The sequence below is a fragment of the Bacillus sp. 103mf genome (genome assembly GCF_900116295.1).
GTDB lineage: Bacteria > Bacillota > Bacilli > Bacillales > Bacillaceae_G > Bacillus_A > Bacillus_A bruguierae.
Window position 1 is genome coordinate 1 of record NZ_FPAF01000019.1, and the last position, 55,414, is coordinate 55,414.

Annotated in this window: 44 protein-coding genes, 2 pseudogenes, 3 riboswitches and 1 other annotated feature; of the genes and pseudogenes, 38 read left to right on the plus strand and 8 right to left on the minus strand. The window is 36.0% G+C overall.

Features of this window, described 5'->3' with window-relative positions:
- Positions 1-913 precede the first annotated feature (913 nt).
- Both BM350_RS23190 and BM350_RS23195 read left to right on the plus strand, forming a co-directional pair.
- Positions 914-2,149 (plus strand): ATP-binding protein, encoded by a 1,236-nt coding sequence (locus BM350_RS23190; protein WP_090917722.1) that lies wholly within the window; start codon positions 914-916, stop codon positions 2,147-2,149.
- A 395-nt stretch (positions 2,150-2,544) separates the two neighbouring features.
- Positions 2,545-3,657: a PRK06851 family protein gene (locus BM350_RS23195; RefSeq protein WP_090917724.1), complete on the plus strand. Its 1,113-nt coding sequence runs from the start codon at positions 2,545-2,547 to the stop codon at positions 3,655-3,657.
- Positions 3,658-3,977: 320 nt separating this feature from the next.
- Here BM350_RS23195 and BM350_RS23200 read toward each other — a convergent pair whose 3' ends face one another.
- Positions 3,978-5,186 (minus strand): NAD(P)/FAD-dependent oxidoreductase, encoded by a 1,209-nt coding sequence (locus BM350_RS23200; protein WP_090917725.1) that lies wholly within the window; start codon positions 5,184-5,186, stop codon positions 3,978-3,980.
- Between the two features lie 143 nt (positions 5,187-5,329).
- On the opposite strand from BM350_RS23200, the gene BM350_RS23205 reads away from it, so the two are divergent.
- Positions 5,330-6,103: a nucleotidyltransferase domain-containing protein gene (locus BM350_RS23205; RefSeq protein ID WP_090917727.1), complete on the plus strand. Its 774-nt coding sequence runs from the start codon at positions 5,330-5,332 to the stop codon at positions 6,101-6,103.
- Positions 6,104-6,373: 270 nt separating this feature from the next.
- Here BM350_RS23205 and BM350_RS23210 read toward each other — a convergent pair whose 3' ends face one another.
- Positions 6,374-7,849, minus strand: coding sequence for an FAD-dependent oxidoreductase (locus tag BM350_RS23210; protein WP_244548063.1), 1,476 nt, complete (start codon positions 7,847-7,849; stop codon positions 6,374-6,376).
- A gap of 596 nt (positions 7,850-8,445) precedes the next feature.
- Here BM350_RS23210 and BM350_RS23215 point away from each other — a divergent pair.
- Positions 8,446-9,525, plus strand: coding sequence for a Delta(10) desaturase DesB (locus tag BM350_RS23215; RefSeq protein WP_090917731.1), 1,080 nt, complete (start codon positions 8,446-8,448; stop codon positions 9,523-9,525).
- A gap of 242 nt (positions 9,526-9,767) precedes the next feature.
- Here the strand turns inward: BM350_RS23215 and BM350_RS23220 are convergent, their stop codons facing one another.
- The 3 genes from BM350_RS23220 to BM350_RS23230 form a co-directional block, all read right to left on the minus strand.
- Positions 9,768-10,454 (minus strand): amino acid ABC transporter permease, encoded by a 687-nt coding sequence (locus BM350_RS23220; protein ID WP_090917733.1) that lies wholly within the window; start codon positions 10,452-10,454, stop codon positions 9,768-9,770.
- Positions 10,455-10,540: 86 nt separating this feature from the next.
- Positions 10,541-11,326: an ABC transporter substrate-binding protein gene (locus BM350_RS23225; RefSeq protein ID WP_090917735.1), complete on the minus strand. Its 786-nt coding sequence runs from the start codon at positions 11,324-11,326 to the stop codon at positions 10,541-10,543.
- Positions 11,327-11,343: 17 nt separating this feature from the next.
- Positions 11,344-12,066 carry an amino acid ABC transporter ATP-binding protein gene (locus tag BM350_RS23230; protein ID WP_090917737.1) on the minus strand — a complete coding sequence of 241 codons (723 nt, stop codon included), beginning with the start codon at positions 12,064-12,066 and terminating at the stop codon, positions 11,344-11,346.
- A gap of 251 nt (positions 12,067-12,317) precedes the next feature.
- On the opposite strand from BM350_RS23230, the gene argR reads away from it, so the two are divergent.
- The 21 genes and pseudogenes from argR to BM350_RS23335 form a co-directional block, all read left to right on the plus strand.
- Entirely contained in the window at positions 12,318-12,767 is a 450-nt protein-coding gene (gene argR / locus BM350_RS23235) for an arginine repressor (protein WP_090917739.1), read from the plus strand.
- Positions 12,768-13,513: 746 nt separating this feature from the next.
- Positions 13,514-14,746: an arginine deiminase gene (arcA, locus tag BM350_RS23240; protein WP_090917741.1), complete on the plus strand. Its 1,233-nt coding sequence runs from the start codon at positions 13,514-13,516 to the stop codon at positions 14,744-14,746.
- Positions 14,747-14,776: 30 nt separating this feature from the next.
- Complete coding sequence (argF, locus tag BM350_RS23245; protein ID WP_090917742.1) at positions 14,777-15,775, plus strand: ornithine carbamoyltransferase; 999 nt, start codon at positions 14,777-14,779, stop codon at positions 15,773-15,775.
- A gap of 84 nt (positions 15,776-15,859) precedes the next feature.
- On the plus strand, positions 15,860-17,275 hold the full coding sequence (gene arcD / locus BM350_RS23250; RefSeq protein ID WP_090917744.1) for an arginine-ornithine antiporter: 1,416 nt from the start codon (positions 15,860-15,862) through the stop codon (positions 17,273-17,275).
- Between the two features lie 34 nt (positions 17,276-17,309).
- Positions 17,310-18,251: a carbamate kinase gene (gene arcC / locus BM350_RS23255; RefSeq protein WP_090917746.1), complete on the plus strand. Its 942-nt coding sequence runs from the start codon at positions 17,310-17,312 to the stop codon at positions 18,249-18,251.
- Between the two features lie 208 nt (positions 18,252-18,459).
- Entirely contained in the window at positions 18,460-19,149 is a 690-nt protein-coding gene (locus BM350_RS23260; RefSeq protein ID WP_090917748.1) for a Crp/Fnr family transcriptional regulator, read from the plus strand.
- A gap of 676 nt (positions 19,150-19,825) precedes the next feature.
- A complete protein-coding gene (locus tag BM350_RS23265; protein ID WP_090917750.1) occupies positions 19,826-21,490 on the plus strand; it encodes a glycoside hydrolase family 13 protein in 1,665 nt (554 codons plus the stop codon).
- A gap of 192 nt (positions 21,491-21,682) precedes the next feature.
- Positions 21,683-23,323 (plus strand): PTS transporter subunit IIBC, encoded by a 1,641-nt coding sequence (locus BM350_RS23270; protein ID WP_090917752.1) that lies wholly within the window; start codon positions 21,683-21,685, stop codon positions 23,321-23,323.
- 3 nt (positions 23,324-23,326) lie between these two features.
- Positions 23,327-24,118 carry an endonuclease/exonuclease/phosphatase family protein gene (locus BM350_RS23275; RefSeq protein ID WP_090917754.1) on the plus strand — a complete coding sequence of 264 codons (792 nt, stop codon included), beginning with the start codon at positions 23,327-23,329 and terminating at the stop codon, positions 24,116-24,118.
- Positions 24,119-24,378: 260 nt separating this feature from the next.
- Positions 24,379-27,006: a YhgE/Pip domain-containing protein gene (locus tag BM350_RS23280; protein WP_090917755.1), complete on the plus strand. Its 2,628-nt coding sequence runs from the start codon at positions 24,379-24,381 to the stop codon at positions 27,004-27,006.
- Positions 27,007-27,757: 751 nt separating this feature from the next.
- Complete coding sequence (locus BM350_RS23285; RefSeq protein ID WP_090917757.1) at positions 27,758-29,947, plus strand: DNA topoisomerase III; 2,190 nt, start codon at positions 27,758-27,760, stop codon at positions 29,945-29,947.
- Between the two features lie 554 nt (positions 29,948-30,501).
- A pseudogene (locus tag BM350_RS23290) lies at positions 30,502-31,395 on the plus strand (sensor histidine kinase); the annotation flags it as partial.
- A 401-nt stretch (positions 31,396-31,796) separates the two neighbouring features.
- Positions 31,797-32,714, plus strand: coding sequence for a helix-turn-helix transcriptional regulator (locus BM350_RS23295; RefSeq protein ID WP_090917759.1), 918 nt, complete (start codon positions 31,797-31,799; stop codon positions 32,712-32,714).
- Positions 32,715-32,799: 85 nt separating this feature from the next.
- Positions 32,800-33,312 carry a DinB family protein gene (locus tag BM350_RS23300; protein ID WP_090917761.1) on the plus strand — a complete coding sequence of 171 codons (513 nt, stop codon included), beginning with the start codon at positions 32,800-32,802 and terminating at the stop codon, positions 33,310-33,312.
- A gap of 407 nt (positions 33,313-33,719) precedes the next feature.
- Entirely contained in the window at positions 33,720-34,289 is a 570-nt protein-coding gene (locus tag BM350_RS23305; protein ID WP_090917763.1) for a YdeI/OmpD-associated family protein, read from the plus strand.
- Between the two features lie 323 nt (positions 34,290-34,612).
- Complete coding sequence (locus BM350_RS23310) at positions 34,613-35,212, plus strand: TetR/AcrR family transcriptional regulator (protein WP_090917765.1); 600 nt, start codon at positions 34,613-34,615, stop codon at positions 35,210-35,212.
- Positions 35,213-35,308: 96 nt separating this feature from the next.
- A complete protein-coding gene (gene dltB, locus BM350_RS23315) occupies positions 35,309-36,475 on the plus strand; it encodes a D-alanyl-lipoteichoic acid biosynthesis protein DltB (RefSeq protein WP_090917767.1) in 1,167 nt (388 codons plus the stop codon).
- 70 nt (positions 36,476-36,545) lie between these two features.
- Positions 36,546-36,785, plus strand: coding sequence for a D-alanine--poly(phosphoribitol) ligase subunit DltC (gene dltC, locus BM350_RS23320; protein WP_090917768.1), 240 nt, complete (start codon positions 36,546-36,548; stop codon positions 36,783-36,785).
- A 247-nt stretch (positions 36,786-37,032) separates the two neighbouring features.
- Positions 37,033-37,142: riboswitch (TPP riboswitch) on the plus strand.
- Positions 37,143-37,362: 220 nt separating this feature from the next.
- Positions 37,363-38,172 carry a hydroxyethylthiazole kinase gene (gene thiM, locus BM350_RS23325; RefSeq protein WP_090917771.1) on the plus strand — a complete coding sequence of 270 codons (810 nt, stop codon included), beginning with the start codon at positions 37,363-37,365 and terminating at the stop codon, positions 38,170-38,172.
- A 15-nt stretch (positions 38,173-38,187) separates the two neighbouring features.
- Positions 38,188-38,841 carry a thiamine phosphate synthase gene (gene thiE, locus BM350_RS23330; protein ID WP_090917772.1) on the plus strand — a complete coding sequence of 218 codons (654 nt, stop codon included), beginning with the start codon at positions 38,188-38,190 and terminating at the stop codon, positions 38,839-38,841.
- Between the two features lie 118 nt (positions 38,842-38,959).
- Positions 38,960-39,142, plus strand: a pseudogene (locus BM350_RS23335) (threonine ammonia-lyase); the annotation flags it as partial.
- Positions 39,143-39,194: 52 nt separating this feature from the next.
- Here BM350_RS23335 and BM350_RS23340 read toward each other — a convergent pair.
- Entirely contained in the window at positions 39,195-40,508 is a 1,314-nt protein-coding gene (locus tag BM350_RS23340; RefSeq protein ID WP_090917774.1) for an anaerobic C4-dicarboxylate transporter family protein, read from the minus strand.
- A 276-nt stretch (positions 40,509-40,784) separates the two neighbouring features.
- Positions 40,785-40,871: riboswitch (cyclic di-GMP riboswitch) on the plus strand.
- A gap of 333 nt (positions 40,872-41,204) precedes the next feature.
- A riboswitch (TPP riboswitch) is annotated at positions 41,205-41,307 on the plus strand.
- 96 nt (positions 41,308-41,403) lie between these two features.
- On the opposite strand from BM350_RS23340, the gene BM350_RS23345 reads away from it, so the two are divergent.
- From BM350_RS23345 to BM350_RS23390, 10 genes are all read left to right on the plus strand, one after another.
- Positions 41,404-41,724, plus strand: a complete 321-nt coding sequence (locus BM350_RS23345; protein ID WP_090917776.1) for an MTH1187 family thiamine-binding protein — start codon at positions 41,404-41,406, stop codon at positions 41,722-41,724.
- Positions 41,672-42,472 (plus strand): ABC transporter permease, encoded by an 801-nt coding sequence (locus tag BM350_RS23350; RefSeq protein WP_090917778.1) that lies wholly within the window; start codon positions 41,672-41,674, stop codon positions 42,470-42,472. Before BM350_RS23345 ends, BM350_RS23350 begins: the two co-directional genes overlap by 53 nt.
- Positions 42,469-43,461, plus strand: a complete 993-nt coding sequence (locus BM350_RS23355) for an ABC transporter substrate-binding protein (protein WP_090917780.1) — start codon at positions 42,469-42,471, stop codon at positions 43,459-43,461. Before BM350_RS23350 ends, BM350_RS23355 begins: the two co-directional genes overlap by 4 nt.
- A complete protein-coding gene (locus BM350_RS23360) occupies positions 43,458-44,207 on the plus strand; it encodes an ABC transporter ATP-binding protein (protein WP_090917782.1) in 750 nt (249 codons plus the stop codon). The genes BM350_RS23355 and BM350_RS23360 overlap by 4 nt, the downstream gene beginning before the upstream one ends.
- Before the next feature lie 580 nt (positions 44,208-44,787).
- A complete protein-coding gene (locus BM350_RS23365) occupies positions 44,788-46,326 on the plus strand; it encodes an ABC-F family ATP-binding cassette domain-containing protein (RefSeq protein ID WP_090917784.1) in 1,539 nt (512 codons plus the stop codon).
- Positions 46,327-46,387: 61 nt separating this feature from the next.
- Positions 46,388-46,759 carry a DnaJ family domain-containing protein gene (locus BM350_RS23370; protein WP_090917786.1) on the plus strand — a complete coding sequence of 124 codons (372 nt, stop codon included), beginning with the start codon at positions 46,388-46,390 and terminating at the stop codon, positions 46,757-46,759.
- A 200-nt stretch (positions 46,760-46,959) separates the two neighbouring features.
- Entirely contained in the window at positions 46,960-47,202 is a 243-nt protein-coding gene (locus BM350_RS23375) for a hypothetical protein (RefSeq protein ID WP_090917788.1), read from the plus strand.
- A gap of 143 nt (positions 47,203-47,345) precedes the next feature.
- On the plus strand, positions 47,346-47,489 hold the full coding sequence (locus BM350_RS23380) for a histidine kinase (protein WP_090917790.1): 144 nt from the start codon (positions 47,346-47,348) through the stop codon (positions 47,487-47,489).
- A 79-nt stretch (positions 47,490-47,568) separates the two neighbouring features.
- A complete protein-coding gene (locus BM350_RS23385) occupies positions 47,569-48,153 on the plus strand; it encodes a TetR/AcrR family transcriptional regulator (RefSeq protein WP_090917792.1) in 585 nt (194 codons plus the stop codon).
- Positions 48,154-48,217: 64 nt separating this feature from the next.
- Complete coding sequence (locus BM350_RS23390) at positions 48,218-49,414, plus strand: MFS transporter (protein ID WP_090917794.1); 1,197 nt, start codon at positions 48,218-48,220, stop codon at positions 49,412-49,414.
- Positions 49,415-49,486: 72 nt separating this feature from the next.
- Here the strand turns inward: BM350_RS23390 and BM350_RS23395 are convergent, their stop codons facing one another.
- Complete coding sequence (locus BM350_RS23395; protein ID WP_090917796.1) at positions 49,487-50,773, minus strand: MFS transporter; 1,287 nt, start codon at positions 50,771-50,773, stop codon at positions 49,487-49,489.
- A 96-nt stretch (positions 50,774-50,869) separates the two neighbouring features.
- Positions 50,870-52,183 (minus strand): alkaline phosphatase family protein, encoded by a 1,314-nt coding sequence (locus BM350_RS23400; protein ID WP_090917798.1) that lies wholly within the window; start codon positions 52,181-52,183, stop codon positions 50,870-50,872.
- 140 nt (positions 52,184-52,323) lie between these two features.
- Between BM350_RS23400 and BM350_RS23405 the strand changes: the two genes are divergently transcribed.
- From BM350_RS23405 to BM350_RS23415, 3 genes are all read left to right on the plus strand, one after another.
- Positions 52,324-52,599 carry a YesK-like family protein gene (locus BM350_RS23405; RefSeq protein ID WP_090917800.1) on the plus strand — a complete coding sequence of 92 codons (276 nt, stop codon included), beginning with the start codon at positions 52,324-52,326 and terminating at the stop codon, positions 52,597-52,599.
- A 105-nt stretch (positions 52,600-52,704) separates the two neighbouring features.
- Positions 52,705-52,908 (plus strand) — a binding site (T-box leader).
- Positions 52,909-52,952: 44 nt separating this feature from the next.
- Positions 52,953-54,383, plus strand: a complete 1,431-nt coding sequence (gene proS, locus BM350_RS23410; protein WP_090917802.1) for a proline--tRNA ligase — start codon at positions 52,953-52,955, stop codon at positions 54,381-54,383.
- 222 nt (positions 54,384-54,605) lie between these two features.
- Positions 54,606-55,414 (plus strand): SH3 domain-containing protein (locus tag BM350_RS23415; protein WP_170857759.1); only part of this gene is annotated, 809 nt, incomplete at its 3' end.

Below are 55,414 nucleotides of genomic sequence, written 5' to 3' on the forward strand. Positions count from 1 at the left end.
TGTACGAATGGAAGTAGTCCACCTACAAATTTTAAAACAGCCATTGCGATTGCCATAATGTTTCCTCCTCTGGTCTGTACATCAATTCATCTTTGCTATACAGATCATTTTTATAAATGATTGCTGAATATGAACTTACATAAATGCTTTTAAAAGCTCTTGTACGAATGGAAGTAATCCACCTACAAATTTTAAAACAGCCATTGCGATTGCCATATGATTTCCTCCTCTTTTGTGGTATTACGATGTGTTTCATCTTTATACTCTTATTATAGTAAGCGCTTACATTTTTATCAACACATTTTAATATGCAATATTACATATTAAAATGTGTTTCAAATTCTCTTCCTTTTCTATGTGTTCATAGATTAAGTGATATAGGGAAATCTTGATACGTATACAAAGCCGTTCTATATATAAATGACTAATTTTTTCATCCTCTTGTACCTAAGCTTTTGTACTATTATGTATACTACTTAATAAGAAAATAGATAAGGGGAGTGAAGGGCGTATGAGATATTTAAAAATTACAAATCCCCCCTAGGAAATTTTGGTGATTCAACTTTAACAAAAGATTCAGAGTAACTCCAGTTTATAAGGTTTACTCTATTGTGGCGTTTGTATCTTGAATTCAAGAATAGAAAAATTGTTGACAAGCATAGTGATTGTTTGAGTAAACAATTTGTTACGCAATATATAATTTGTTATTTTTAAATAGAGGATTGTAGGTTATGTATATATCGTTATAATAAAATAGTGGGAAGTTTTTATTTGAAAACATTTCAACCTATAAAGGAATTTAATGTGAATCCAAGTACGATGGAGTTTCAAGAAGAGGGGGAAAAGTAAGTGATTTTAGTTTAGGCTTAATGGCTGTTTATAAAATTGTTGTTGTCGATAAAGGAGTTTTAACATGGACAAAGCTCATATACTTATACAAGAGGAAGTTAAAGCGTTAAAGCTTTTTTTAAGTTTATTTTATGTAATCTTCTTCTTGAGTGATATCCTGTATTATTATTTTTATCCAAAAGTGCAAATGGGAGATAGCGATATAGGTTTTCCAGAAGGTGGTTTAGGATTCTGGATGTATCCTTTTATGTTTTTATTGTTGTTAATTGCTATCTATTTTATAAAAAAGAAAAATATATATATTGTAAAATATATTATTTTTATAGGATATATTTTTATTGAGTTTATTGATAATATAATGATTTATTATGGCACTACAAAACCATTTGACAGTGGTAATGCAGTAGAACCGTTTTTATTTTTATTTTCTCCTATTTTTGTAAATAAACGCTATTTTCGGATCGTGTCACTTGGGATTGTTGGAAAGTATGCCATTTTAGGAATCATGTTACATGCACCAATTGTAATTGTACCTATTGTGCTATGTGTAAGTTTTGCAACTATCGCGTTTATTCTGTTAACACGTTTTCAATCGTACATATGCACAATTGAAAACATGTTTGAAGAAGCACAACAAGCTGAAAAATTAGCAGTCATCGGAAAAATGGCGACTACGATTGCACATGAAATACGCAATCCATTAACATCATTAAAAGGCTTTACGCAGATGCAGAGAGAAAAGCACCCTGAAGATGTAGAATACTATAACATCATGGTGCAGGAAATTGAACGTATGAATGCGATTGTTAGTGAATTAATGGTTCTTGGAAAACCGAAAAAGAGACACTATACATTACATAATATAAAAGATATTTTATATTATGTGATTTCGATTGTAGAACAGACAGCTGCTCAATATGGTATTACAATTTCAACAATGTTTGTTAAAGAATTACCTTCTATAAAATGTGATGAAAAACAGATGAAACAAGTATTTCTTAATATTATTAAAAATGCGATAGAATCTATGCCTGGCGGCGGTAATATTATTGTGGAAGCGAATAGAGTTCATGGTGATCAGGTTGTAGTGAGTGTGATTGATGAAGGGTGCGGGATGGAGCAAGAGAAAATAGATAAAATAGGTGAAGCTTTTTATACGACAAAGGAAAATGGAACAGGTTTAGGTTTAATGGTTACATATAAAATTCTTGAAGAACATCAAGGTGAAATGGAATTTGAAAGCAGACTTGGTATCGGGACAAAGGTAAATATTAAGTTGCCGGTAGGAGAAGTGAATTAAATATACGTGAAAAAACTCTTCTTTCATATTCTAGAAAGAAGAGTTTTTTCGTAATTCTGAATGAAAATATTTGAAACACAAAGCTGTTTATTTTATCCCGCTATTTTTGTGCAATAAGACCACTACCTCAAGATTGGGAGAGAGGTGGAGGGAAAACTTACTGGTGGAAGTTTCACATTATACAAAGCCATTTTAAATTTTCAACATTCGCTGCTTTGCAGAATACAACATGCCCCGCACTCGTTCTCTACGTTTAACCCTTGCACGTGGCAGGAAAAGGGGGTTATGTCGTTTTTTTAATTTGTATTTATATACTTTGTAGGTATTCACCTATTTTTTCCTACTTGCATATTGTAGCTTATGTAGTGAAACTGCTTACAAGGGAGTGAAAGGCAGTGGAAGGAAACATAAAAAATTATTATGCTGGCGGTAATACAGCAAGGGGATTTTACAGTTTATATGAAGAGAACGTAACGGGGTTAGACCGATTATTTATTCTAAAAGGTGGTCCTGGAACAGGAAAATCTTCACTTATGAAGGCGATTGGTCGTGATTGGGTAAAGAAAGGGTACGATATTGAGTTTTTACATTGTTCATCTGACAATCATTCAATTGATGGTGTGATTATTCCGGCGTTAAAAGTAGGGATTGTTGATGGAACGGCACCGCATGTGATTGAACCGAAAGTACCAGGTGTTGTAGAAGAGTATGTAAACTTAGGTATAGCTTGGGATTCTGCTGAGCTTAGGACACATAAAAGTGAGATTGTACATTATACATCAGAAGCGGCTAATTCGTTTCAGTCAGCTTATGCGTGTTTTAAGACGGCGCTAGAGATTCATGATGAATGGGAGAAGTTTTATATTGACCACATTGATTTTGAAAAAGCAAATGAATTAACAAAGCAGCTTATACAGCAGTTTTTCACTGATAAAACGTGTATGAAAAAAGCGAATGTGAAGCATCGTTTTTTAGGAGCGGCAACGCCAAAAGGAGCAGTTGATTTTGTTCCTAATTTAACGGAAGATGTACCGAAGCGTTATTTTATAAAAGGGCGACCTGGTTCTGGAAAATCGACGATGTTAAAGAAATTAGCAGCGGCAGCTGAAGAGAAAGGATTCGATGTTGAGATCTATCATTGCGGATTTGATCCAAATAGTCTTGATATGGTCATTGTAAGAGAACTTGGCTTTGCCATTTTTGATAGTACAGCACCGCATGAATATTTTCCAACTCGTGAGAGTGATGAAATCATTGATATGTATGAACTTATTATTGAACCGGGAACAGATGAAAAATATGCAGTAGAAATTCAAGATGTATCAAGACGCTATAGAGAGAAAATGAATGAAGCGATGTCCTATTTAGCAAAGGCAAAATCTGTGCGTGATAAACTAGAGAAAATTTATATTGCGGCGATGGATTTTGAAAAAGTGGATGCGTACAAAGATGAGATTCAAGCTGAGTTTGAGCGGATTGCAGAATTTGTTGCCCAGCAGCAACAGTGAAGAAAAGGAGCTGACTCGAAAAAGGATTAATGTCAGCTCCTTTTCGTGCATTTAGAATGTTGAACATTGTCGAAGTGTCTTTATCCCGCATTAACGGGCAGTACAGGTTGGGGAATCACGGGGAAGACAACTGCCCGTAAAAGCCCGATTGGGCGGGCTTTCCATCAGTGAGAAAAGCGTCACTGATGGAAGTTTCACTTTACTTTGTGTCGAATCGCCGATATATCGAAAAAATCGCTGATATATTGCAAAAAATGGTCGATATATAAGAAGAGGTTGATTCAAAAGACATCTGCATCTCTTTTGAGTCAGCTCCTCTTTCAAATCGGACGTGTTTGTCTGTATAAATCAAGATTTGGACTTGATCCATTTATAATAACATCACGAATAATTCTAGAGAACACCATGCTGTATACTAAGCCATTATCACCATAAGGATAGATAAAATAGCAGTTAGGCATTTCTTCATATATACCAATCATCGGTAGTCCATCATGCGTGCCGCCATAAAGGGCACCGAAATAAAATTCAGGTTTCACATCGATATTGGGAAACAACTTTTGAAATTCTTTTAATAGTTTATCCCGTTTATGGATTAGTTTCGCATCTCGTTCTTCTGCGATATCCGTATCTTCATCAAGCCCGCCGATAATAACCCGGTTGTCAGCGGTAGTTCTTATATAAATATATGGGCGAGCAGTTTCCCAAATAAGTGTCCGTTTGTACCAGGAAGAAAAATCAGATACAGGGGTTGTGACAATGGCATAAGAACTGCTAAGTGTTGCATTTTTGTCTTTTTTGAACTTTAATCCTTCATAGCCAGCAGCAATTATCACTTTTTTGGCAGTGATAGAATGACCATTTTTTGTAAAAAAAGTAGCTTTCTCTTTTTCTAATTTCTGCCCTGTTATTTCGGTATCTTCATATATTTTTACTCCTTTATTTGAGGCTTGCTTTAATAGGCCGTGTGTAAATTTATATGGGTTAATTTCACCGTCGTTGTATGTATAAAGAGCGGTGCGTTTTTGAAAGGGATACTTTTGACCAATTTGTTTTTCTGTTAGCCAAACTGCTTTGAATCCATGCTTTTGTAAGTAATAAAGTTCTTTTTCTAGTTTCTCAATATCATTTTCACAGCTGGCATAGTACAAGCTATCACGGCGAATAAAATCAGATGAAATGGGTAAATTTTGAGAAGCAGCTTCAATGTCACAAATAGCTTGTTCGCATAATTTAAAATGACGAACGGCATGTTCTTCGCCAAACGTATTCACAAGTTCAAAAAACATTTTATCACCTAAATATTGAATAAGTCCCGTGTTTGGTAAATTGCTTCCATGTCCAACTTTTCTTTTATCAACAACAACGACACGTAAGTCTGTTTCACTTAAGAAATGTGAAAATTGTGCCCCAGAACTTCCTGCACCTATAATTAACACATCACATGTTATATCTTCTTGCAAAGATGAATACGTGGGTGGACTTGGGAGAGTTGTCGTCCAAAACATTTTACCTGTGTGTAAATCCATTTCTATGCACCTGCCTAAATGAAAATCATATTTCTAAAGTTACCGATTTAATGGAGTTGTATACGTTTTCGAATAAAAAGAAGGAATGTTATTATATTTGTCGAATTTCCGAGGAAATGATCAGAAAATGAGAGTGATATAGTATGAGAGAAAAAATCCAATTAGAATTAGAAAGAATTGAGAAAGAGAATGATGTGAAAGTCTTGTTTGCAGTTGAATCAGGGAGCCGGGCATGGGGATTTCCATCAAAAGATAGTGATTATGATGTGCGTTTTGTATACGTACACCGATTGGAATGGTATTTATCAATTGAGCCGAAGCGAGATGTTATTGAGTATCCAATTAACGATGATCTTGATATAAGTGGCTGGGAACTCCGCAAAGCACTGCAGCTATTTTCTAAATCGAATCCAGCTTTGTTAGAGTGGATAAGTTCCCCCATTGTATACAATAAGGCATCAAATCTTCCTGAACGCTTGCAGGAAATGAGTAGTCATTTTGATCCAAAAGCAACGATATATCATTATTTACATATGGCATCTAAAAACTATCGCACATTTTTGCAAAGTGAAGAAGTAAAGATAAAGAAATATTTTTATGTATTACGTCCGATACTGGCGTGCAAATGGTTAGAAGAGAAAAAAATATTGCCACCTGTTGAGTTTGAAAGATTAATGAATGGATTAGCGTTGGATTCAGCACTTTTAGAAGAAATTGAGAAACTGCTTGAGAAGAAAAAAGCGGGTATCGAGCTGGACGTAGGACCAAGAATTACGTTATTGAATAAATTTTTAGAAGAGCAGATTACATATTATGAAGAGTACGTGAAGAGTTTAGAAAAGAAATCGGTTATAGATATTGAGCAGTTAAATGTATTATTTCGAGATATGTTACATCAAAGTTGGAAAGAGCACTGATAAAATATTGGTGCTCTTCCTTATATTAGAGGTGAAATTTTATATTTAACTATATAAATCCATTTTCATTTTTCAGACATAAAAGTCGTTGCTATGCAGAATACATCATGGTCGCTACTTGCATGCTCCCTTTGTTTGAAACCTCGCATGAGGCAGAAAAAGGCCCTGACCGCTGCAATACACGGCCAGGTGCTCTCGTCCTCCTCTAAAAAAAAGAGGTTTTTATGTTTTTTTACTTTTATATAAGAGAATAGTTGTAAGCTTACAGCATCACATATCTTCAATTCTTTTTAACGCTTCATCAGCCGGCCCTTCAATTACCTCTCCTTCAATTGAAAAACGTGAACCGTGACAAGGACAATCCCATGTGCATTCACCGCTATTCCATTCTACTTCGCAACCTAAATGTGTACAAGTTGTATCGACAATGTGAAGTTTACCGTCATCGTCTTTATATGCACCGGCACGTTTTCCGTTTACACTTACAACAGCACCTTCTCCGTTTTCGAGATCTTCGGGTTTACGAAGAGCAAATTCCAATTTTCCTTCAATTAAATGTTTTGCTACGTCAAGGTTTTGCGTAACAAACGTTTTTATATCTGGATTCGTATGGAATCGTGATGGTGCGTAGAGTTCTTTATATGGGCTATCGATTTTCATAACGGATGCTTTTAGCAATAGAGCTGCTGCGGTTCCATTTGTCATACCCCATTTGCGGTAGCCCGTTGCTACAAAAATGTTAGGATTATTTTCATTGATATGTCCGACATAAGGAACTTTATCGAGTGTAATTAAATCTTGTGTTGCCCATCTGTATGGAATTTCCTCTATGCCAAAGGTTTCTTCGCCAAATGTTTGCAGCGCTTCGTAATGGTTCATCATGTTAATGCCTTGTCCCGTTTTATGACTTTCACCACCAATTAACACGAGCTTTTCACCATCCATTGTGGTGTAGCGGAGGGATCGTTTTGGGTTATCGACGTTTATATACATTCCTCCTGGATACTCTTGCTTTGTTTTCACGCCAAGGACATAAGAGCGTTCGGCGTACATCCTTGCGAAGAAGAAGCTGGTCGCATCATAAAAGGGGAAGTGTGAACAAGAAATAATGTAACCACAAGTGATTCGATGTCCGTCCTTTGTAATCACTTGTTGATAAAATCCTTTTTCTACATCAATTGCAGTTGTATTTTCATATAGAACGCCGCCAGCTTTAATAAATTCTTCGACAAGTGCTGCGAGGTAGCGAAGCGGGTGGAATTGCGCTTGATTCTTAATAACAAGTGCCGCTTTTATGGGAATGGGAAGAGGGATACTTTGTACGTATTCTCCAGGAATATCAAGCTTTTTGTATGCCTCTAATTCTGTTGTTAACTTGTGTAGATTATCGGTCTCGTTTGTATATAGATAAGCATCTTCTTCTGTGAAATCACATTGAATATTGTGCTCTTGTACGGTCTCTTTTATAAATTGCAGTGCTTCATTGTTTGCCTCGTAATATAATTTTGCTTTTTCTTCTCCAAAGTGATTAATGAGTTCATTGTAAATAAGATCGTGCTGCGTTGTAATCTTTGCCGTTGTATGTCCAGTTGTTCCGTTTAAAATATTTCCTGCATCGATTAAAGCAACTTTGACGCCTTCTTTAGCGAGTAAATAAGCTGTTGTGATACCAGTGATACCTGCTCCAACAATGGCAACTTCAGTTCTAATGTTCTCTGTTAGCTTTGGGAAGGTAGGCAAATGAATAGAATCACGCCAATATGGTTCTGGAAATTTTGGGAGCTGATTATGTTCCAAGTGAATACACCTCTTATTTTAATAAGTTCTTGCTAACTATTTTTTCCAATTGTTAGGGATTTTATGTATTTGAATAGAATTGCTAATAAATTATTTTAAAATAATTTATTAGTCAACTTTCCATATATGGTTTTGGCTGTTCATTTCATTAGCAGAACGCGGAATAAATAAGGTTAAGTATAGTATTGACCATGAAACGTAGTAATTAGTGAAGGACAGATGAAAGGATAATAGGAAGTTGAAATGTTGGTAAATAAACGTTTTTCCTTTAGTAACATAGAAAGTAATTATAAAAATATAACCAACTTTTATTACTAGGTCATAAAATCTATTGACAATATAGAAAACGTACTGATATGATTCATCTTGTGGAAAGGTTGATAAAGGGTAAAAAGAGAAATGTTTTTCAATGAATAATAATTGTAAGAGTGAGTGAACATAATTTTCTGTGAGAAAGAAAATTTATAATAATAGTATTATCAATCTGGAAACGAAAATCAATATGTGCAAAGTGCGTAAGCGCGGCAAGAGAAAGGGGCAAAAGAATGAAGGATCTTCATACGTTTGGATGGTATGCAGCACGCGTATCACCACATTTGCCAAAAAAGGCATTTAAACCAGTCCCGGCTCGTTTGTTTGGAGGACTAGCCTATTTACTCGTTACAGTAGCGGGGTTTTTGGCAATTGGCTTATTCAATTTGAATGTGTGGGCTAATCTTGGAATTGCAATCGTTTTAGGATTGTGTTTTGCATCTATGGGATTTCTTGGCCATGAAATTTTACATGGCACAGTAGTAAGAAAAGCTTGGCTAAGAGATTTTCTTGGAGCAATTGCGTTCATGCCATTATCAACTGGACCGAAATTGTGGAGAAAGTGGCATAATTTAACTCACCATGTGCACACACAACATGAGGAGCATGATCCAGATGCGTGGCCAACGATGGATAAGTTTAAGAAAAGCAAATTTTTACGTTGGGTATATCGCCTACCATTACATGTTCGTTCTTTCTTCAGCTTTTTGTCGTTAACAATTCAATTTACAATGCATTCGTCTCGTATGTTTTTCCTTTTTATCAAGGAATTTAAACCGCAGAATCAAAAATCTGTGTGGTTCCAGCTTCTTTTGCCATGGACAGTATGGATTAGTTTATTGTTTATTATGGGTCCTGCAAAATGGTTTTTTGCTTATGTTATTCCATTATTAATTGCAAACTTCATTGTAATGGCATATATTGCAACAAATCATCGTTTGAACCCGATTGTTCCTGTAAACGATCCACTTGCAAACTGTTTATCGGTAACAGTGCCGCGCTGGGTAGATGTATTACATTTTAACTTCTCATATCATACAGAACATCACTTGTTCCCAGGTATGAGTTCGAAATACTATCCGTTAGTAAAAGAGAAAATTAAAGAAATGTGGCCAGAGCGCTATCATGAAATGCCAATGGGGAAAGCGTTAGCTGCCCTTTGGAATACACCGCGTGTATATTATCAAGGTAGCGAGTTAATTGATCCGCATAAAGCGCATTTATACGGCTCTTTAGGAAATGGACTAGATCCTGCGAATATTGAATATCGCCAGGAAAATATAAAAGAATCAAAAGTTGTGAAAAACGGCTAAAACATAAGTTGAAAAAATGATATAAAAACCCTTTTGTTTTTAGGGGAGGACGAGAGCACCTGGCCGTGTATAGAAGCGGTCAGGGCTTTTTTCTGCCACGTGCGATGTTTAAAACAAAGAAAGCAAGTAGCGATCATGTTTTATTTTGCATAGTAACGATACATAATATAGAACCTTCATATTTTTTATAGAATGATATTTCAACAAAGTGAAAGCACGAACTCGTGGAGAGTTCGTGCTTTTTACATGGGGATTTCTTCCTGTTTCACAGCTTGTGTATAATTCGTATTTTTTCGTGCCAATCTTTTTTCAAGAAGATGGACAAAGTACGTGAATAAAAGTACAAGCGCAAGGTAATAGACGCTGACGATCATATATGTTTCGAGTTGCTGAAAATTTGCGGCAGCTTCAGAAAGCCCAGTGCCCCACAGCTCTGACATTCCTACATAAGCAACGAGCGAAGAGTCTTTTAAGCCGATAATGAACTGATTACCAAGCGGCGGAATAGATAAACGAAACGCTTGAGGTAAAATAATACGCCGCATTGCTAATGGATATGACATTCCTAAGGAGCGAGCTGCTTCAAGTTGACCGCGGTCTACAGACTGAATAGACCCTCTAAAAATTTCTGTAATATAAGCACCGTTATGAATAGCGAGAGCAATTGCCCCCGCCCAGAATGGGGATAATACAATAATAGATGTAATTCCAAAATAGAGGATCATAATTTGTACAACTAATGGTATCCCACGAATAATGGCAATGTATACATGTGCAATTCCATTTAAGAGTTTACTATTTGAAATACGAAAAAAAGCAAACAACAATCCAATTATGGACCCAAGTAATAGGGATGTTATTGTTAATTGTAATGTAATGACAATTGCTTTTAGGAACGTTGGATATGTAGATATGAAAATATCAATCACGGTTATCACCTCTATATCTCAGTTTATTTTCGTGTGATTCCGATGCCCCGTCAAAAGGTGCGGGGCATGATCTATGTGTAAAAAATCTATTTTCCTTTTTCACCTAGAATGTTACGACCGAACCACTTTTTACTGATTTTTTCATATGTGCCATCTTGAATGATTTCATCTAGAGCTTTATTTAATTTCTGTAGTAGTTCTTTGTCGTCTTTACGAACAGCAATGGCCATTTCATCAAGAGATAATAGCTTTCCGGCGTCTTTTATATTTGCTTTTCCTTCTTTCATTATGCGAAGACCTACCATTTGATCTGTTACAACAGCATCAATTCGTCCTGGTTCTAAGTCCATAAGGGCGGTAATATCACTATCGTATTCGGTAATTTGGTCTGTTTGTTTAGCAATAAGTGTTTTGAATGTACTTGCTTTCACAACACCTACTTTTTTTCCTTTTAGATCTTCAGCGGAGGATATGGAGGTGTTCGTTTTTGTAACGAAAATTTGTGCCCCGGAACGATAATATGGGTTCGTAAAGTTAACTGCTTTTAGACGGTCTTCTGTGATGGCCATACTTCCTAAAATCACATCATATTTTTTAGCTTGCAATCCTTGGATTAATGTTTCCCAAGGATTTGTCACAGGGACAGCTTTCATATTCATTTTCTTAGCAAGAGCTTCACCAATTTCGACGTCAAAGCCGGCAAGTTTATTATTTTCTTTATAGCTAAACGGTTTATACACACCGCTCATTGCATAGCGAAATTCTTTCTTTCCTTCGGTTGATGAAGTACTACTTTCTTTACTGCAAGCACCTAATAATAAAGAAGCACATAATGTAATCGCTGCTATCGCTTTAAACATATTTCGTTTCATAAAAGCACCTCCAATTTTTATAAAATATTTCGTAAAAATTGCTTTGCGCGCTGATTTGATGGAGCCGTGAAAAATTGTTCTGGGGGTGCATCCTCTACGATTTGTCCGTCATCCATAAAAATAATGCGGTCAGCTACCTCACGGGCAAATCCCATTTCATGTGTGACGATAATCATTGTCATACCTTCTTTTGCGAGATCTTTCATAACTTGTAGCACTTCTCCGACGAGCTCAGGATCGAGAGCTGAGGTAGGTTCGTCAAATAACATAATTGTTGGGTTCATTGCGAGTGCTCTTGCAATAGCAATTCTCTGTTTTTGACCACCTGATAAAAGATCGGGTGTTACGTTCGCTTTATCTTGTAATCCGACTTTTTCTAGTAATTCGTAGGCAATGCTTGTTGCCTTTGTTTTATCTAACTTTTTGACGTGAATAGGAGCTTCTATGATGTTTTCTAGTGAGGTCATATGAGGAAATAAATTGAAATGTTGAAAAACCATACCGACATTTTCGCGGACGTTGTTTAAATTTGTATGTTTCGGATGAATTTGTTCTCCCTGTATCGAAATTTCTCCATTATCATACACTTCTAGGAAGTTTAAACAACGCAGTAATGTACTTTTCCCTGAACCGCTTGCACCGATTAAGACAACAACTTCTTTTTCTTGTACGTGTAAATTGACGTTTTTTAACACGTTTAAAGACCCAAAGGATTTTGTAAGGTTTTGAACTTGTATCATGCATCCCCCTCCAAAGAAATGTAGATGTATAAAAATAACTTATTTTTGTTAATTAGTCATAAATCGTCAAATTCCTTTATTTTTGTTAAAAATTTTAAGGGAATATAGATTGTTGTATATAAATAGAAAACAGGAAAAATTGTTATAAAAAGTAGAGATATGAACGTTTCCGCAACATTTGTCGTTGTCTCTTTCAGAAGAAAATTATAGCAAGATATAATAAAGCTATAATATTAGAGGGAGTGTCTTTCATGAAAAAAGAGAAAAGACAACAACTAATTAAACAATTGGTGAGAGAGAATGAAATAGATACACAAGAAAAATTGGTAGAGTTGTTAGAGGAACGTGATGTATTGGTCACACAAGCAACGGTTTCTCGAGATATTCATGAATTAAATTTAGTAAAGGGAGCTTCTTCAAAAGGAGTAGCAATATATAAGGTTTTTACAGAAGAGAACCAGCGAGCAGATATACAGCTAAAGAAAAAAATAAGAGAAGTAGTTGAAAAAATCGATTATGTAGAACAACTGATTATTATTAAAACTTTGCCTGGGAATGCCCATGTTATCGGTGCTTTATTAGATTCTTTAGACTGGAAAGAAAAAATAGGATGTATATGTGGGAATGATACATGTCTTGTAATTGCGGGGTCAAAAGTAGATAGGGAGATTATAAAAGATAGATTGGGGTTGATTATGTAAATCCAAATTGAAAAAATGACAAAAACTCATTCTTTTTAGGTGGGTGAGAGTATCTGGCCATGCATAGAAGCGGTCAGGGCCTTTTTCTGCCACACGCGAAGTAAAAACAAAGGGAGAAAGAAAGTAGCAGGCTCCTTTTTTTCTACATAGCAGCAATCTATATGTCGAAAAATCAAAATGGATTCATATAGCTTTGTATAGAAGCGACTTGTATGTTAAAACATCAAAATATATTTATACATATAAATGAGAAGGCTGTTTCTAATGAAAATTAGAACAGTCTTTTTTAATTTATATATACAAGTTAAAAAAATGACATAAAACCTCCCTTTCTTTTTAGGCGGGACGAGAGCATCTGGCTGCGCATAGAAGCAACTTATATGTCGAAAAATTAAAATGGATTTATACATAAGGCTTAATCAATCATCAGAAGGAGTGTCTTTATCTTCATTAATCGGAATGGATCTGATAAAACGTCTTTGTTTTTACTAAACTTTATGCTAATACGATATAAAAAATTTTAACCTTAAATAGGAGGCAATTATACAGCTAATATGCGTGATATTTTACCTAGTTAGTTAATTATGAGATGAAATATCTTATAAAAATACAATTACATATGATTTTTAAAAAATAATTTGTGAAATATTTAACTTAGTATTGTTAGCGTTTTCACAAATTGGTATGTGCATTCTGTTTATTATGTACTTGTAGACATCAAATGAATTTAAAAGGGGGTACAACAAATGAAACATCCGATACATGTTACTTCAGAAATTGGAGAATTAGAAACGGTTCTACTAAAACGTCCTGGTAAAGAGGTGGAAAACTTAACGCCAGATTATTTGCAACAATTATTATTTGACGATATCCCATATTTACCAATTATTCAAAAAGAACATGATTATTTTGCGCAAACATTACGCAATCGGGGTGTTGAAGTTCTTTATTTAGAAACACTAGCAGCTGAGGCGTTAGTTGATAAAAAACTTCGTGAAGAATTTGTTGATCGTATTTTAAAAGAAGGACAGGCTGACGTAAATGGTGCATATCAGAATTTAAAAGAATATTTACTTTCCTTTTCAAATGAAGAAATGGTTCAGAAAATTATGGGGGGCGTACGTAAAAATGAAATTGAAACTAGTAAAAAAACCCACCTGTATGAATTAATGGAAGATCATTATCCATTTTATTTAGATCCAATGCCAAATTTATATTTTACACGTGACCCAGCAGCTAGTATAGGCGGCGGTTTAACAATTAACAAAATGAGAGAACCAGCACGGAGACGTGAATCATTGTTTATGGAATATATCATTAAACATCATCCACGCTTTGCGAGTCACAATGTACCAGTTTGGTTAGATCGTGACTATGATTTTCCAATTGAAGGCGGCGATGAGCTTATCTTAAATGAAGAAACAATTGCGATTGGCGTATCAGCTAGATCATCGGCTAAAGCGATTGAACGATTAGCAAAAAATTTATTTAGTCGTCAAAATAAAATTAAGAAAGTACTAGCAATAGAGATTCCAAAATGTCGTGCATTTATGCATTTAGATACAGTATTTACAATGGTTGATTATGATAAATTTACAATTCATCCAGCTATTCAAGATCCAAAAGGAAATATGAATATTTATATTTTGGAAAAAGGAGAGAGTGAAGAAGTTCTCAAAATCACACATCGTACTTCTTTAACTGAGGCTTTAAAAGAAGTGTTAGGTTTGAGCGAATTGGTTCTTATTCCTTGCGGAGGAGGAGATGCGATTGCTTCTGCTCGTGAACAATGGAACGATGGATCTAATACATTAGCAATTGCACCGGGAGTAGTTGTTACATATGATCGCAACTATGTATCCAATGCTTTATTACGAGAGTATGGTATAGAGGTTGTGGAGGTATTAAGTTCGGAATTGTCTCGCGGTCGTGGGGGTCCACGTTGCATGAGTATGCCAATTGTTCGAAAAGATATCTAAGCTAAATACAAGAGAAAGTAGGGACGAATGATGATGATGACAAAACCAAACTTAAAAGGAAGAAGTTTTCTTGCTGAAAAAGATTTTACAGAGGAAGAATTATTATATCTTATTGATTTATCGGCAGAGCTAAAAGAGAAAAAGAAAAACGGTATCCCGCATCATTATTTAGAAGGTAAAAATGTTGCCCTTTTATTTGAAAAAACTTCAACTCGTACCCGTTGTGCATTTACAGTGGCTTGTACGGATTTAGGGGCAAATCCTGAATACCTAGGTAAAAATGATATTCAGCTTGGGAAGAAAGAATCTGTTGAAGATACAGCAAAAGTTTTAGGACGTATGTTTGACGGTATTGAATTCCGCGGATTTTCACATGCAACAGTAGAATCTCTAGCAAATAATTCAGGTGTACCAGTATGGAACGGCTTAACAGACATGTGGCATCCAACACAAACACTTGCAGATTTGTTAACAATAAAAGAGCATATTGGAAAATTAAAGGATGTTAAGCTCGTCTATGTTGGAGATGGACGTAACAATGTAGCGAATAGCTTGTTAGTTGGCGGCTCTATTGTAGGAATGGAAGTACGCATTTGTACCCCAGAATCATTATTTCCAGCACAGGAAGTCATTGATACCGCTAAGAAATACAGTGATCGGGTAATGGTAACGAGCAATGTGGAAGAAGCTGTTGCAGGTGCCGATGTTATCTATACAGATGTATGGGTATCTATGGGTGAAGAAGATAAATTTGCTGAACGTATTGAACTTCTTACTCCATATCAAGTAAATATGAAAATGATTGAAAAGACTGGAAATGAAAACATGATTTTCTTACATTGTTTACCTGCATTTCATGATGTAGAAACATTGTACGGAGAGGAAATATATGAGAAATATGGCATAAAAGAAATGGAGGTAAGCGATGAAGTATTCCGCAGTAAGCATTCAAAAGTATTTGATCAAGCAGAAAATAGAATGCATACAATTAAAGCGGTTATGGCAGCTACTTTAGGAAATATGGAATAAAGAAGGAGGAGATTCCTCCTTCTTTATCCCTCTACTGATAGAAGTTTCACTTTATTCCTATCTGATAAAAGAGAGGTGAGTGTAATGGGTGAAGAAAAGAAATTAGGACTGTTTACTTTGATCGCCCTTGTTGTAGGCTCTATGATCGGAGGCGGAGCATTTAACTTAGCAAGTGATATGGCAAAGGGTGCAGGCGCAGGAGCAATTATTATTGGTTGGATTATAACAGGTATCGGAATGGTTTCACTTGGATTGGCGTTTCAAAACTTAACAGTGAAAAGACCCGATTTAGATGGTGGAATTTTTAGTTATGCAAAAGCTGGATTTGGTAATTTTATGGGGTTCAATAGTGCCTGGGGATATTGGTTATCCGCTTGGCTCGGAAATGTAGCTTACGGTACATTATTATTTGCTTCAATAGGTTATTTTTTCCCAGTTTTTGAAGGTGGACAAAATGTAGCATCGATTATTGGAGCGAGTATATTACTGTGGTGTGTTCATATGTTGATTTTACGCGGTGTACAATCAGCAGCACTTGTGAATTTAGTAACAACAATTGCAAAGTTAGTACCTGTCTTTGTATTTATTGTTGTAGGGATATTTGCTTTTCATATTGATGTTTTCTTAGATGGATTTTGGGGACAAGGTGCTACTTTTTCGTGGGCGGATGTAGGAAGTCAAGTTAAAAGTACAATGCTTGTCACACTTTGGGTATTTATTGGGGTAGAAGGAGCTGTAGTCTTATCGAGTCGTGCAAAAAGTCGAAGTGATGTTGGGAAGGCAACTGTTATTGGATTAATAGGAACTCTCATTATTTACATTCTCCTGACACTATTATCATTAGGGATTATGAAGCAGGCTGATGTTGCAAATTTAAAAAGTCCAGCAATGGCATATTTATTTGAAAGCGTTGTCGGAAAATGGGGAGCTATCTTTATTAATTTAGGTTTAATTATTTCTGTATTAGGTGCTTGGTTAGGGTGGACGTTACTAGCATCTGAAATTCCTTACTTGGCTGCGAAAGACGGTGTATTTCCAAAATGGTTTGCGAAGGAAAATAAAAATAAAGCGCCTGTTAATTCATTATGGTTAACAAATGGTCTGATTCAAATTTTCTTGTTAACATTTGTTGTTTCAGATCAAGCTTATCATTTTGCATTTTCACTCGCTTCTTCGGCAATTTTAGTTCCGTATGCTTTTTCAGCTTTTTATCAATTTAAGTATAGTTTGCAGTCTCAAGAGAAAGATCGCACAAAAAATATTGTCATTGGTTTAGTCGCGAGTATGTATGGGGTTTGGTTAATTTATGCAGCTGGTTTAGATTATTTATTGCTGACTATGACACTATATGCACCAGGAATTTTTATCTTTTACAAAGTTCAAAAGCAAACAAATTCAAAACAAATCTTTACTCGTGTCGAGCTTATATCCTCAATAGTCATTGGAGCTTTGGCACTGGTTGCAATGTATCAATTGGCTACAGGTGGTATTACTCTTTAAAAACTCTTTTGAAAAGAAATGGGAGGGTTACAAGATGACAAGAAAAAAAATCGTCGTTGCACTAGGAGGAAATGCAATCCAATCTGGAGATGCTACTGCAAAGGCGCAACAGGAAGCGTTAGAAAGAACGGCAGAACAACTGGTTGCAATTATCGAAAATAATGTAGATGTTGTCATTGCTCATGGAAATGGTCCGCAAGTAGGGAACATTTTATTGCAGCAAAAAGCAGCAGAAACGGAAAAAACACCTGCTATGCCACTAGATACTTGCGGGGCAATGAGCCAAGGAATGATTGGGTATTGGATGGAAAATGCAATTGAAAAGGCTTTGAAAAAGCGGGGTATCGAAAAAGATGTAGTAACGGTGATCACTCGGGTTGAGGTGGATGAAAAGGATGAGGCGTTCGAAAATCCGACAAAACCAATTGGTCCCTTTTATACAGAAGAAGAAGCACGAAAGTTAATGGAGACAACAAAAGCTACATTTAAAGAAGATGCAGGACGTGGATGGCGGCGTGTTGTACCATCGCCAAAACCGGTAAGCATTCACGAACATAAAGTGATTAATGCGTTAGTGGAGGATGGTGATATTGTTATTGCTGTTGGAGGCGGAGGCATTCCTGTTATTGATTCGAAAGATGGATTAATAGGAACAGAGGCTGTTATAGATAAAGATTTTGCTGCTCAAAAACTAGCTGAATTAGTAGATGCTGATATTCTCGTTATTTTAACTGCAGTTGATTATGTGTATGTAAACTTCAATACACCAGATCAGAAGAAATTAGAGCATGTTACAGTTGATGAGCTAGCGCAATATATACAAGAAGATCAATTTGCACCTGGAAGTATGCTTCCAAAAATTCAAGCAGCTATTAATTTTGCGAATACAGATCCAAAACGAAAAACGATTATTACTTCATTAGAAAAAGTATATGAAGCGTTAGAAGAGAATGCGGGTACCATTATTTCCAAGTAAGATATATAAATAGTAGTTAGATGATAAAAAGGGTGAAGTGCTGTGCTTCATTCTTTTTGTGTACGAAGGTAAAGTAAGTTCATAAAGTATTCATTATAAAAAAAAGATTCAGCAATTAATTATGATAAAATAGTTTTTGAAGACGCTTTCTTTACAGCTTAGTCCCCAAATGATGAAAGTTTCACTTTATAGAAAGAGAGGACGTTCTATGCAAAGACGAAGCATAGTTAAAGACTTAAAGCAATTTGAATTATTTACTGATTTAACAGATAAGAAATTGAAGAGTTTAGCAGATCTTGTTTATTGGCGAACTTATAAAAAAGGGCAATTTCTATTTTTAGAAGGTGATTCAAGAGAAAGAATTTATCTTATGTTAGATGGATTTGTAAAATTAGAGCGGGCTAATCAAAGTGGAAATTTATTATATGAAGATTACATAAAGCGTTTTTCTATTTTTCCCTACTGTGGTATGTTTACAGACAAGTCATATAATTATACGGCTATAGCAATGACAGACGTTGATGTATACTATATTCCCACCTCTATTTTTGAGGATATGGTGAAATCAAATCATAAGCAGCTCATGTATGTTGTTCAAGAATTGTCTTCTATATTGAAACTAAATGAAAGACGAGTCCAAAATATTACAATTCCAAACGCGCAAGATCGCGTCATACAGACATTAAGTTATTTGATGGACGATTTAGGGGAAGAAGCTGGAGAAGAAATTTTAATTTCATGCCCCCTTACAACAATTGAAATCTCTAAAATATCTGGGACGTCTCGTGAAACAGTTAGTGGAGTATTAAAGCAACTAAAAAATGATTGTATTGTTACAGTTCTAGATAAAAAAATTACAATACATGATCCGGCCTATTTTGAAGAAATCTCTATGTAAAAACAAAATAATTGATAGTAGGAAAAGTACAAAGAAGATATCAATAACAATTTTAATTGTTAATCTTCTTTTTCTCATTTTCTATAATTAAAGTTCTTTATATGTTTATAAAGGGCTTTTTCGCGTTATTAAATATAAAGATTATATATTGCTGTATTAACAAATGGGATAAAAGTTTCACTTTGTTTAAGACTAATCATACATATATAAATACAAATTAAAAAACTGATATAAAAACGCCTTTCTCTTAGGTGGACAAGGGTATCTGTTCATGCATAGAAGTGGTCAGGACTTTTGTTTGCCACATGCAAGGGGAGAAAGCAAGTGTAGGTCATGTTGTATTCTGCATAACAGCGGTTTATCCCGCATTAACGGGCAGTAAGACCCCTACCTCAAGATTTAGAGAGAAGCAAAGAAGATAGATGGAGGACAACTGTCCGTAAAAGCCCGATTGGTCGGGCTCTCCATCAGTGGGGATGAAGAAAACCCCCACTGATGGAAGTTTCACTTTATATGAAATGGATTTATATAGATTAACGATAAAAATAGAAGACTTGTTTTTTAGATGGGTGTTTTAGTAATAGTGTAAAAAATATGGTTGCAAACTCTTCATATTTTGTTATGATAGTGTTACGAAAACGTTTGCATAATATTGTGCAAAAGGAGAGAAGAGATTATGAACAAAACGTGGTGGAAAGAAGCTGTAGCTTATCAAATTTATCCGCGCAGTTTTATGGATTCAAACGGTGATGGAATTGGTGATTTACAAGGTATTATTTCAAAATTAGACTATTTAAAAGATCTAGGTATTGATGTGATTTGGATTTGCCCAATGTATAAATCACCAAACGATGATAACGGCTATGACATTAGTGATTATCAAGATATTATGGACGAATTTGGTACAATGGCTGATTTTGATGAATTGTTAGCTGAAGTGCATAAACGTGATATGAAGCTTATTATTGATTTAGTTATTAATCATACAAGTGATGAGCATCCATGGTTCATTGAATCCCGTTCTTCTAAAGATAATCCAAAGCGTGATTGGTACATTTGGCAGGACGGAAAAGATGGGAAAGAACCGAATAACTGGGAAAGTATTTTTAATGGATCTGCTTGGGAGTATGATGAAGAAACGGACCAATATTACTTACATCTGTTCTCACGTAAGCAACCAGATTTAAACTGGAAAAATGAAGAAGTGCGCGAGGCGTTATATAGCACGGTGAATTGGTGGCTTGATAAAGGAATTGATGGCTTCCGTGTTGATGCGATTAGTCATATTAAGAAGGAAGAAGGATTCAAGGATATGCCGAATCCGAAAGGGTTAAAGTATGTACCTTCTTTCGATAAACATATGAATGTTAATGGCATTCAGCCACTTTTAGAAGAGTTAAAAGCAAACACGTTTGCCAAGTATGATATTATGACTGTCGGCGAAGCAAATGGTGTGAAAATTGAAGATGCTGAGCTTTGGGTTGGAGAAGAGCAAGGGAAGTTTAATATGGTATTCCAATTTGAGCATTTAAGCTTATGGGATGCAGAAAAGAAAAAAGAACTCGATGTTGTAGGGCTTAAAAAAGTTTTAACGAAATGGCAAAAAGGTTTAGAAAATAAAGGTTGGAATGCGTTATATATTGAAAATCATGATAAACCTCGTATTGTCTCTACTTGGGGTGATGATACACAATATTGGCGTGAAAGTGCAACAGCTTTAGGGGCAATGTATTTCTTTATGCAGGGTACGCCGTTTATTTATCAAGGCCAAGAAATTGGAATGACGAATGTTCAGTTCCCGCATATTGAAGATTATGATGATGTGGCGATTAAGAACTTATATCGTCAAAAGATTGAAGAGGGGACACCTCATCAAGAAATTATGGAGATTATTTGGGCATCTTGCCGGGATAACTCACGTACACCGATGCAGTGGAGTAACGAAGAAAATGCTGGTTTTACAACAGGTACGCCTTGGTTTGGAATGAATTCAAATTATAAAGAAATTAATGTAGCTGTGCAGCAAATAGACTCAAATTCTATTTTAAATTTCTATAAAAAGATGATTGCACTGAAAAAAGAACATGACGTGTTTACTTATGGCACGTATGATTTACTTTTAGAGGATCATCCGCAAGTTTATGCGTATACACGTACGTTACATGATGAAAAAGTTGTTGTAATTAGCAACTTATCAAAGAGTGAAGCTGTATATGATGAGACTGCATTCAAGCTAGAACGCAATCGCTTGCTTTTAAATAACTATGAAGTAGAAGAGCATGATGTAGTGACAACAATCACTTTAAAACCATATGAAACAAGGATTTATCATATTTATTAATAAAAAAGATGCTTATATAGCATCTTTTTTTATATAAAAATTTATATTTTTTATAAAATTGTTATTGCAATATGAAAACGCTTTTATTAAAATGAATTTATGAAAACGATTGCGTAAATGTTTTCGTAAGGGGATATGCAATTATTATTTATACATGAGGGATTGTAATTTAGAAAAAGGAGGAACAAAGAAATGAAGAAGCTTGGATCTTTTGATTTTTGGCAAAAGTTTGGAAAAGCTTTATTAGTAGTTGTTGCGGTTATGCCGGCTGCCGGTTTAATGATTTCCATTGGTAAACTAATCGGTATGTCTGCTGGTGATGTATCGGCAGTGCAAACAATTGCTAGAGTTATGGAAGATATCGGTTGGGCAATTATTGTAAACTTACACATTTTATTCGCTGTAGCAATTGGGGGATCTTGGGCAAAGGACCGTGCAGGTGGTGCATTTGCAGCCTTGTTGGCATTCGTATTAACAAACCGAATTACAGGAGCAATTTTTGGTGTAAACGCTGTAATGTTAGCGGATTCAAAAGCGAAAGTATCTTCCCTATTAGCAGGAGATTTACTTGTAAAAGATTACTTTACTTCTGTTCTTGGTGCACCAGCACTTAACATGGGAGTATTCGTAGGTATTATTTCAGGCTTCTTAGGAGCTACACTATACAATAAATATTATAACTATGATAAATTACCACAAGCATTAGCGTTTTTTAATGGAAAACGTTTTGTACCATTCGTAGTAATCGTTGGTTCTACAATCACTGCTATTATTTTATCGTTAGTATGGCCGTTTATTCAAAGTGGATTAAACGAATTTGGACGTTGGATTGCAACTTCAAAGGATAGTGCACCAATTGTTGCACCATTTGTATATGGAACACTAGAACGTTTATTATTACCATTTGGATTACATCATATGTTAACGATCCCAATGAACTATACGGCACTTGGCGGCTCGTACACAATATTGACAGGTGCTAAGGCAGGACAAGTTGTTGCAGGACAAGATCCGTTATGGCTTGCATGGATTACAGACTTAAATAACTTATTAACTAAGGGTGATATGAAAGCATATCATGATTTATTAAACAATGTCGTTCCAGCGCGCTTTAAAGTAGGACAAGTTATCGGTTCAACTGCATCTTTAATTGGTATCGCATTTGCGATGTACCGTAACGTAGACGTAGAAAAACGTCATAAATATAAACCAATGTTCTTCTCAGCAGCATTAGCAGTATTCTTAACTGGGGTTACAGAACCAATTGAGTTTATGTTCATGTTTATCGCACCAGTATTATATGTTGTGTATGCAATTACAACAGGTTTGGCATTCGCATTAGCAGATTTAATTCACTTACGTATTCATGCGTTTGGTTTTATTGAGTTATTAACTCGTACACCAATGATTATAAAAGGTGGATTAACGAGAGACCTTATTAACTTTGTTGTTGTATCAGCTATATTCTTTGGATTAAACTTTACAATCTTCAACTTCTTAATTAAAAAGTTCAACTTACCAACACCAGGACGTGCTGGTAACTACATTGATAATGAAGATGGTGCTGAAGAAGTAGCAGCAAATGTAAAAGAAGGTTCATTAGCAGCAGCGGTTATCGAGCTGTTAGGTGGAAAAGATAATATTGCAGATGTAGATGCTTGTATGACACGTCTACGTGTAACAGTAAAAGACTTAGATATTGTTGCAAAAGAAGCAGAGTGGAAGAAGAACGGAGCACTTGGATTAATTGTGAAAGATAAAGGTGTACAAGCTGTGTATGGTCCAAAAGCTGATGTATTAAAGTCAGATATTCAAGATATGTTAGGTATATAAGAAATGAAATTATTAACATTAAATTGCCATTCATGGCAAGAAGATGAGCAACTTGCAAAGATTCATTATTTAGCAAAAATAATTCAAGAAAATGACTATGATGTCATAGCATTGCAAGAGGTAAGTCAGTCAATTGCAGCAAGAAATGTATGCGGTAACATGAAAGAAGATAATTTTGTAAGCTTATTACAAGTGGAGTTAGAAAAGCTTGGAGCCGCAAAATATGACGCTGTATGGGACTTTGCTCATATTGGATATGATGTGTATGAAGAAGGTTTAGCAATTTTAACAAAGCATTCAATTATAAAGAGTGATTCATTTTTCGTATCAGACAGTATAGATACAACGTACTGGAAAACACGAAAAATTGTAAGTGTAACAGTTTCTTATTACAATCAGCCGGTGACATTCTATTCTTGTCACCTTGGCTGGTGGGACGATGAAGAAGAACCATTTAAGAAGCAAGTAGATCATTTACTGCATCGTGTAGAGAACGATGAATTGTCATTCTTAATGGGTGACTTCAATAACAATGCGCGTATGCAGAATGAGGGCTATGACTATCTCATACAAAAAGGTTTATATGACACGTATAAATTAGCCGAAAAAAAAGATGAAGGAACAACTGTGCAAGGAAAGATTGCTGGATGGGATGAGAATAAGAAGAATTTACGTATTGATCTTATTTTAAGCAATCAGCCTGTACAAGTTACCTCTTCCAAAGTGATTTTTAATGGTATAAACCGAGAAGTAATATCAGATCATTTTGGTGTTGAGGCTCAAATTAACGTGTAATGAAAAGGCAACCACCGTGTAAAATACGGATTGGTTGTCTTTTTTATTACATTTCATATATAATCTTTAATATTGAACGTAAAACCAAAACAGTCATTTTGTTTGTATACTTTATTGAAACTATCATATAATGATGTATAGCGTTTTTCAGGAACGTATAGATGATGTAAGTGAAATTTTTCTAGAAACAATGTTATAATGGCGAAATGTATGTATGAATTTGGAAGAAAGGAAAAACATATAATTAGGTGATTAATAATATGAAACAAATATGGCGTATTTATACGACAGACATACGGAATGTAGCGAAACATTGGGCTGCAATTGTTATCATCATAGGGCTGATAATTTTACCATCGCTCTATGCGTGGTTTAATATTAAAGCCTCATGGGATCCTTATGGAAGTACGAAAGATGTTCCAATTGCAATATCTAATAAAGACAAAGGTGCAAATTTACGAGGGAAGGACATTAATATAGGGAAGGAAGTCGTAGATTCCCTAAAAAAGAATAAAAACCTCGGTTGGAAATTCGTTGATGAGAAGGAAGCAATACATGGTGTGGAGCATGGTGAATATTACGCAAGCATTACCATTCCAAAAGATTTCTCAGAAAAAATTGCAACGGTATTGGATGATAATCCGCAAAAACCAGAGATTCAATATTATGTGAATGAAAAGGTAAATGCCATTGCACCAAAAATCACTTCAAAAGGTGCGTCTGGTATTGTTGAAGAAATAGGCAAAAACTTTGTCAAAACCGCAAATGGTGAGATTTTTAAAATCTTTAATGAACTTGGAATTGATTTAGAAACAAACTTACCAAGTATTGAAAAAGTAAAGGACCTCGTTTTCAAATTAGAAGCGCAGTTCCCGGAAATCAACAAAATTGTAGATACAGCATTAACAGATGCTGATAAAGCGCAAGGTCTTGTAACGACAGCGCAAGATACGATGCCGAAGATTGAAAGCATCATTCATGATAGCCAGCAATTGACGAAGGATGTAGATACGTTTTTTGCAAACAATGATCAAACGTTGGAAGAGGCACCAGCGAGGGTTAAGAGGGATTTAGAGTTTGCGAAAAAAGCTGCAGATCGTACGGCGCAGATTACGGATTCCTTAAGAGATCCATTGGCGAATGTAAATAAGGAGTCGATTAAAAATAATATAAAATCTGTACAAGGAATAGTAAATGGAGTAAAGGGAGTTTCACAAAAGATTCCGAGTTATACAGATAAGGCGCGAGAAGAGTTAAATACAGCTGATCCGGAAAAGGTCAAAGAGATTGTTGAAGGAATACAACAATTATATCCAGGAGCTATCGAACAGATTGATTTAGCCATTAAAAAATTACAGGATTCAAATCAACCTAACAAAGATAAAGAGTTGAAAAGATTAGAGGATCTTAAAACTGCATTTACTGCAATCAATAAAATGGCAACAGAAGCAGCAAACGATCCTAGCAAGAATAAGCAGTCCATTGAAAATTCATTAAATCAAATTGATAGTGCAGCAAAAGAGGCTGAAGGGCTTGCAGATAGTGTTATTGATGCTACAAATAATGCGATGAATATCATTGATAACGGTGTAGGTGATAAAGGATATTTAGAACCGGCAAAACAAGGATTGTATGATGTTCAATCACAGCTTCAAAAGGGCATTAATTTTATAGATGATATTATTCCCGTGTTAAATGACGTAGATAAGCTCGCAGGCCATGCCGGAAAAACAACAAACATTCCTGATACTGTAGCGAAATTAAATAATGCAAAAGGAGATATGCAAAAGGGAATTAATGCAACAAATAAGGCTCTTGATGTAATTAATAGCGGGAAACTACCGTCAAAAGATGATATAGAAAATATAAATGCAGCGGCTAAAGATGCATCTAAAGCAATAGATGATATCCTAGCGAGATATGACTCTGAAATCGTCCCGAATTTCAACGATGCAATTGCTAAAACGAAAAAAATAAATAAAGAAGCAGCGGATGTTTTAAACACAGCAAATGAAAAGCTGCCTGATGTGAAAAAATTGTTAGAGGATGCATCAAAAGGGTTAGCTCTCGGCAAAGAGGACGTAACGAAAGTAAAAGCGGAACTTCCTGAAGCTGAGAAGAAAATTAAAGAAATTGCTAATAAAATCCGCGAATTTGAATCACAAGAAGATTTAAAAGACATCATTCGTTTGTTAAAGCATGACGTAGAAAAACAAAGTGATTATTTCGCAAATCCGGTAAACTTAAAAGAGAATAAATTATTCCCAATTCCAAACTACGGTTCAGCGATGTCACCATTCTACACAGTACTAGCGTTATGGGTAGGGGCATTGCTCATGGTGTCATTATTAACAGTAGAAGTACATGAGGAAGATGCGGAGTATAAGAGCTATCACATTTACTTCGGACGCTTTTTAACATTCCTATCCGTTGGTCTGGCTCAGGCATTTATCGTAGCAATGGGAGATATGTTCTTATTAGGCACTTATGTGGTTGATAAATTCTGGTTTGTCCTATTTAGCATGTTAATTGCTGGAGTGTTCGTTTGTATTGTATACTCACTTGTTTCTGTATTTGGAAACATTGGTAAATCCATGGCAATCGTGTTACTTGTATTACAAGTTGCTGGTTCAGGTGGAACATTCCCAATTCAAATGACGCCAAAATTCTTCCAAGCAATTTATCCATTCTTGCCGTTCACATATGCAATTCGTATTATTCGTGAGACAGTTGGCGGTATGCTTTGGGATATTGTATGGAAAGACCTTCTTGTATTGGGCATATGGGTCGGTATTATGCTCGTTATTGCGTTGCTCCTGAAAAAACCAATTAATAAGTCCAGTGAAAGATTTGTGGAAAACGCAAAAGGAAGTAAATTGATTCATTAATAACAAAAGGTTCCTGCCGGTTGGTAGGAACCTTTTGGTTTATGGAAATATATAAATGCAAATTGAAAAACTGACATAAAGACCCCTTTTCTTTTTAGGGCGGAGAGATTATCTGGCCATGCATAGAAGCGGTCAAGGCCTTTTTTTTCCACGTGCAAGGGTTAAAACAAAGGGAGAAAGCCAGAGCCAGTAGCGGTCATGTTTTATTCTGCATAGCAGCAACTTATATGTTAAAAAATCAAAATGAGTTTATATAAAGTGAAACTTCTATCAGTGGAGGTTTTTCTTTTCCCCACTGATGGAAAGTTCGCCCTCCCTAGTATGTTCGGTGTGTCGGGAAACGTCGAATGGTCTTTATCCCGCATTAACGGGCAGTACAGGTTGTGGAAGCATGGAGAAGAAGACTGCCCGTAAAAGCCCGATTGGTTCAACTAACCATCAGTGAGAAAGTCGTCACTGATGGAAGTTTCACTTTATATTGTGTCGAATCGCCGATATATTATAAAAAGCGGTCGATATATTGTAAAAGTCGCCGATATATTATAAAAAGCGGTCGATATATTGTAAAAGTCGCCGATATATTATAAAAAATGGTCGATATATGAGTGGACATGAAAAAAGGAGTTGGTAAGCCAACTCCTTTAATCAAACTTCCCCTCTTTTAATGCTTCCGCGAACGCATTATTTGGAGGTTCTTCTTGAAAACTATGGTATATTAAACGGTATATAGTTAGTAAAGGAGTTTGAATAAATGGCAAAGAGTGTAGTAATTGCTGAGAAACCATCAGTTGCACGTGATATAGCAAAAGTATTAAAGTGTACAAAAAAAGGTAATGGATTTTTAGAAGGTGACAAATACATCGTGACTTGGGCTCTTGGGCATTTAGTGACGCTCGCAGACCCTGAGGTTTATGATAATAAGTATAAAACATGGAATCTTGAAGATCTTCCAATGCTTCCAGAACGTATGAAATTAGTTGTTATAAAACAAACGGGAAAACAGTTTAATGCTGTGAAACATCAACTTAGTCGAAATGATGTTAATGAGGTGATTGTGGCTACCGATGCCGGAAGAGAGGGCGAATTAGTCGCACGTTGGATAATTGAAAAAGCAAAAGTGAATAAACCAATTAAACGTTTATGGATTTCTTCTGTAACAGATAAGGCAATTAAAGATGGTTTTAACAATTTGAAACCAGGTAAAGCTTATGATACTTTATATGCCTCAGCCGTTGCCCGTTCAGAAGCAGATTGGTATATCGGTTTAAATGCTACTCGTGCATTAACAACAAAATTTAATGCTCAATTAAACTGTGGGCGTGTACAAACACCAACTGTAGCTATTATCGCTAGTCGTGAAGATGAAATTAAAAGCTTTAAAGCTCAAACTTACTACGGTATCGAAGCTCAAACAACGAATAAATTAAAACTAACTTGGCAAGATGCGAACGGTAATAGCCGTAGTTTTGATAAAGAAAAAATTGATGGTATCGTAAAGAATTTAGATAAACAAAATGCTACTGTTGTGGAAATTGATAGAAAACAGAAGAAATCATTCTCTCCTGGTCTTTATGATTTAACAGAACTACAACGTGATGCAAATAAAATGTTTGGTTACTCTGCTAAAGAAACATTAAACATTATGCAGAAATTGTATGAGCAACATAAAGTGCTAACGTATCCGCGTACAGATTCACGCTATATTTCATCGGATATTGTCGGAACACTTCCAGAGCGCCTAAAAGCGTGCGGCATAGGAGAATACCGTTCTTTAGCGCATAAAATTTTAAATAAACCTATCAAATCTAATAAATCATTTGTTGATGATAGTAAAGTAAGCGATCATCACGCGATTATTCCAACAGAAGGATACGTTAACTTCTCAGCTTTCACAGATAAAGAGCGTAAAATTTATGATTTAGTTGTAAAACGTTTCTTAGCTGTTTTATTCCCAGCATTCGAATACGAGCAACTAACGTTACGTACAAAAATTGCTAACGAGACGTTCATTGCGCGTGGAAAGACGATCTTACATGCTGGTTGGAAAGAAGTATACGAAAATCGTTTTGAAGACGATGATGTAACTGATGACGTAAAAGAACAACTTTTACCTCGCATTGAAAAAGGCGATACATTGAATATAAAACTAATTATGCAAACATCAGGTCAAACAAAGCCACCTGCACGATTTAACGAAGCAACTTTACTTTCAGCAATGGAGAATCCGACAAAATATATGGATACGCAAAATAAACAACTTGCTGATACGTTAAAATCGACTGGTGGATTAGGTACTGTAGCGACACGTGCGGATATTATCGACAAACTCTTCAATTCATTCTTAATTGAAAAACGTGGGAAAGATATTCACATTACATCAAAAGGTCGTCAATTACTCGATCTAGTACCAGAAGAATTAAAATCTCCTACACTAACTGGTGAATGGGAGCAAAAACTTGAAGCGATCGCAAAGGGTAAATTAAAAAAAGAAGTATTCATTGCAGAAATGAAAAGCTATACGAAAGAGATTGTTACTGAAATTAAATCGAGCGATAAAAAGTATAAACACGACAATATTTCAACGAAAACTTGTCCTGATTGTGGTAAGCCGATGCTTGAAGTAAACGGGAAAAAAGGAAAAATGCTCGTATGCCAAGACCGTGAATGTGGTCACCGTAAAAATGTATCCCGCACTACAAACGCACGCTGTCCACAATGTAAAAAGAAACTAGAATTACGTGGTGAAGGTGCAGGTCAAATCTTCGCATGTAAATGTGGTTATCGCGAGAAACTTTCTACATTCCAAGAACGCCGTAAGAAAGAATCAGGTAACAAAGCAGATAAACGCGACGTTCAAAGATACATGAAACAACAACAAAAAGAAGAAGAGCCATTAAATAATGCATTAGCAGAAGCTCTAAAAGGATTTAAGTTCGACTAATAAAAAGCCTGAGCATGCAAGAAATTCAACATGACTTAGCTTTTTTATCTACATTTATTATTTAATTGCAGTATCTTTTCCATTCTTTCTAAATTATTTTGGACATTTGCAATTTATCAAGACCTAATTTGTAAAAGGCCATAAAAAATAAAGGGTGATACATGACCAATATGTATCACCCTTTTACTTTTTCTCCATAATTGCACCCGTTTGATAATTATATTGTGTGATGTTGATTTAAAATAAAGTTCGATCATTTATAATAAAGATTGATAACTTGTAAAAAAGTTTGATAAAAAGACGTTATCTTTTTCTATGATTTTTCAGAAAGAATAACGTCTTTTTTCATTTCAGGGGGTATTTTGTTTTGTTAGCTTGATAGCGATGGGATAGCACCAACAAAACGCGAATTTCGTACGCAAAGCAAAATTTTATAAAGAAAAGGCCGATTTCCTGTACGTTAGGAGATGTAGTGCACCTCCAATAGAAGATATGGCTAAAAAAGTAGCATAGATTTAACTTTTTTGTGTCTAAAATATTAACTCAAATCCAGTATTTGGTTTTTTCCCTTATTTTCGTATATGGCTTTAGAGTGTATACAGGCTAAAGCATATTATGATGAAGTTGACAGCATATTAGAAAGTTTAGATAAGAAATACCTACTTCCAGAAGTAATAAAGGAAGCTCATTTTATCCATGGGGAAAAACTAAATCATATACTGAAGCCGGTAAGTAGAGATATGCATGAGAATGTGAAATACTACAAAGATATGCAGGCAGACTATAGGGAGTATATAGAAACATGGGTACATGAGATTAAAACTCCAATTGCTTCTACAAAGCTAATTATTGAAAATAATCAAAATGAATTAACGAATAAAATAGACCTCCAGATCGATAGGATTGAGGGATTTCTAGAACAGGTGTTGTATTATTCTCGAAGTAACAATGTAAGCAAAGACTACATTATTAAACCCATTCATCTTAATGATGCAGTAAGGAATGTCGTGAAAAGAAATTATAGGAATTTCATTCATAAGAGAATCAAACTAGATATAAAAGATATCAACGAAATTGTATATAGTGATGGAAAATGGCTCGAGTTTATGCTCAATCAGATAATAGGGAACGCTGTAAAATATGCAAACAGTGAAACGCCCATGATCAGCATATATTCAGTTAAGAAAGCCAACTCAGTCATGTTAACTATAGAAGATAATGGAGTAGGGATCGTAGATAAAGATATAAATAGAGTGTTTGAAAAAGGATTTACAGGTGAAAATGGTAGAAGATTTAGTAAAAGTACAGGTATGGGCTTGTATCTATGTGAAAAGCTTTGTTCCAAGCTAGGCATAAAAATTACGATTGACTCTAAGGTAAATATAGGAACTAAAGTTACATTTATAATTCCTTTGTCAGATATGATAAACTATGTAGATTATTTATGAATCTTTAAAAAGGAAGGTCTTCCAAATTGAAGAGCCTTCTTTTTTTGTGCACGGATAATGTCCGCTAATACTTATTGCGTGATTTGGTTCCATTGCTACACAGACCCCAAAAATAGACCTAATAAAAACGTTGCATATATTATTATGTTGCAAATTAATTTCCGATAATCCTACGACATTTGTAGCAAAATAGAAAAAAGATTATTGCAACACTATTAACCCATTTCTGTACAGCGAAACGACTAATTTGTGACGATTATATGTCTAAGCGTACAATTTTCTCGAAATGATATAGTGACCCCTACGACACAACAAGCAGGCCAATCCCAAGATTAGCAAGAAAAAATCTGTGATATAATAATGAGCAGCAGTACGAAATGAAATAACGGGCGGGGATACACATGAAATTGGAGCGATTGATTTCCATAATCTACAAGCTGCTGAATCACGAAGTTTTGTCTTCCTCCATGCTGGCTGAAGAGTTTCAAGTTTCCCAAAGAACCATCTATCGGGATATCGATGTGATCTGTGCTGCAGGTTTCCCGGTTGTATCGTATCAGGGAACTAATGGCGGATATGGCATGATGGACGGATACAAAATGGATAAAAGCCTGCTCGGTTCTTACGATGTCAATTCCCTGATTACTGTGCTCAGAAGCCTCTCCACCGTGTTTGAAGACGAGCGTGCACAAGGGACCATCGAAAGACTGCAGGCGATTGGACCAGAGCATCACATCACGAGTCTGTCCGTGGACTTGGAAACCCGACGCACAGAGCCCGACGCGCTTCGTCATTTACGCACGGCCATTACCCAGCGAAATATCGTTCGCTTTGATTATATCGATGCAAAGAATGAACGTACGACCCGTGATATGGAACCACTAAGGCTTCATTTTAAATATCGTAATTGGTACATTTATGGATTTTGCCGAACTCGGCGAGATTATCGGGAGTTCCGACTGTCCCGGTTGATGAATTTGTTCGTGACACAGGAAACTTTTCAACCGCATCACGAAGTGGCTGAAGAGGTTGCTTTGTCAAACAAGGGATGGCAAGATCAGTTAGAGGATGTAGTGATTCGTGTGGGAACGGAGGCTTTGGCGGAAGCGATGGATCAGTTTCATCAGGTTGATAAGCAATTTCATGCTGATGGAAGTATGACGATGCGAATTCCTGTCTATAAGCCATTGAGAGCACCATGGCTTTTGTCCATTCTGCTAAGTTTTGGAAGTGGCGCCGAAGTCCTGGAGCCCCTAGCACTGCGTGTAATCATCAAAGAACAACTTCAAAATGCGCTCAAACTTTATGAAGATATATGACAGACTGTTGTCATATATCTTTTTTTATTATAACTATAGGAACAAAATTAAATCCATGACAAGTCAAAAGGAGACGATACGAATTATGAATCATCCAGTAGTAATGTATAACTACCACACATGGGCCAACCAAACAATTGTTGGGAGAATCAAGGAACTCCCGTCCTCTGTGCTGAGTCAAGAAGTGAACAGCTCGTTTCCCACCATCGCCCATGCCCTTAGTCATATCTATGCAGTTGATAAGATGTGGTATCTGGTTTTAACAGGCACTGGGATGCAAGAGGCGCTGCAAGCATGCATACCACTGAATGAGAGTATCCTGTCTTCTATAGATGAATACGCTTATAACTTTGCCGAGTTAGCGGAACAATACAGAGAATGGTTCCGAAGCCAGACCGATTTGGAGCAAACCATTCTGCTTGACAATCCATTTGCCGGCATCCGCCAAACACGCTTATCGGAAATTGTACTGCATCTGGTCAATCACGGGACTTATCACAGAGGAAATATTTCTACAATGTTGCGTCAGTTGGGCCACGCATCCACCATGAACGACTATTCACTTTTTTGGTATCAGGAACCTGCGGAATCAATTTAATCTCTGACGTCGAAAGAGTATATTAATGATATCCAGTGCAGTTTCCTGTACAACAGACAGGAGAACCTCAATATGATGAAATGACGTCATCAGTATCTAAATTCTCAGCAGGAACGTATGAAAAATCATTTTAAAGCCTTGGTTAAGGTACTGGATGTTGCTTTGAATTTAATCAATTCAGTCTAAAAAGGCCGATATTTCTGAGAACAGAGAAATCGACCTTTTTACTGCTTGTAAATTTTTTGTATCTTTGTCGCAATTTTATACGAGAAATAAGTTGTCTTTGTTATTATGGATATATGTACCCTTACATACTCTTGCTTATAACTTCAACATTGACTAGGGTCATAGGTTCTATAATGAATATAATTACTCTCCATCCTTAGAAAGGAGATGGTATTTTATCTATGGAAATTGAAAATCTAATTCCAGTAAAATCGAGGAAAAATTTGAGGATTTGGCTACAGGAAAATTGTAATACTGAAAAACTTTGTTGGGTAGTAGTTAGTATGAAACCAACCCCAGATACGTTGCTATATTTGGACGCGGTCGAAGAATCTTTGTGCTTTGGATGGATTGATGGAGTCAAAAAGAAAATATCTGAAACCCAACTAGCGCAGAGACTGTCTCCTAGAAGTAAAAAAAGTTCATGGACTGAATTGAATAAAGAACGTGTCCGCCGCCTCGAAAAGTTGGGCTTAATGAGAAACGAAGGAATAAGGGTACTTCCTGATATGGATTACGATTCTTTTAAAATAGATAGGGTTATAGAGCAAAGGCTAAAAGAGGATAAGCAAGTATATGAGAATTTTTTAGCATTTCCAGCTCTTTATAAAAAAATTCGGATTGACACGATACAAAGCAATAAAAATCAGCCAGAATTATTTAAGAGTAGATTAGACAAATTTATAGCAAACACTAAAGAAAATAAAATGTACGGTCAATGGAATGATAATGGACGCCTACTAGATTATTAAGATACGCTAAATCGAATAGAGATAAATTGTTTATTTATAAGTGAGCATCAATAGCCCACTCCTAGCGGCTGCTCCCCATATAGGGGTCACCATACATGTCCACCAACTTAAAAAATATATACCCTAAAAAAAAAGAAAAAAAGAGCTGAATTCTCAAAATAACTAACTATAGAGAAAAAAATCTTCATTTAGGGGTTACTTAAAAACCTTAGATTGGTGGATACGGGATGGTACTCAGTATTGTAAAGAATGCTCTAATAAGTTAGTATAGATTTGTATAAATTGGTCGGTTGACCAAATAAAAAATAAGATGGTGAAATACAATGTCTAGTCCAAAAAAAACAGCTACTCGGGATCAAATACTAATGGCTACGTTTGAATGCTTAGCTGAAAAAGGTACAACCGCTATTACATTACGAGATATTGCTACAAAAGCGGGAATTACTTTAAGTTTAATTCACTATTATTTTCCAACAAAGGAGGGTTTATTAGTTAACGCTACCTCTTATGTCATGCAAAAACAAATTAAAGAAATTCAGAAGGAACTCTCAAATATACAAGATTTTTCAGAGAAATTAAAAAAACTTATATTTGTAGTACATCACCAATTCAAAAGTTCTGAATGGAGAAAGGTGTATTTTACTTTATTAGCAGCAGCAGCTTGGTCACCGAAAATTATGGAAGAAATTCGAGTTCTACAGAACCAATTGATAGACATAATTCAAGAATATGTTCAAACTTCCAATGTAGAGATCATTGACTTAGCAGCATTTTCAAGGGCCTTATTGGCTTCAGTGAATGGATTAGCGTTACAAGTTATGCATGGGGCTTCAGAGGAACAAATTGCTCCGGCATATGCGATTATAGAAAAAGCATTTATATCAGCATTTGCCCTCCCAAAAGACGCAATGAGTGATTACTAAACTCTATAATTCCGAGATAATTCATGTGCCAATCCATTATTCCATGAGACCAAATGGAATGTAGGATTGTAGAACATTATAAAGTGAGGTTACAGCATGACCGCATATGGATCATTTTATTTTTTCGCTATAGTGGGTATTTTATTGATACCTACTATCATAGCTGGATTAAGAGGTAAAATGTTGCGTAAATATAATGCTGTCCTAACGCTAATTATGCTTGCTATTATCTTCTCGGATAAACCAAATCAAGCAATGATGTTAGCAGTATTTATTATTTGGCAATATGTCCTTATTAAAGGCTATTTACTACTAAGAAAACAAAATAATAATACGTTCATGTTTTACATGACTGTTATTTTGTCGATTTTGCCACTGATTTTGGCAAAAATCGCACCATTTGTACCTGAATTAAAACTCATTGTTTTTACTGGTATATCTTATGTAACATTCAGGGCAGTACAAATGGTATTTGAAATTCGCGATGGCTTAATTAAAGAATGCTCATTTTTTAATTTTTGGGAATTCATTTTGTTCTTCCCTGCCATTTCGACCGGACCTATCGATCGGTATCGCAGGTTCCAAAAAGATATTCAAAAACCACCAGATGCTGAGGAATATCAAAATCTACTATATATAGGTATTAACCATATTTTCCAAGGTTTTCTATATAAATTTATACTTGCTTACCTAATAAAAGAACATATTATGGATGCAACATTAGCTCACCAAGACACAATTTTATCGAATATGATTTTCATGTATAGCTATAGTTTATATCTCTTTTTTGACTTCGCAGGTTATAGCTCATTCGTAATTGGTGTCAGTTATATGATGGGGATTAAAACACCAGAAAACTTTAATAAACCGTTTATCAGTCGTAATATTAAAGATTTCTGGAATCGTTGGCATATGAGCTTATCATTCTGGCTCCGTGACTTTATTTACATGCGCTTTGTCTTTTTCGCAACAAAGAAAAAGCTCATTAAAAATCGCCATATGACTTCATATATTGGCGTCTTTTTAAATTTTTTTATCATGGGAATTTGGCATATTACTGGTCATCATATTGCTCAATATATGATTTATGGTCTATATCATATTGCTCTGTTTATTTTATTTGATATTTTCGAGCGAAAAAACAAGAAGCATAAATTTTGGCCTAATAATACGTTCATGCATGTCCTTGCAATTGTGATTACATTCCATTTCGTATGTTTCGGTTTCCTAATTTTCTCTGGTCACCTAAATAATTATTTTTAATAAGTAATTTCTTTTCTTGTAACTAAGAAGTTACTAATAATACATTTCAGATATAAAGGAGATTTTTTTTATGGCAGAATTCAAAAATCAAGTATTAGATATTTTAGAAGAAGTATGTGAAAATGATATTGTAAAAGAAAATCCTGATGTGCAATTATTTGAAGAAGGTATCCTTGATTCTTTTGGTACAGTATCTTTACTAGTAGAATTCCAAGAACGTCTAAATATTGAAGTATCTATTTCTGATTTCGATCGCGATAAGTGGGCAACACCAAATATGATTATTAAGAAGTTGGAAGATATCCGATGAAAAAGCAACCTTGGGTCCGATGCTCCTAGCATTGGACCTTTTTGTGATTATGGTACAAAAAATCTATAAAACTTGGACATTTTGATACTCTCACAATTATTTGGGTTCAGCCGCATGCCCATCAACCTAAGATTTTGAAATAACCCCATAACGAGAATTTTACCTTTTTACAATTTGTATTTATATAGCTAAGAAGATGAACTTGTTATTTCAATAGAATCGGAGTAGACTACGGAAGTAGATGAATAAGAAAACACATGGGGGTTTGCGGATGCAAACTGAGAGTACGGCTAATCCGTCGTTGACCATTTGAACCTGTTGGGTAATGCCAGCGTAGGGAGAGTGTGAACGCACATTATGAAGACACTTTGCATGCGCAAAAGTGTCTTTTTTGCTATATCTCCCATGATAAAGTGAAACTTCCATCAGTGGGGGGTTCATCCCTCCACTGATGGTTAGTTGAACCAATCGGGCTTTTACGGGCAGTTATCCCCCACCTATCTTCTTCGCTTCTCTCTCAATCTTGAGGTGGAGGTCTTACTGCCCGTTAATGCGGGATAAAAAAGGAGAGATACATATGAAAATGAAAGAAATTGCACAAGTAATTGAAACAGTACGTGAAAGAAATCCGCTCGTCCATAATATTACAAATGTGGTGGTGACAAACTTTACTTCCAATGGATTACTAGCATTAGGGGCATCACCTGTGATGGCATATGCGAAAGAAGAAGTAGCTGAAATGGCAAGTATTGCGGGAGCGCTCGTTTTAAATATGGGAACACTTCGCCAAGAAGAAGTAGAGGCGATGCTTATTGCTGGAAAGTCAGCAAATATGCACAACGTACCAATTGTCTTTGATCCTGTCGGTGCCGGGGCAACTTCGTATCGAACAGAAGTGGCAAGGTATATTCCAAATGAAATCAAGCTAGCAGTCATTCGTGGTAATGCAGCAGAAATTGCTAATGTGATTGATGAGAAATGGGAGATTAAAGGTGTTGATGCAGGGGAAGGAAATGGTGATGTTGTGTCAGTTGCGAAACACGCATCTAAGCAGCTCAATACCGTTATTGTTATTACAGGAAAGGAAGACGTGATAACAGACGGAGAAAGAACGTTCATTCTTCGTAATGGTCATCCGATTTTAACAAAAGTAACAGGAACGGGTTGTTTGTTAACATCTGTTATCGGAGCGTTTACAGCAGTTGAAAAAGATTATGTAAAAGCAGCAGTTGCAGCGGTAACATTTTACGGTGTAGCGGCAGAGATTGCCGCAAGTAAAACAGTTGAACAAGGGCCGGGAAGTTTCCAAGTTGAATTTTTAAATCAGTTAGCAAATGTTACTGCAGAAGACGTTGAACAATATGGAAGTGTCGAAGAAGTTTGTTAAGAAAGGGTGAGAGAAATGGTACGTATTGATAAACAGTATATGTCTGAGTTACTACAAGTGTATTTTATTATGGGCAGCAACAATTGCCGTAAAGATCCATTACAAGTTATGAAAGAAGCACTTGATGGCGGAGTTGCACTCTTTCAATATCGTGAAAAAGGTGACGGAGCATTAACGGGAGAAAAACGATATGCATTTGCAAAACAGCTGCAAGCTTTGTGCAAAGAATATCATGTTCCATTTATCGTAAATGATGATGTGGAATTAGCGGTAGCGTTAGATGCAGATGGTGTTCATGTTGGGCAAGATGATGAAAATATTAAGATAGTGCGTGAAAAAATGGGTGATAAAATAATTGGTGTATCCGCTCATACAATAGGGGAGGCTCGTTTTGCAATTGCAAATGGAGCGGATTATTTAGGAGTAGGACCGATTTTTCAAACAAACACGAAAAAAGATGCAAAAGCGGTACAAGGAACGGCAGGATTACGTTTTTTCCGTGAAAGTGGTATTGAAATTCCTATTGTCGGTATTGGTGGTATTACAGCTGAAAATGCTGCTTCTGTTGTTGAAGCGGGTGCAGATGGAGTTTCTGTTATTTCAGCGATTAGCTTAGCAGATTCTCCTTATAATAGCGCTAAAAGATTAGCCAAGTTAGTAAAAAAATAATCAGTTGATATATGAAAAGACCGATTTCTCATATGAAGAAATCGGTCTTTTTTTGTATAAAACAAATTGTGCCGTTTGAAACTAAAGTGTATGAATATACTGCTTCGGAGGCGACAACATGATTACGTTACAAACTATTATAGCTGCTTATGAAAAAATGAAAGGGATTGTACATACGACACCGTTAGATTATTCTAGTACATTTAGTGAACTAGCTCATAATGAAATATATTTAAAGCTGGAGAATTTGCAAAAGACAGGTTCCTTTAAGGTGCGTGGTTCTTATGATAAATATTTAAACAAACGTTTGATTAAAAAGAGCTAGCCCCTTATAAAGGCTAGCTCTTTTGTAATTAAAACATCAGTGAAACAAGAAGCATTCCAATTCCAATTGATGTAATTGTTGCAACAAGACCCGGGATCATAAAGCTATGATTTAACACATATTTACCGATACGCGTTGTACCTGTACGGTCAAAGTTAATTGCTGCAACGATTGTTCCGTAGTTTGGAATAAAGAAATATCCGTTTACAGCTGGGAACATCGCAATTAATAGTGCAGGTGAAATGCCAAGTGTTAATCCAAGTGGTATTAACGCACGTACCGTTGCAGCTTGGCTATATAATAAGATTGATAGCACGAATAGTGCAATTGCAAATAACCATGGTGCACTTGTTACGAGGTCTTGAATAGAACCTTGAATCATTTGTAAGTTACCATTAAAAAACGTATCCCCCATCCATGCGATACCGAAAATCGCAACAACTGCTGTTGCTCCTGCTTTAAAGACGTTACCAGACACGATGCTTTCTACATTTGGTTTACAAAAAATAATAATAAGTGCTGCGATTGTTAGCATAACCATTTCAATGGTGTTTGGCATAGAAAGACGTACAAGTTTTCCGTCTATCATCCAACTAGGACGTAACGTTTCAAAAGACCCAAGAAGAACAACTAGAACCGTTGCAAGTAAAAAGAGGATAACAGAAAGTTTTGCACCTTTCGGGACAGTAAACTCTTTCTTTTCTTCTAGTTTTGGAATCATGCCTTCTTGTAATCGTTTTAAGTATTCTTCATCTTCGTTTAGCTCTTTCCCCATTTTGCTTACGACGAAAGCAGCTAACATACAAGCGATAAAGGTAGATGGAATACTAATTTTTAAAATATCTAATAATGTAATCTTATAGTCAGCAAGCATAGCGAGAAGTGCAACGGTTGCTGCTGAAATTGGACTTGCCGTAATCGCTTGCTGCGATGCAATAACAGCAATTGACATCGGACGCTCTGGTCGAATTCCTGATTCACGCGATACTTCAGCAATGACAGGAAGCACTGAATAGGCAACGTGTCCTGTTCCTGCACAAAGCGTAAATAAATAAGTGACGATTGGGGCGAAGAACGTAATACGTTTCGGGTTTTTGCGGAGCGCTTTTTCTGCAATATGAACAAGATAGTCCATCCCCCCAGCAGCCTGCAAGGCTCCAGCGGCTGTAATAACTGCTAAAATCATAAGCATAACATCGATTGGGGGAGAGGTTGGTTGTAAGTGGAAGAAGAAGACAAAGATTGTCATCCCAACGCCTCCCATTACGCCAAGGCCAACACCTCCAAGGCGTGCGCCGATGAAAATGCAGAGTAATAAGATGATAAACTGTAGCCAGAACATAGTATAGCACCTCCGAGATAATAATTAATTGTTATTATCAAATAATTTCATTATGTAATGATTCGAAAGTTGAATAATAAAATGAATCTTTAAAAATAGCTTTTTTTCATTATATAACACATCAAAAACATGATTTACTCTAGTTGTTAAAATTATGTTACAAAAGGGTTATTTTGGAATTTTATATTCATATATTAAAATAAATATAAAAATAATTTAGGGGTTATAATCTGTGGACAGAGAATTGTGCAATTCTCATAAAAATCCCATATCGTTCATCGAGAAAGGCAAACTTATGGAAGCATAAGGATGCAAAGCTGTAGGGGCTAAGGGCGGATGAGACTAGGCTAGCCAGTTACCGGACTGATAGGGTTGGTTTAGGCTAATGTTTTTTATGTGTAAAGATAATAATAGTAAGAATACTACTACTAGCAACAAATGGGATATTAGTGTGATTCCGATCAATTGCAAGAGCTAGTGCAATCATCGTGACTAGAAGTCCAGCTGAGAAGTAATAACTGAATAGATACTTCTTTTCATACAAAATTAAGAGATATTAACATATCCATACAAATTCCACCTCTCTACATCAATTATTGAGTACAAAATGCATGAAGAGTAACTTGAGGATAGTATTTGTGAGAAGAAAAAATAAATTTGTTTGTTCATAAAAATAATACGTGCTACAATGAAGACGAATTGAAACAGGGGAGCCGGTATGGCTGAGAGGATGTAACAAGACATCGACCCTTAACCTGATCTGGATAATGCCAGCGTAGGGAGTTGTATCAAGAATCGTAGCAATTGTTATTCTATGATAACTTGTATATAAGGCTTTCCTGCTTTTGGCAGGAAAGCCTTTTCTTTTTATACGAAATTTAAGGAGGAATTTATTGTGTCACAGCAAGTTACAGTTTCATTTTCAGTTGTACCACAAGCGAAGCATAAAGATGTATATGCGGTTGTAGATAAAGCGATTGAAGTTGTTCAGAAATCTGGCGTACGCTATGAGGTTGGTGCAATGGAAACGACGATGGAAGGGGAATTAAACGAGCTTCTTGAAATTATTAAACGTGCGCAGCAAGCTTGCGTAGATGATGGGGCAGAAGAAGTTGTTACTTCTATTAAAATCCACTATCGTCCAAGCACAGGCGTAACGATTGATGAAAAAGTGTGGAAGTATCGTGAAGAATATGAAAAAAAAGAAGCGATCTAACATAGCGATTACGACAATTTGGCTGTTCCTTCTCATCGCAATATGGGAAGGAGCTGTTTCCATATTCCATATTGAACCGTGGATTTTGCCAAAGCCTTCTGCAATTGTACATGAACTTATCGAAATGAAAGATTTGTTACTTCCAAATACGATGCAGACTTTGCAAGAAGTGTTCATAGGATTATTTTTTGCAATTATACTTGGAACGAGCATTGCAATTATTATGGATGTGATTCCGTTATTCCGTGTGTTAATGAATCCGTTACTAGTGATTTCACAAACAGTTCCGATTGTTGTACTAGCACCTTTATTTATCATTTGGTTTGGCTACGGAATGCTGCCAAAAGTAATGGTTGTTATTCTCGTATGCTTCTTTCCTATTACACTTAGTATTTTAGAAGGTTTTCAAACCGTAGATAAATCGATGCTAAAGCTACTTCAAACAATGCGGGCAAGCAAGTGGCAAGTATATCAAAAAGTGAAATTTCCAGCAGTACTGCCATACTTTTTTTCAGGATTAAAAATTGCCGTTACATATAGCGTAATGGGGGCCATTATTGGGGAATGGCTTGGGGCAAGTGAAGGTTTAGGCGTTATGCTGACAAGGGCGACGAAATCTTTTTTAACAGCGCGTGTGTTTGGGATCGCTGCTGTTATTGCCTGTGTGACACTACTCTTGTATTTTATTGTTGAATTTATGGCAAGACTAACAGCACCGTGGGTTTACAGAAAGGATGGGAGAAAATGAAAAAAGGGTTAAAAGCATTATTAGCAGCTTCTTTATTATTTACATTTGCAGGCTGCTCAGCAGGGAAGAAAGAAGAGAGTAAAGAGAAGAAAGTAACCGTAGTATTGGATTGGTTTCCAAATACAAACCATACTGGCTTATATGTAGCAAAGACGAAAGATTACTATAAAAAACAAGGGTTAGATGTAGAGATTATTCAGCCAGGTGAAAATACGTCTGCTGAACAAATGATTGCATCAGGAAAAGCTGATTTTGGTGTAAGTTATCAAGAGAACGTAACAACAGCAAGGGTTGAAGATATTCCAGTTGTATCAATTGGTGCGGTTATTCAACATAATACATCTGCATTTGCATCTCTAAAAAAGGATAACATCACATCTCCAAAAGCGTTTGAAGGAAAAAGATACGGTGGTTGGGGAGCACCGGCAGAAGAAGCGACTTTAAAAACAATTATGGATAAGCATCAAGCTGATTATAATAAAGTGCAAAAAGTTGTACTTGGACAAACAGATTTCTTTAAATCTATTGGCCGTGATGCTGATTTTGAGTGGATTTATTATGGCTGGGATGGTATTGAAGCGAAGAGAAAAGGCATTGAGCTAAACACGATTATGCTAAAAGATTTAAACCCAGCATTGGATTATTATAGTCCTGTTATGATTACAAGTGAAAAACATGCAAAACAAGATAAAGATTTTGTGAAGAAGTTTATGAAAGCAACAACAGATGGCTATAACTTTGCAATTAAGGAACCGAAAGAAGCAGCGGATATTTTAATTAAAAATGTACCGGACATTAATAAAGAGCTCGTACAAGAAAGCCAAAAATGGTTAAGTACGAAATACCAAGATGATGCGAAAGCGTGGGGAGTACAGAAGGAAGAAGTATGGACCAATTATATGAATTTCTTATATGACAATAAAGTTATTAAAAAGAAAATTGATGTGAAAGCGGCCTTTACGAACGAATTCCTTCCGAGTGAAAAATGAGCGGATTACAAGTAAAAGACGTTACGAAAATATTTGATGGGAAAACAGTGCTAGAGCATATGAACGTCTTGGTTCAAGAGGGTGAATTTGTCTCTTTCGTTGGACCAAGTGGTTGCGGAAAAAGTACGTTATTAAACATTGTTGCTGGAATTGAACAAGCAAATGATGGAGATGTGCTTTACGAAAACCAATCCGTTATGAATCGTAATATTGTTAGCTATATGCCGCAGCAAGATCTCCTGCTTCCATGGCGTTCAGCTCTTCATAATATTGTATTACCTTTAGAAATTGAAGGACAATCCAAAAGAAAACGGTTAGAAATTGGTATGGAAGCGCTAAGGCAATTTGGACTTGATGAGTATGCAGATCATTATCCAGATGCTTTATCAGGTGGAATGAGGCAGCGTGTTAGCTTTTTACGTACGTATTTATGTGATAAACCGATTATGCTGCTTGATGAACCCTTTGGAAAATTAGATGCATTTACAAAAATGGAAGTGCATAGCTGGTTATTAGAATCATGGCAAAAAGGGAGACAAACGATTATTATGGTTACGCATGACTTAGACGAAGCGATTTTGTTATCAGATCGTGTCTTCATTATGTCACAGCAACCATCAACAATTGTTGGGGAAGTGAAAGTGAACTTGCCGCGCCCTAGAACGATGAACATGTTAACGTCAGAAGAGTTAAAAGAAGATAAAACAGAGATATTAAAAATATTAGCTCCTTATATGAGGAAATAAGACATTACCTCTTAACGGTTTTTGATACAATTATCGTTAAGGGGTTTTTTGTTAAGCAAATATTAACTTAGGAAGAAAATGAAATTGCTGCCATGCAGACAAAAAGGAGCCTGCACTCGCTTTCTCCTTTTGTTTAAACCTCGCATGTGGCAGAAAAAGGCCCTGACCGCTTCTATGCATGGCCAGATGCTCTCGTTTCCCTAAAAAGAAAGGGATTTTTACGGATTCTAAGCAGGAGTTTTAACAAATTTGTAGAATTTAGCATACGATAGAATAAATGTATGGTTTTTGTTTATTCTATATACAAATAATAATTTATAAAGAGGTGAAAGGATAAGATGACTTTATCAACTGTTCTTCAAATGGTTTTGGCTTGATAAGGGAGAAGTCTGCCCAATTTTTGAGTAAAAGCCAACCGAAAGACAGTAGATAAAGAACCTTATTCCTTTTTTACGATAATAATTTGTAATGGATAAGGTGTGTTTGCCTTATCCATTTTTACGTTTAGCGAATTGAATATTGTTTTTTTGTACTGTTCTCTCGTTTGGCTTTAGATGTAAAGCGAAAAGGAGAGAGTAAAATGAGTATGTTATCAGTTGAAAATCTTACCCACATGTATGGGGATAAAATAATCTTTCAAAATATTGGTTTTCGATTACTCCGAGGTGAGCATGTTGGTCTTGTAGGGAGCAATGGAGCGGGCAAATCGACATTACTGCGTATATTAGCAGGAGAGTTACTTCCTGATGAGGGAATGATTGAATGGTTTCCTCATATGAATATCGGTTTTTTACAGCAACATATAGATTTGCAGGCTGGAACAACTATTATGGAGTATTTACAAAGTGCCTTTGCCCACTTGTATGATATCGAAAATAATATGCTGCAAATAGCAGGGAAAATGGCAGTAGGTGATAACCTTGAACAATTGTTAGTGCAATATGGAGAGTTACAAAGTGTACTAGAGCATTCGGATTTTTATCATATTGAGGAAAAAATAGAAATGGTCGCTGCGGGATTAGGAATTTTAGAACTTGGTATGGATCGTGATGTAGAACAACTAAGCGGCGGTCAACGAACAAAACTGTTATTAGGAAAGTTATTATTAGAAGAGCCGCATGTTTTATTACTAGATGAACCAACAAACTATCTCGATAACGTGCATATTGAATGGCTGATGGGGTATTTGAAAAATTATGAACATGCTTATATTGTCGTTTCGCATGATGAAAGGTTTTTAAATGAAATTACGAATGTCATTTATCATTTAGAACATAAAGGACTGAAACGTTATATAGGTAATTATCAAACATTCATAACAAACTATGAGCAACATAAACAGCAATTACAAGTAGCGTATGATAGGCAGCAAAAAGAAATGGAAAGATTAAAGGATTTTATTCAAAAGAATAAAATTCGTAAAGCAAAACAAGCAAAAAGTCGTGAAAAAGTATTAGCAAAAATAAATCAAATCGGAAAGCCAACTGCTGTGCTGCAACCACGTTTTATGTTTCAGGTGTACTTGGAGCCTGTTAGCCGAATTTTAGAGACGAAAGATATGCAGATTGGCTATAAAGAGCCTTTATTTAGCCCGATTGATTTACAAATAAAGCGCGGTGAAAAAATTGCGATTGTCGGCTATAACGGAATTGGGAAAACAACAATGTTAAAAACATTGCTTGGGTATTTGCAGCCATTAAGTGGCACGGTGCAAATAGGAGAGCGTGTAAACCCGGCTTATTTTGCCCAAGAGGAATTTGCCACGGAGCAAACACCGCTTGAGGAAGTATGGTCACTGCGGCCAGATATGACGCAAAAACAGATTCGGCAGGCATTGGCAAGGTGCGGTTTAACTGAGGAGCATATTTTGCAGCCGCTTTGCTCTTTAAGCGGCGGGGAACAAACGAAAGTACGCTTATGTGAATTAATGTTGAAAGAAAGTAATGTACTTGTATTAGACGAACCGACGAATCATTTAGATATTCGGGCAAAGGAAGCACTTAAGAAAGCTCTTATGGAATATGAAGGTACAGTTCTGCTTGTTTCCCATGAACCAGATTTTTATAAAGAATGGGTGACGCAAGTTTGGACGGTGCAAGACTGGTGTAAACGCGCTTAATAGTGAGGAAAATGTTTCTTGTTAATGGAATAAACTATAGAAGAGAGGAGGTGGTGGAGTCATGGATATCTTTTCGATTCTTGCTGAGGAACGTATTCGGCAAGCGCTGAAAGATGGTGAATTTGCAGACCTGCCAGGGAAAGGGAAACCCCTTCAGTTAGAAGATTTATCGATGATTCCAGAAGAACTTCGCATGAGTTACAAGGTTTTAAAAAATGCTGGTATGATTCCTGAAGAAATGCAGTTGCAAAAAGAGCTGTTAAAAATTGAAGATTTATTGGCTTGTTGTCATGATGAGGCAGAGAGAAAACAATTACACGAAGAATTAACAGCGAAATCACTTCGTTTTCAGCAACTGATTGAAAGACGCAAATTAAAAGAAACAGCTACATTTAATATATACCGCGATAAGATATTTCGAAAATTTTTGTAAGGGAGTTCGTATAATTTTGAAGTAAACGAGAGCTAACAATTGTTATCTGTACTATTAGTTTGAAATTAATCATAATATAGGTAAAAATGTAATTTTATTGGAGGATATGGAGGGGGTTTTGGCGAAATATTTAATTGTGATTGCTTTCCCTGAAAAATATAAATCGTACTCTAGTTGAAGGGTGAAAGGGGGATTTTAGAATGGAAATGGTAGTAGGCGTTATGTTTTTTATTTTACTGTTTGCCATTATTGTAAAGGCAAGTGCATCCAGTGGAAGAAAAAGAGGACGAAAACGATATAATTCCGATTCAACGGATAGTACAGGATATAGTGCACCAATATTTTTTGCAGGATCTAGTGATAGCTCGGGAGATTGCGGAAGTTCTTTTGGCGGAGATGGTGGCAGCTGTGGCGGTGGAGATGGCGGCGGCGGTGGAGATTAATGTAGAAACGCGCCTGAAAAGGCGCATTTTTTATTGTTTTGAAATGTAAACAAACGTTTGATTAGTTGGGGGAAAGCCTTGTGAAATGTATTAAACAAACGTTTGATTAATAAAGAGAAAAAGAGATAAAGAGGGAATATAGAATGGAAAAAAAGCCGAAAGTAAAAAACAAAGGGAAAATGATTGCATTTGCTGTAGTAGCAGGGGGAGTTGTTCTATTTAAGGTGGCGTTAAAAGTAGGGAAATTGTATACGATTCATAATTGGATCGATAAGATATTTTCTTAAATAAGAAAATTGCCTCTTGTAAGGAAGGGGCAGTTTTTGTTAAAATTAGACTGAACGGTCGGTTTGGTGAGGTGTAATGATGAGAAAGAGTGCTGAAGAAATTAAAAGAGAAATTGCTTATAAAGCTGAACAATTATTTTCAAAAACAGGGTATGCAGCAACATCTATGGAAGATATTTGTGAAGTTACTGAGCGGAGTAAGGGCAGTATTTACTACCACTTTAAAAGTAAAGAAGAATTGTTTTTATTTGTAGTGAAACAGCATACGTACGATTGGCTGGAAAAGTGGGCAGAAAAAGAAAAACAATATCATACAAGCACGGAAAAGTTATATGGCCTTGCTGAATATTATGTGGAAGATGTCCAAAACCCAATTTCTAGCACAATTGAAGAATTTCTAACGAGTCAAGTTGTAAGGAAAGATATAATGGATGAAATGATAGCCTTAACTCGTGAATCGTATAGTATTTTTAAGAAGCTAGTCGAAGAAGGGATGGCATCAGGTGAATTTCGCCAAGACGATGTAAATGATCTCATGTACGTTGTGAACGGTCTATTAGCTGGGCTTGGACCATTATATTATGAAATGAATGCAGAGGAAATGAAGCGGATTTATAAAAAAGCAATTGATGTTTTATTACAGGGAATGGCAGCTGGATCGTAATGTCAGCAGCTTTTCTTTTAAAACAAATTAGACTGAACGGTCGGTTTAGTGAAGGGGAGATATGATGAATGCTTTGTTAAAAAATCGAGTGTTTCTGCTTGTAATCGCTTCTGATATTTTACAGCAATTTGCGATTTGGATCCGAAATATGGCGCTTTTGTTTTTTGTTATGGAACATACAAATAATGATCCTGTTGCTGTCTCTTTATTGTCTGTCATGGAATATGCACCTATATTCATTTTTTCATTTGTTGGAGGTGCCTTGGCTGATCGGTGGAATCCAAAGCGCACAATGATTACAGGAGATATATTAAGTACGCTATCTATCGTCATGATTGTTTTCTTATTAAAGCTTGGATATTGGCAAGCGTTATTTGCTGCAACATTTGTGTCAGCGGTCGTCAGCCAATTTTCACAGCCAGCAACTTCACGAATTTTTAAACATCATGTTGAAGAGGAACATGTTAGTGCAGCCGTTGCAATATCTCAAAGTTTACAATCATTGTTCCTTATCTTTGGTCCAGTCGTAGGAACATTCGTATATACACAGCTTGGGTTATTTGTATCATTCTATAGCTTAATCATTATTTTTGCTTTATCAGCTCTTTGTCTTTCGTTTCTGCCAGGGTGGATGAAAGACAAAGAGGTGATGCAATCTTCTTTATGGAATGATATAAAAGAAGGTTGGTTGTATGTGTTACGTTCGAATCCTTTACGAATGCTGGTGGCTACTTTTTCGATCATTGGCTTAGCAGCAGGTTTAGTACAACCGCTTGAAATCTTTCTCGTTGTGGAGCGATTAGGAATGGAGAAAGAAGCTGTCCAATATTTAACTGCAGCTGATGGCATTGGGATGTTAATTGGGGGCGTTGTGGCAGCTCTGGTTGCTACAAAAGTAAAGCAGAAACATTTGCTTGTTTTTGGAATGCTCATTTTAGCCGTCTCGTTTGTTGTAGAAGGATTTTCAACTTCGTTTTGGATTACAGTATGCATGCGTTTTATAACAGGAATTTGTTTAGCTTGTGTAAATATCGTAATAGGAACGTTTATGATTCACCTTGTAGATGACAACATGATTGGCCGGGTAAATGGAACGGTATTACCACTATTTATGAGCACGATGTTAATAGGTGTTTCGTTAGGAGGAGTATTGAAGGAAACAACTTCGCTTGTGATCGTATTTAGCATAGCGGCGGTACTAGGGCTAGCAGCTGTTTTACCGGTACTTCGAATGAAAATAACACAAAAACAAGAAGTGTAAAAGAGAGGATACACTAGGAAAAGTAAATCCATCATAAGAACGCTCTCCCATATAAGCTGGGAGAGCGTTTTATTATAATGTTTCTGGTTTTTGAGAAGGTTCTGTTACAGAAGCAGAAGAAGCCTCTGGTACACGTGTTAACAGAAATCCTCCAATTATAAATAGTACGATAACACTTAAAACACCAGCGTTTGTTTTACCAGTTAACTGCGTTGTGACACCGACGAGAACCGGGCCCATAATGGCTGCGAACTTACCAAAGATGTTATAAAATCCAAAGAATTCGTTTGCGGAGTCTTTCGGAATGAGCTTTGCAAAATAGGAGCGGCTTAACGCTTGAATCCCTCCTTGTGAAGTAGCAACGAGCATCGCTAAAATCCAGAAATCTAGTGTTGTTTTTAGGAAATAAGCGTACGTACAAATAATAATATAAATAATAATACCAACATATAGCATTTTCTTGCCGGTAAATGTTTCAGATAACCTCCCATATAATAATGCAAATGGACAGGCGACAATTTGTGTAACGAATAAAATAATTAATAAATTTGTTGCGCTAATTCCAAGGTCTGTTCCATAGGCTGTTGACATTGTAATGATTGTATCGACTCCATCAATGTAGAAGAAATAGGCAAGGAGGAAGAAAAAAACTGTTCGGTATTGACGGATATTTTTAAATGTATAAATAAGGCGTTTAAAGCTTGTTATAACAGGATTTGGCTCACGTTCGATAAAATAGCGCTGTTCAACGTTTTTTAACATAGGAATTGTAAAGAGTCCCCACCAAAGCGCTGTAATTGCGAATGAAACCTGGCTTGCCACGCCAACTGATAATGGGATGATCTCTTTTTGCGAAAGAATAATAAGAGTCATGCAGCCGATAAATGGAATCGTGCTCCCAATATAGCCAAGGGCAAAGCCGCGTGTTGAAATACGGTTCATTCGTTCCTCTGTCGTCACATCTATTAAAAAAGCATCGTAAAAAATATTTGCTCCTGCAAATCCAATTAAGGCGAGCATATAACAGCAAAGTAAGAGAATCCACTGCGAAGTTGGTACTACCGCCAACATACCTGTAAAAATAATGCCTAATAGGAAAAAGAATGTGAAGAAACGTTTCTTAAATCCTTTATAATCAGCAATTGTACCAAGAATTGGAGCAAGTATAGACACAAGAAGTGTTGCAAAGGAATTAGCATACCCCCAATATGCAGTTGATGTTGTACCTGCAAGTCCAGCTTCTTTAGCGGCTGCTTTAAAGTAGATTGGAAATAAAGCAGTTGTAATAACAAGCGAATACACTGAGTTTGCCCAGTCATATAATATCCAGCTTTTTTCTGGCCTGGACATTTTTTTCATATATGTTCCCCCTCTAATCAATGTAATGTTATTGTACAAAAAGGAATTTGTAAAAAAGATAAACTAACTGAAAATTTACATAATTTTTACATAGCTTTACAATTCCAATAAATCCTCTATAACCGTACCGTCTGTTTCACCAAGGTGTAATCCAAGTAATCTTGCAATTGTAGGACCTTCATCAATTAGTCGCATGTGCGGAATAATGGCGCCTTGACGAATTCCTTTACCAGCTGCCATGAAAATTGTTTCGTAATTTGGTTTTGATGGAGAATAGCCATGGGTACCAAACGTATATTTTTTATTAGAGGTTACATCTTCTCTTGTAATCTCTCTTATCAAGTTTCCGGTATGATTTTCTAAAAAGTAATAGCCTTCTCGTGCTTCCAGCATAAAGAGGCAATTTCCATCGGCACCGAAATCTTTTGCTTCCTCATCAGTTAATAGAAATTCTATGCCGTTTTCTTTATCTTGTATGAGCTCTTGTAGTAAACGGTGTACACTTCCGATTGTTTCTGTATCATTTTTATCTTTTACGTATACATATGCTGAGCCGTCACAGCTTTGACAATAAGCTTTCCAATTTGTTACTTCTCCTTTTTTATTTACAGTAAGGAGTCCTTTTTCACGCAATAAGACATTTAATTGGATTGCTTTATGTTCATCTAATGCGCTGTGATCTCCCAGTGCAACGATGGTTGTTTCTTCATACATATCGCTTTCGTGCAGCGCATCAATAATTGCACCTAGACGTTTGTCATGGCGATGAATCGCTGCGACTGTTTCCTCAGAAGAAAATCCATGATAATGGCGCTGTGTATCTAAGTCAGTGAAATGAACAAACATAAGATTTGGTTTTTTCTTTTGAATTGTATGTACCGCAGAAGCAAGTACAAAATCATCTAGCTCCGGTTGTGACAAACCATTCCGAATGTGACCAAAACGCTGATTTAATTCTAGTTGATACAATGGACTCCCGCTAAATAAGGAAACGAGCACTTGATTTTGCCATGGACGATTTGGAAAAATTTCTGGCATGTTGTAGTCAATTTGTGCTTTTCCTGTTACCGGCCATAGAAGTGCAGCTGTTTTTAAATTTGCTTTTCGCGCTTCATCATAAAGGGTTGTTCCTTGAATCGAGCGACGGTACCAGTGCCAGTCCGGGGATTCTTTTCCGGGCTGTAGTAATGTATTGTTCACAACCCGATGCTTTGCAGGGTAATTTCCGGTCACAATCGTTGTATGGCACGGATATGTAACAGATGGATAAATACTTTCAACTTTTTCGGCGTATGCACCACGTTTTAGTAAAGAACTGAAGTGAGGAAGGGTTTGTAATATAGGAAAATCTAAAGCTGATAAACAATCAAAAGATAAAACAATAACATGTTTTGCTGCAGGTTTGTTCATAGAAAATACCTCCAAAAGTTCTACAACCTATTTATATATATTACTATTAATACTTGGTAATAAAAACTACTGCTAATAAGAAAGTTTTTTTAGAATTTTGAGACTTATAAACATATAATAGAATTAAGGGAGTGAAAATGATGGAATTTTTTTTAATGAGTAGCATAATCACAACGGTTCTCATTTTTTTAATTTCGTTCACATTACGCAAAAGTTTTCCTAATCGTTCGCTTGATATTTTGTTCGGACTTATTATGATTATCATTTGCTTGGTTGGTTTTTTATGTACGTTATTTTTTATTGGTGGATGGGAAGGCATGGGATATGGTTTCTTATGTTTTTTTCTATTAATTGGAACACTTATTGGGATGTTACTTCATCAAATCGTGAAATTTTTTCGAGAGAAATATATGTAACAAAAGTATAAAACAAAATAAATAGAAAAGAATATATAAAAAATCAAAAAATTCCCTATTGCGTTATAATTGAGTGTGTATTATGATAATCAAAAAATTTATATTGTTATGACGATGAAAAAGGATTAGTACATATTCCATCTTTTTGCAGAGAGAGAATCCAGTGGCTGAGAGATTCTTAAAAGACAATATGGAACCTACCTTTGAGTTCTGCGTATGCAGCGGGAATTCCCGTTATCAAACAAGAGAGCATATACATGTTGTATATGAATCAGGGTGGTAACGCCGGCAAAAAGCTCGGTCCCTATTTTAGGGATGCGGGCTTTTTTTATTTTTAGAAGGAGGAAAAGAAGATGAAAAAAGAACAAGTACAAGCCATTACAAAAATGGAAGAAGATTTCGCACAGTGGTATACGGATATCGTAAAAAAAGCTGAACTTGTTGATTATTCAAGTGTAAAAGGATGTATGATTTTACGTCCATATGGGTACGCCCTTTGGGAAAACATTCAAAAAGTAATGGATGAAAAGTTAAAAGAAACAGGTCATGAAAATGTATATATGCCAATGTTTATTCCAGAAAGTTTACTTCAAAAAGAGAAGGATCATGTAGAAGGTTTTGCGCCGGAAGTAGCGTGGGTAACGCACGGCGGGGATGAGGAATTAGCTGAGCGTCTTTGTATTCGTCCGACATCAGAAACGTTATTCTGTGAGCATTTCTCGAAAATTGTTCAGTCGTACAATGATTTACCAAAGCTATATAATCAATGGTGCTCTGTTGTTCGTTGGGAAAAAACAACACGTCCATTTTTACGCACAACCGAATTTTTATGGCAAGAAGGTCATACAATTCATGAAACAGCGGAAGAGTCACAGCAAGAAACGATTAACATTTTAAATATATATGCATCGTTTTGTGAGGAGTATTTAGCAATTCCGGTTATAAAAGGGCAAAAGACGGAAAAAGAAAAATTTGCAGGGGCGAAAGCGACCTACACAATTGAAAGTTTAATGCATGATGGCAAAGTGTTACAAACGGGTACGTCGCATAATTTTGGCACGAATTTCACAGAAGCATTTGATATTAAGTTTCTAGATCGAAATGGGAAGTGGCAATATGCCCATCAAACATCTTGGGGTGTATCAACGAGAATGATCGGCGGCCTTATTATGGTGCATAGTGATAATAATGGACTTGTATTACCACCAAAGATTGCACCAACGCAAGTGATGATTGTACCAATTGCACAGCACAAAGAAGGCGTGTTAGAAAAAGCAACTGAGCTTCAAACTCGTATTCAAAAAGTTGCGCGGGTGAAAATGGATGCAAGCAACAAAACACCAGGCTGGAAGTTTAACGAATATGAGATGAAAGGTATACCAATTCGTTTAGAAGTAGGGCCGAAAGATATTGAAAAAAATCAAGTTGTCCTTGTGCGCCGTGATACGAAAGAAAAAGAATTTGTAGCTATAAATGAATTAGAAGAACGTATTACAAAGCTACTTGAGGATATTCAGCGGTCTCTATTTGAAAAAGCAAAAGCGCTGCGTGAAGAAAAAACGTATACGGCTATTACTTTTGAAGAGATGAAGCAAGTAGCAGCAGAAAAGCAAGGATTTATTAAAGCAATGTGGTGTGGAAGCCTTGCTTGTGAAGAAAAGTTAAAAGAGGAAATAGGCGTTACATCACGTTGTATGCCATTTGAAAAAGAGGAATTAGCTAAGCAATGTGTGTGCTGTGAGAAAGATGCAAAGCATATGGTGTATTGGGGTAAGGCATATTAAATAATGGATATAGTTACTTGTGTGGCAGTAAATGAGTATAAGGGAAAAGGTTAGCGAAATGCTAACCTTTTTCAGCATTGTAAAGTGCATTTTCTTTGATTTTATTAAATATTAATAATTTTCCAATAATTACAATAGTGGTATTTATGCTATAATATTAGATGAGAAAATAAGGAAAGGAAGTGAATAGAGAATATAAAAATCCTTATATTCTAATAAATAATGGAAAGAACAACGAAGCAAATAATAGCAGGTACATTTATAGCGACAGGAGCATCTCTTATTTCTACAAATGCTTTTGCACAAGAAGAAAGCACAGCTACAGTAAACGCGACAAATTTAAATATACGTCAACAACCAACAACACAAAGTCCAATTGTCGGACAAGTAAAGCAAGGAACAACTGTAAAGGTATTAGGAGTACAAAAAGATTGGGCAAAAGTTTCTTACAATGGTAAAGAAGGATATGTTTCATTGCAGTTTTTAAAGATAGCAGGAACGAAGCCTACAATAGAGTCGAAGCAACAACCAAGTATTAATAGTGAACAACGTGAAACGGGTGTTGTAACAGCAGCACGTTTAAATGTTCGTAATAGTCCTGAAATAGGTAGTACTCTTCTTGGAAGTGTTCAAAAAGGAGAGAGTGTTACCATTATAGGAAAAGCAAATGGTTGGGCAAAAATTGAATACAAAGGAAAAGAAGGGTATGTTTCGCTAAAGTTTGTGAAGTTAGAAGGTAAGGAAGCAGAGAAGCCAGCGGAAAATATTGCGACAGGTACACAAGAGACAGGAACAGTAACAGCAGTAAGTCTGTGGGTAAGAAGCGAAGCAAACAAAAGCAGTGAAATTCTGGGGAATTTAAACCACGGCGAGAAAATAACGGTACTAGGAACAGCAAACGGCTGGGCGAAGATGACATACAAAGGAAAAGAAGGTTATGTTTCGCTAAAGTTTGTGAAGTTAGAAGGAAAAGCAGCAGAGAAGCCAGCGGAAAATATTGCGACAGGTACACAAGAGACAGGAACAGTAAC

What these genes read in the sequence shown, in the direction of transcription:
- BM350_RS23190 (WP_090917722.1), top strand. Translation starts at nt 914, where the DNA reads ATGGACAAAGCTCATATACTTATACAAGAGGAAGTTAAAGCGTTAAAG.
- BM350_RS23200 (WP_090917725.1), bottom strand. Translation starts at nt 5,186, where the DNA reads ATGGATTTACACACAGGTAAAATGTTTTGGACGACAACTCTCCCAAGT.
- BM350_RS23205 (WP_090917727.1), top strand. Translation starts at nt 5,330, where the DNA reads ATGAGAGAAAAAATCCAATTAGAATTAGAAAGAATTGAGAAAGAGAAT.
- BM350_RS23215 (WP_090917731.1), top strand. Translation starts at nt 8,446, where the DNA reads ATGAAGGATCTTCATACGTTTGGATGGTATGCAGCACGCGTATCACCA.
- BM350_RS23225 (WP_090917735.1), bottom strand. Translation starts at nt 11,326, where the DNA reads ATGAAACGAAATATGTTTAAAGCGATAGCAGCGATTACATTATGTGCT.
- BM350_RS23230 (WP_090917737.1), bottom strand. Translation starts at nt 12,066, where the DNA reads ATGATACAAGTTCAAAACCTTACAAAATCCTTTGGGTCTTTAAACGTG.
- argR (WP_090917739.1), top strand. Translation starts at nt 12,318, where the DNA reads ATGAAAAAAGAGAAAAGACAACAACTAATTAAACAATTGGTGAGAGAG.
- arcA (WP_090917741.1), top strand. Translation starts at nt 13,514, where the DNA reads ATGAAACATCCGATACATGTTACTTCAGAAATTGGAGAATTAGAAACG.
- argF (WP_090917742.1), top strand. Translation starts at nt 14,777, where the DNA reads ATGATGATGACAAAACCAAACTTAAAAGGAAGAAGTTTTCTTGCTGAA.
- arcD (WP_090917744.1), top strand. Translation starts at nt 15,860, where the DNA reads ATGGGTGAAGAAAAGAAATTAGGACTGTTTACTTTGATCGCCCTTGTT.
- arcC (WP_090917746.1), top strand. Translation starts at nt 17,310, where the DNA reads ATGACAAGAAAAAAAATCGTCGTTGCACTAGGAGGAAATGCAATCCAA.
- BM350_RS23260 (WP_090917748.1), top strand. Translation starts at nt 18,460, where the DNA reads ATGCAAAGACGAAGCATAGTTAAAGACTTAAAGCAATTTGAATTATTT.
- BM350_RS23265 (WP_090917750.1), top strand. Translation starts at nt 19,826, where the DNA reads ATGAACAAAACGTGGTGGAAAGAAGCTGTAGCTTATCAAATTTATCCG.
- BM350_RS23270 (WP_090917752.1), top strand. Translation starts at nt 21,683, where the DNA reads ATGAAGAAGCTTGGATCTTTTGATTTTTGGCAAAAGTTTGGAAAAGCT.
- BM350_RS23275 (WP_090917754.1), top strand. Translation starts at nt 23,327, where the DNA reads ATGAAATTATTAACATTAAATTGCCATTCATGGCAAGAAGATGAGCAA.
- BM350_RS23280 (WP_090917755.1), top strand. Translation starts at nt 24,379, where the DNA reads ATGAAACAAATATGGCGTATTTATACGACAGACATACGGAATGTAGCG.
- BM350_RS23285 (WP_090917757.1), top strand. Translation starts at nt 27,758, where the DNA reads ATGGCAAAGAGTGTAGTAATTGCTGAGAAACCATCAGTTGCACGTGAT.
- BM350_RS23295 (WP_090917759.1), top strand. Translation starts at nt 31,797, where the DNA reads ATGAAATTGGAGCGATTGATTTCCATAATCTACAAGCTGCTGAATCAC.
- BM350_RS23300 (WP_090917761.1), top strand. Translation starts at nt 32,800, where the DNA reads ATGAATCATCCAGTAGTAATGTATAACTACCACACATGGGCCAACCAA.
- BM350_RS23305 (WP_090917763.1), top strand. Translation starts at nt 33,720, where the DNA reads ATGGAAATTGAAAATCTAATTCCAGTAAAATCGAGGAAAAATTTGAGG.
- BM350_RS23310 (WP_090917765.1), top strand. Translation starts at nt 34,613, where the DNA reads ATGTCTAGTCCAAAAAAAACAGCTACTCGGGATCAAATACTAATGGCT.
- dltB (WP_090917767.1), top strand. Translation starts at nt 35,309, where the DNA reads ATGACCGCATATGGATCATTTTATTTTTTCGCTATAGTGGGTATTTTA.
- dltC (WP_090917768.1), top strand. Translation starts at nt 36,546, where the DNA reads ATGGCAGAATTCAAAAATCAAGTATTAGATATTTTAGAAGAAGTATGT.
- thiM (WP_090917771.1), top strand. Translation starts at nt 37,363, where the DNA reads ATGAAAATGAAAGAAATTGCACAAGTAATTGAAACAGTACGTGAAAGA.
- thiE (WP_090917772.1), top strand. Translation starts at nt 38,188, where the DNA reads ATGGTACGTATTGATAAACAGTATATGTCTGAGTTACTACAAGTGTAT.
- BM350_RS23340 (WP_090917774.1), bottom strand. Translation starts at nt 40,508, where the DNA reads ATGTTCTGGCTACAGTTTATCATCTTATTACTCTGCATTTTCATCGGC.
- BM350_RS23350 (WP_090917778.1), top strand. Translation starts at nt 41,672, where the DNA reads ATGAAAAAGTGTGGAAGTATCGTGAAGAATATGAAAAAAAAGAAGCGA.
- BM350_RS23355 (WP_090917780.1), top strand. Translation starts at nt 42,469, where the DNA reads ATGAAAAAAGGGTTAAAAGCATTATTAGCAGCTTCTTTATTATTTACA.
- BM350_RS23360 (WP_090917782.1), top strand. Translation starts at nt 43,458, where the DNA reads ATGAGCGGATTACAAGTAAAAGACGTTACGAAAATATTTGATGGGAAA.
- BM350_RS23365 (WP_090917784.1), top strand. Translation starts at nt 44,788, where the DNA reads ATGAGTATGTTATCAGTTGAAAATCTTACCCACATGTATGGGGATAAA.
- BM350_RS23370 (WP_090917786.1), top strand. Translation starts at nt 46,388, where the DNA reads ATGGATATCTTTTCGATTCTTGCTGAGGAACGTATTCGGCAAGCGCTG.
- BM350_RS23375 (WP_090917788.1), top strand. Translation starts at nt 46,960, where the DNA reads ATGGAAATGGTAGTAGGCGTTATGTTTTTTATTTTACTGTTTGCCATT.
- BM350_RS23380 (WP_090917790.1), top strand. Translation starts at nt 47,346, where the DNA reads ATGGAAAAAAAGCCGAAAGTAAAAAACAAAGGGAAAATGATTGCATTT.
- BM350_RS23385 (WP_090917792.1), top strand. Translation starts at nt 47,569, where the DNA reads ATGAGAAAGAGTGCTGAAGAAATTAAAAGAGAAATTGCTTATAAAGCT.
- BM350_RS23390 (WP_090917794.1), top strand. Translation starts at nt 48,218, where the DNA reads ATGAATGCTTTGTTAAAAAATCGAGTGTTTCTGCTTGTAATCGCTTCT.
- BM350_RS23395 (WP_090917796.1), bottom strand. Translation starts at nt 50,773, where the DNA reads ATGAAAAAAATGTCCAGGCCAGAAAAAAGCTGGATATTATATGACTGG.
- BM350_RS23400 (WP_090917798.1), bottom strand. Translation starts at nt 52,183, where the DNA reads ATGAACAAACCTGCAGCAAAACATGTTATTGTTTTATCTTTTGATTGT.
- BM350_RS23405 (WP_090917800.1), top strand. Translation starts at nt 52,324, where the DNA reads ATGGAATTTTTTTTAATGAGTAGCATAATCACAACGGTTCTCATTTTT.
- proS (WP_090917802.1), top strand. Translation starts at nt 52,953, where the DNA reads ATGAAAAAAGAACAAGTACAAGCCATTACAAAAATGGAAGAAGATTTC.